Source organism: Luteimonas sp. KH_071 (assembly GCF_057838005.1).
Map to the genome: position 1 here is coordinate 3,071,319 of NZ_CM174458.1, position 51,921 is coordinate 3,123,239.

A 51,921-nucleotide genomic window follows, 5' to 3' on the forward strand; every position below is an offset into this window, starting at 1 on the left:
TGGCCGGGAGATTCCCGACCATGACACGCGTCCGGAATTCGAGAAGCCGGCGATCACCTGGACGCCGGTGATTTCGCCGTCGAGCCTCGCGTTCTACAGCGGCACGCTGTTCCCGGAATGGACCGGCAACGCCTTCATCGGTGGCCTGTCGGGCCAGACGCTGGTGCGCGTGGAGATCGACGGCGACAGCGCGCGCGAGGCCGAGCGTTTCGCGATGGGCGGCCGTATCCGCGACGTCGCGCAAGGGCCGGACGGCGCGCTGTACGTGATCGAGGACGGCAAGAACGGCCGCCTGATCCGGCTGGCGCCGCGCGAGGGCTGATCGCCCACGCGTCGCCTCGAAGGCCGCGGGACACCGCGGCCTTCTTCGTTTTGGGGCCTTCAGATTTCCGGACGTTCGATCGGATTGCCCAGCGCCGCGCGATAGCGCACGTACAGCGCCTGCACCTTGTCGATGTAGGCATGCGTCTCCGCATACGGCGGCACGCCGTCAAACCGCGTGACCGTACCGATGCCGGCGTTGTAGGCCGCGAGCGCAAGCGTGCGATCGCCGTCGTAGCGCCGCAGCAGGCCCCGCAGATGGCGCGCGCCGGCGCGGATGGATTCGGCCGGCGCATCCGGATCCACCACACCGTAATCGGCGATCACGTCGGGCATCAGCTGCATCACCCCGCGCGCGCCTTTCGGCGAGACTGCCGTGGCGTCGAAACCGCTTTCCGCATGGGCGATCGCACGCAACCAGGCCTCGTCGAGGCCGTAGGTCTTCGCGTTCGCCGCGAACAGCGCCGAGTGCGGCTTGAGCTGCGGCGCGCCGACATTGCCCAGGCCTTCGTGTGCGGGTTCGCCCGGCGGCGTCTGCGCGGTGAAGCGCAGGTACTCGCGCGCGCCCGGCAGCCGGCGCGTGCCATAGACCAGCACGCCGTCCTGCTCACGCTCGTACAGCACGCCACTGAAGACGCCCATCGCGCCCCACAGGTTCGGCGTCTGCACCGCCCCGTCAGCGATCTCCCGCGGCTCGCATGTCGAACCCGGCTCGGGCGCGGTCGACAGGCTCACCGTGCCGCCCTTGACGCAGCGCCACACCGTGCGCGCCTCGACCGGCGCAGCCGCCATGAGCGCAGCCACGACCAGAACGGCCGTCCATCGGTGCGACATGGGCTGGAGCTGGGACATGGCGGCACCGGAGACGGGTCGCGGCTGTATACGCCGCGTGGCGTGCACATTGTGTCGGAACGCATGTGCGGCCATGATCGTCGCCCGCCGAACGAGCCCTTCCCCGATGCCGCACTGGTCGTCGCTGATCCGGGACATCCCGGACTTTCCCAAACCCGGCATCGTGTTCAAGGACATCACGCCGGTCCTCGCCGATGCACGCGGGTTCGCCGATGCGATCGATGCGATGGCCGCGCCCTGGCGCGATGCGGTGCCGGATGCCTTCATCGGCATCGAATCGCGCGGCTTCATTTTCGCCGCCGCGCTCGCGCATGCGCTGGGCACGGGCTTCGTGCCGGTGCGCAAGCCGGGCAAGCTGCCGGCGCGCACGCTGGCCCACGATTACGCGCTCGAATACGGCAGCGACCGGCTGGAGATGCATGCCGATGCATTGCCGCCCGGGGCCCGCGTGGTGCTGGTCGACGACGTACTCGCCACCGGTGGCACGCTGCGCGCGGCGCTGTCGCTGGCACGCCGGCAGGGCGCGACCGTGGTCGGCGCCGCGGTGCTGGTCGAATTGCCCGAACTCGATGGCCGCGCACGCTGGGATGTCGACGCGCCACTTCACGTCGCCCTGCAGGGCTGATTTCAAGGCGCCGCGACACGTCCACATGCACGCTGCCGGCGAATCGTGCCGGAGCCTGTGATGCGCATCGAACGTCTGGTCCTCGGCCCCAACGACTGGGTGCCGAACAATCCGTCAATCGCGGTACGCATCTATCGCGGCCTGCACTCGGCTGACGGCTCTGCGCCGGATGCGCCGGCGTTAGAGCGCATGTTCGCCGCGCACGGCTGGCGGCCGGACTGGCGCGGCGGTGTCTACGACGATCACCACTACCACTCGACTGCGCACGAGGTGCTCGGGGTGTACGCGGGGCGCGCGCGACTCGAGATCGGCGGCCCCGGTGGCAAGGCGATCACGCTCGAAGCAGGCGATGCGCTGCTGCTACCGGCCGGCACCGGCCATCGCTGTATCGATGCAGACGACGCGTTCCGCGTGATCGGCGCCTATCCCGACGGACAGGACTGGGACCTCCAGCGCGCCGCGCCGGATGCGGCGACACGCGCGCGCATCCATGCCCTGCCCGCGCCACCGCATGATCCTGTCGACGGCGCGCCGTTCTAGCGCGTCGCGTCAGGGCGTTGCAGGCGCAGGCGGCGCACCGCGCTTGGCCTGCTCCAGCAGCGCCGCGAAACGTGCCTGCCGCAGCTGGTCGCCGAGCGTGGTGCACTGCGGACCGACGGGTTGTGATGCGAGCTGCGTGCGCATGGTGCCGGCCACCTGGTCGAATTGGGCGTCGACGGCCTGCACCGTCGCGGCGAACTCGGGGGAGTCGGGCTTGTTGCCCTTCGCAGCCACATAGTCCGGATTGTTGATGCGGAACTGGGTCACGCCGGTGTCGAGTGCCTGCGCGCCGGCTGGATCCGTGGCGCAGAACTCGCGGAACACCTCGATCTGGCGATCGAAGACGTGCGCGCCCATATACGCGGCCTGACTGTCGTCGAGAGGCGCCTGGGCAAAGGCAGGGGCGCCGACGGCGGCGATGGACATCGCGAGGCACGCGGTACGCAGGATGGACATGACGGACTCCGGAACGGATCGGGGGAAGCGCGGACAATAACGCTGCGATGTGAGATTTCCGTCAGTCGTCGTCGACGTCCGCGTCTGGATCGAATCCGTCATCCGGCTCGTCCGGGGCACCCGGCAGTGCGGGCTCGAGCAGCGTGTAATCGTCGACATCGCGACTGCGGATCCGCTTCGAGACGGGGTAGGCCTCGAGCGCCGGCTGCGGCGTGCCGGCGATCCGCGCGGGATCGGGCGCCGGATCGGACAGCCAGGAATGGATCTTCGAAACCGGCAGGAACAACGGCCCGTCGGGCGACAACGGCCGCGGAATCGCGGTGTTGGGCATCGTCAGCAAGGCGAACGAGGCCAGCGGGGGCGGCTCGCGTTCCCACAGGTCCCACAGCCCGGCTACGAAGAGAAGTTCGCCGCTGCGCGACTGGATGAAATGCGGCACGGGCCGTGCACCGCTGCGGTCCCATTTGTAATAGCCGTTCATCGGCACGACGCAGCGTCGCGAGGCCCATGGCCTGGCGTAGACGCGACTCGTCGGTGCGCGATTCAGGCGCGCGGTGATGGTGCTGTACGAGGTTTCCGGCAGCTTCGACCAGCGCGGCACGAGCCCCCAGCGCAGTGTGCCAACGGTGACTTCGCTGTCATGCGTGACCAGCACGAGCGCATCGCCATTGGAGGCGATGTTGTAGCGCGGCGGTGCGTCCGACAGCGCGGTTGCAACACCGGAAGAGAATTCGGACGGCACGTTCTCGCCTGCAATGGCCTGCACGAACCTACGCATCGGCGGGTTCTGGCTGGACGATTCGGCGCACGCGATGCGACATGCACTGAGCCTGCGACGCCACGCGTGAAGCAGGCGCGGATTTCACGCCTGCATGTCGCGGTCGCCGCCACGGTGTGTGCACCACCCGCCACGAGACGACACCATGCAGATGCCGAATCCTTCGCGACCGCCGACGCCGCCGGATGATGTGCCCGGCAGCATTCCGCATCCGATGCACGATCCGATGCCCGACCAGCCTGTCGATCCGCCTTTGCCGACGCCTGGCGACCCGGAGCGGGATCCGCAACCGATGCAGGACCCGCCAGCACCGAACCAGCCGCAGGATCCGCCACAGCAATATTGATCCCACGGACAGGCACCCGCGATACGCGTGGATGCGCGCAGCGCTGTCGCACATTGCGTGTGCCTGCTGGCGATGCGTCAGCGCAGCCCTGCCGGAATCCGGGCGGCGATCAATACGGGCGATCAATACGTGGAGAAGCCCGCGAGCTGCGGGCGGCCGGCGCTCTAGAACGCGACCTTGGAAACGACGGTGTCGCAGTTCGACTTCGCGGTCTTCGACACAGCAGGCGCATACGTACGCTCGTGCTCGTAACCGCCATCAGCGCCGAACACGCGCACCGTCGCGCCACGCGCAATGATCAGCGGGTGCGCCGCAAGCATGTCGAACGCGGACGAATGCGTCGCATGATGCGAAGGCGCAGCGCCGTCATGGGCGGCGAGTTCCCAGTCGAAGGTCGCCGCGTTATGGCGCAGCGTGAAACTGAAGGGGGGCATTCGAGGTGTCTATCGGCCGGAAGGAGGCGGCCGGGCACAACGCCATCCTCACACGTCGCGCATGACGGGATCGTGTGTGATGGATGTTTGGTGGGCCGGTCACTGCCGACAGTCGCGCCGACCATCTACCTCGCAACGGCTTCGCGCCCGCATTCACTGACGCGCAACAGCCCGTGCGCGATAAGCCGCACACCGGCGCCGCCGGTGGAGAAACCCGATGCACGGTGTATTCGACACGCTGTTTTCGCTGAGCATGCCGTGGTGGGAGTTCGTGCTGCGCGCGGTCGTGGTGTACGTGGTCGTGCTGGTGCTAATGCGCCTGACCGGCAAGCGCACCGTCGGCCAGCTGACACCGTTCGATCTGCTGGTCGTCGTGCTGCTCGGCAATGCCGTGCAGAACTCGCTGATCGGCGAAGACAGCTCACTGCTCGGCGGTCTGATTCTCGCGGCGACACTGCTGGCCTTGAATTCGCTGGTCGGCCGGTTGTCGGCGCGCAGCCGTCGATTCGACCGCTTCATCGAGGGCACGCCCGTGATCCTGGCGCGTCGCGGCGAGGTGTTCCGCGCGCAGCTCGCCCGGCAGGCGATCAGCGAGCAGGATTTCGCGATTGCACGCCGCGCCGCCGGTTACGCCACGCTGGCCGAAATCGAACTGGCCGTGCTCGAGACCTCCGGCGAAATCACTTTCATCCCGCGCAAGGACGGCCCGCACGCCCCGGCCTGAGTGCTCATTCGCACACGACCCACGCGGCCGCGTGCACGCTGGACACATGCGTCCCCTGCCCCGTCGTTTCTACGCCCGCGATGCGCATGTCGTCGCACCCGAACTGCTCAACAAGGTGCTGGTCACCGCCGATGGACGCCGCGCGCGCATCGTCGAGGTCGAAGCCTATTGCGGCGGCGACGATCCGGCCGCGCATTCGTTCCGCGGGCCGACGCCGCGCAATGCGGTGATGTTCGGCGCGCCGGGTCACCTGTATGTCTACTTCATCTACGGCATGCACTGGGCGATCAACGCCGTCTGCGGACAGCGGTCCGGGCATGGTGTGCTGATCCGCGCGGCCGAGCCATTGGCGGGTCTGGACACGATGTCCGACGCGCGCCGCAACACGACGCCCACGCTGCTCGCGTCGGGCCCGGGACGCCTGGCCCAGGCGCTGGGCGTCACGCGCGAGGATGCCGGGCTCGACATCACCAGACGCACGTCGCGCATCTGGATCGGCGATGACGGCATTCCGCCACCGCCGACACCCTTGATCACGACCCGGATCGGTATCCGCCATGCGGTCGACGCCCCGTGGCGCTTCTGTGTCCCGGGCAATCCGCATGTGTCACGTCATCGTGGACCACCAAAGGCCCGACGCACGCTCAGGCGCTAATCCAGCGCGCGAAGCGCCTCGGCAACGATCGCAGCGTCCGTTGGACGCACAACACGCGCGAGCTCCACGCCGTCGCGCATCACGATCAAGGTGGGCCACAGCTTCACCGAGAAGCTGCGGCCGAGCGGACGGCCCTTGCCGTCCTCGATTTTCAGATGCTCGATGGCACCGTAACCAGCGAGCGCGGACACGATCGCCGGTTGTGCGGCCTGGCAGTGGCCGCACCAGTCGGTGCCGAACTCGATCACCAGCGGCCCACGCATCGTGTCGACCACGTCACGTGACGGTGCCGCCTCGCGGTAGCCGCTGGTGACCGTCATCACGACAGCGAGCGCTGGATGTCGTCGAGCGGCGCGTTGGTCAGATCCTTGGCGAGATCGCCGACCAGGCGCTGCTGGGTTTCCTTGTGAAGCAGCGGGCGCACGCGGCCCAGCGTCTTGGCATCGGCGATCAGCACCAGATGCTCGTACTTGTTCTTCAACGCGCCATCGTTGAGGCCCTTGGCCAACTGCTTGGCGAACGTCGCCTCGTCGAGCTGCGAGGCGCTGGATTCCGACGGCATGGAACCGGACGGACCTTCGTCGTCGAGGTTCATGCCTTCCAGCAGCGCTTCCTGCTTGAGGGCGAGGGTACGGTCGTCGCCGGTGTTGCTGAACACGCGGGCCGAGCCGCCATCCGCCACTACGATCAGGGCACCCTTCGGAATCTTCATTGTCATCATCGCCTCCACTTCTGTTGGTCTGCGCCGCGATACGGCTTCAACAAGCCTAGGCAGGCAAATGTGAGCGGCGCGGCACGGGGACGTTGGTGACGCGACGAGGTGTTCAGGGCGGGCGCCGCGCCGAACCTGCTATGTAATAATCTAACGATTGCATTTGCCGGTTCCGCCGTGGCTTCCAACGCGTTTCCCGCCGCGCCGATGGCGCGCCTGTCCTCGATCGACCTGCTCCGCGGCACCGTGATGGTGCTGATGCTGCTAGACCACGTTCGCGAGACCTTCTTTCTGCACGTGCAGATGGGCGATCCGGTCGATGTGGCGACCGCCTCGCCTGCATTGTTCGCCTGCCGTCTGCTCGCGCACCTGTGCGCGCCGGTGTTCGTATTCCTGACCGGACTGTCGGCCTGGCTCTACGCGAGCCGACAGCCGGATGGACGCCGTGCGGCGTCGGCTTTCCTATTCAAGCGTGGTCTGTTCCTGGTCGTGCTCGAGCTGACCCTGGTCAACTTCGCATGGACCTTCGAACTGCCGCCGCAGACGCTGTATCTGCAGGTGATCTGGGCGATCGGGCTGAGCATGCTGGCGCTGTCGGCGCTGCTGTGGCTCCCGCGTGCGGCGCTGATCGCGCTGGCAGTGGCGATCGTCGCCGGCCACAACCTGCTCGACGGCGTACGCCTCGACGCCGGCCATCCGCTGCATCCGCTGTGGGCGGTCCTGCACCAGCGCGACTGGCTCCAGTTCGGCGACGCGCTGCGCGCGCGGACGTCCTATCCGGTATTGCCATGGATCGGTGTCATCGCGCTGGGCTGGGCGGCCGGCCCCTGGTTCGCGCGTGAGGCCTCTGCATCACGGCGGCATGCATTGCTGCTCTGGAGCGGGCTGGGCGCGCTCGGCGGCTTTCTGCTGTTGCGCATGGTGAACGTCTACGGCGATGCCGCCTGGGCGCTGCAGGCCGACATGACGCGCACGCTGATGGCGTTCTTCAACGTGACGAAGTATCCGCCGTCGCTGCAGTTCGTACTGCTGACGCTCGGCATCGGCCTGCTGCTGCTGCGGTTCTACGAATTGCCCGCACTGGCGCGCCACCTGCAGCCGCTGTCCGCGCTGGGTGCGGCGCCGATGTTCTTCTATCTACTGCACCTGTACGTGCTGAAGCTGCTGTACCTCGGCGCAGTCGCTCTGTGGGGGACTACGCACGGCGCGGTGTTCGGCTTCGACAGCGTCGCGACGCTGGTGGCGATTTCGATCGCCCTGGCGCTGCTGTTGCAGCCACCGACCGCGGCCTTCGCTCGGCTCAAGGCGCGCCGACGCGATATCGCGTGGCTGCGTTATCTCTGAAGGTCCGTACGCCCGGCGCCTCAGCGCCAGGGCTGACGGCCGTCGGTCCAGGATTCGCCACGCACGCGGCCGGCCGGATACGGCCCGTACAGATCGTTGTAACCCGGACCGAAGCCGTCGAAGTAGCCACCGGCGCCGTGGCCACCGTACCCGCCATAGCCACCGTAAGGGCCGAAGCCGCGCCCGTAATAACCGGGCCCGTCTGACTGGGCCACGCGCAGGTTAAGCTGCATGGTGTTGAGGCTGCCGGCCTCGCTGACCGTTTCCTTGCACAGACTGATGTCGGCGGCGTTGAAGTTGCTGGTGCCGCCACGCGAGGAATAGCCGATGCCCGTTGTGACGCTGCCGGTCACGGTGCGCTCGCTGCCGTCGGGCGCGGTCGGACAGCCGCCGCGCCGCACCAGATCGTCGCCATGGCGGCCGCGATACTCGGGCGTCTCGGTCCGCGGACCGGTGTACTCACCGCCACCGAATGCCGCGTCGCCGGTGAACATCGGCTGGGACGGCAGATTCAGGTCGACGCGATCGTCTTCTGCCGCATGCGCCATCAGCGGCGCGGCGAGCAGGGACATCCACAACACTGAGGTGATCCGCATGGCGAGGCCTGGTCCGGTTTCGTGGGCGGGCAAGTAAACCCGGAGTTCGACGCTAGCACCGCGCGCTTGAATCGGTGCTGGCTGTGCTCAGGCCAACGCGGCGGCCTCCACGACGCTGCACCCGGGTGCAGCAGCCAGCACATGGTCGACAAGCGCGTCGGCGATGCGCGCTGCGGGGCTGATGCGCCAACGCTTCGGCAATACCGGCCCAAGCGCACCGAGCACGACCGCGGCGGCGCGTTCGGCAGGCCGTGCCTCGGCGCGATCGCCGCCGATCAGACCCGGACGCACCAGGGTCAGCGACGGCCAGCCCTGCGCCTGCAGCGCGGTTTCGACTTCACCCTTGACCCGGTTGTAGAAGAACCGAGACTGCGCATCTGCGCCCATCGCCGAGGTCAGCGCGAAGGCCTGCGCCCCATGACGACGCGCGAGCGCGGCCGTGGCCAGCGGGTAGTCGTGGTCGACACGACGGAAGGCTTCGCGTGACCCCGCCACGCGCATCGTCGTGCCGAGCGTGCAGATCACCGCATCGACGCGCCACAGCGCAGCGTCGTCGGGCAACGCATCGAAATCGACGACCGGCGCATGCAGACGCGCATCGCGACGCGGCAGCGGACGCCGCACCGGCGCGACGATACGTCCGACGCGCGGGTCCGCCAGCAGCCTGTCCAGTGCGTGGCCACCGACGAGGCCCGTCGCTCCAACCAGCAAGACAGTTGCGCCGTCAGCCGACATGACGCATCCACACGCAGTCGATCGCGTCCAACGCAATGTGCACCAGCAGGCCGATGCCGAACAGGCGGGTCCGCCTGGGAATCGTCAGCCCGGCGTAGAGGGCGATCGCCGGCGCGGTATGCAACGGATGGAACCCGATGCTGCAGCGCCCCGGCGCGTAGATCGGATCGGCCAGCAGATGATCGATGTCGATGATCCAGCCGAGCATCAGCAGCGCCCACGCGCGACCGAAGCGCTCGCGCCAGAACAGCCAGGCCAGCAACGCGGGAACGGCGGCGTGAAGCAGCAGATGGAGGATGGCGCGGACGCCCATGCGTGACGGCCCGTCTGGCGAAAGGCGTACAGCTTAGGGTCTCGGCGTATGCGGGTCATGGCTCGTGGAGGACAGCTGCTCATGAAACCTACAACACCGCCGTTACACTTCACGCAGCTCCCATTCCGGGAGGCAGGGTGTCTTCGGCGCAGACGATGATGCGAAGGCGGGGTTGGCAGGCGATGGCGATGTCCATCGCGGGGATGTTGCTGGCGTGCATGTTGGCGGCCTGCGGGCAGGCCGGTGCGCCTGTGCCCGTCGTCACCGGCGCGCCGGCTCTGGTCTCCGACGATCAGCACGAGTGCGTCCATGTGCACCGCCCGGACCGCCAGTCGTTGCAACTGCCCGCGCCGCGCGGCGGCTGGTCCGGTCATCCGCAGGCGGTCGTGGTGCTCAACGCCTTGTCGGGCGAAGTCGACATCCGGCACGGCCAGCGTGACCGCTGCGGCACGCCGGCCGATGCGCGCACGCTCGATTCGCGCTTCCGCGCCGGGGTGGGCACGGTGCTCGTGCCCGAACCCGGCGATACCGCGCCGATCGAGATCGAGTACGACGCCAACCCGCTACCGCTGTGGCGGCCGATCGTGCAGCTCGGGGAGCCGACGCCGGTCCAGCGCGCCGACATCGGCCGCTTCGCGATCCGGGTCGGCTCGCTCGCCGTTGTATTGACCCTGGTGATGTCGGCCCTGCTGAGTTTCGTCGCCACGCGCGAGCGCGCGTTCCTCACCTACGCCGCGACCGTCGGCGTGTTCGCGATCTGGCTGGCGCTGCTGTCGGGCCTGTGGGCGTGGCCGCGACCGTGGCTGCCGGTCGCCGGTTTCGCGGTCGAGGCGATGGTCGGCCTGGCGGTCCTGCTGGTCGGCGCGACCACGCTGGCCTTGGTACGCCAGTCGTGGTTGCGGCGCCGCATGCCGCAGGTCGAGCGTGCGGTGCGATGGGGTGCGAGCGCCCTGGTCGTCGCCGGGCTGTGCGCGCCGCTGCTGCCGCCCGGTGGCCTGGCCGCCATGTCGGTGGCGACGGAGCTCGGGTTCTATCTGCTGGCGCTGATGTTCGCGGGCGTCGCTGCGGCGGCGATCGTGCAGCGACGCGAGGGCGGTGCCTCGCTGCTGGCAGGCGTGATGCCGTTTCTCGCCGTCGGCACACTCGAGGCGTTCGCGCCGACCACGCTGGCCTTGTGGAAGGTCGAGGCATTCATGCTGTCGGGCGGCTGGCTGGCGCTGACCTGCAGCATGGTCCTCACCCTGCGCCTGGGCCTGTTGCGCCGGCAGCGCGACGAGATGACACGCCTGGCCCAGACCGACGCGCTGACCGGACTGCCGAACCGGCGCGCGGCACTGGAGCAGCTCGAACATTGCGTCGCCGCCGCCCGGGCCAGTGGCGCGCCCCTGACGGTGGCCTTCCTCGACATCGACCACTTCAAGCGCATCAACGATCTGCACGGTCACGAGTGCGGAGACCGCGTGCTGCGTCATGTCGCCCACGCGCTGCTTGGCGCGTTCCGCAGCGCGGACCATGTCGCCCGCATGGGCGGCGAGGAATTCCTCGTGATCCTGCCGGGCGCGGATCCCGATCACGCACGCCTGCGGGTCGACACCCTCCGCGCGGTGCTGTCGAGCACGGGCATCGTTCTGGACAAGCCCGGCCTGGCGGTCACGCTGAGCACCGGGATCTGTGCGCTGCGCGCCGACGATGCCGGCGTCGACGCTTTGCTGCAGCGCGCCGACACCGCGATGTACGCAGCCAAGCACGCCGGCCGCGACAGGACGGCATTTGCGGATCTCCAACCCGAGGCGGCCGACTGACGGAGCGCGCTGCGTCCAGGCCGCGGGCGGCAACACCGCGCCACGACAGGCGATCGCGCCGGCCGATCCGCGCCCTGCGATGCACGCCAGCAAGGGATACACGGTCTTGCAGCCGCGCCACGCATTTCAACGGGAAGCGCGCGCCACGCGAACAAATTCGCTCAACGTCTCCGAAATCCTGCCCATATGTGCGGAAACGAACATGGGATTTCACCGTGTTTCCACCACGTTGATGCGAGCTTCGCGAACCTTAATCCTGCAGAACGGAGTTGTTCCATGGCGCACCACAGTCCCGGCGGTCTCATCCTGCTCGTCGAGGACAACCGCAATATTTCCGAGCCGGTCGGCGAGTTCCTCGAAAGTCGCGGCTTCGAGGTCGATTACGCGGCCGACGGCCTCGATGCGGTGAACCTGGCCACGGAGATCGCGTTCGATGTCATCGTGCTCGATCTGATGCTGCCGCGGCTGGGCGGGCTGGAAGTCTGCCGTCGCCTGCGCACCGAGCATCGCAGCACGACGCCGATCCTCATGCTGACCGCGCGCGATTCGCTCGAAGAGAAGATCGAAGGCCTGGAAGCCGGCGCCGACGACTATCTGACCAAGCCGTTCGACATCAAGGAACTCGAGGCACGCGTGCGTGCATTGATCCGCCGCGACCGCCGCGAGATCGGCGCCAGCGTGCTGCAGATCTCCGATCTCGTGCTCGACCCGGCGTCGTTGCGTGTGCAGCGCGGCGGTCGCGAACTCAATCTCGCGCCGATCGCATTGAAGATCCTGACCATCCTGATGCGCGAAGCACCGCGGGTGGTCAGCCGCCGCGAGATCGAACAGGAGATCTGGGGCCTGACGCTGCCCGACTCCGACACCCTGCGCAGCCATCTGTACAACCTGCGCAAGGCCGTCGATCGCGACCAGGACGTGCAGCTGCTGCACACGATCACCGGCGCAGGCTATCGCGTCGCCGATCTGGACAAGGCGGTCGCCTGATCCACCACACGTGACGCTCCGCCCCGGCGCATCATGCTGCCCCGCCGCGCGGACATGGGATCCGAATTCCAGTCCTCTGCCGAAGTGGGACTGACGCCATGGCAGCGGACGCAGTCGTCCCGCGCGGCGTGATCGCCCTGATCGTCGAACCGCGGCGCAGTCAGTAACGGCTGCGCCGCGTGCGCGTCCAGCGTGCGAACGCGGCGCCGGCGAGCAGGCTGCCCGCCGCCATGGCGAGCAAGCCACCGATGCCACGCGTCGCGTCGATCAGTACCGGCATCGGCGCGACCACGTCGACCGCGCGTACGGCTGCCACCAGGCCGACACCGGCGGCGAGTGCATACAGCGGCACGCGCGCCTTCGGCCAGACGCGTACCAGCAGCGCTGCGACAAGAAATGCCGGCAGCCACGCCGCCAGCACGATGCCGGCATAGGCCGGTCCGAAGCCCACGAGATCCTGCAGCGTGGTCAGCGCGCGCACCCGCAGCGGAATGTCGACATCCAGCGCCGCCAGCGCCTGCAGATTGAATTGTGTCTGCACGACGCTGCCCCAGAGGGTGGCGAGCAGCAATGCGGCCGCGAACGCGGCGATGCGCCGGCCCCATCCGATGGGGCGGGTCGTGCGGGAAATCGTCATCGGCAGCGGGCGTGCAGCATCATGTGCATCGATGATGCCGCAGTCGCGGCGCCGAATGTGGAGTGTGCATGTCGATCGCAGCCCCTTTCCCGTCGCCTTCGCGCGCGACGCGCAGGCCGATCACGCGCATCGGCCTTGTCTGTGTCGCCCTTTTGTCGATGCTGATGGCCGGCGCGACATCGGCCGAGACCCGCGGCTATCGGGTGGAGACCGTCGCCGGTGGACTGGATCATCCGTGGTCGATCGCCTTTCTGCCCGACGGCCGGATGCTGGTGACCGAACGCGCAGGGCACCTGCGCGTCATCGAACGCGGCGCCGACGGCGCGTTCGCTCTGCGCGACGCACCGGTCGACGGCGTACCGCAGGTCCTGGCGATGGGACAGGCCGGCCTGTTCGACGTCATGGTCGATCCCGGCTTCGCGCAGACCGGCCTCGTCTATCTGTCGTTCGCGCACGGCACCGCGGATGCGAACCACCTGCGCATCGTGCGTGCGCGCTTCGACGGCGCACGCCTGCACGACATCGCGCCGGTGTTCACCTCGCAACCGGCCAAGCGCGCCGGCCAGCATTTCGGCGGCCGCATGGCGCTGCTGGCCGACGGCACGCTGGTGACCGCGGTCGGCGACGGCAACCTCGAACGCACCGATGCCCAGCGGCTGCACACGCACCTGGGCAAGACGATCCGCGTGCACACCGACGGTCGCGTGCCACGCGACAATCCCTTCGTGGGTCGCGACGGCGCGCTACCCGAGATCTACTCGACCGGCCACCGCAATCCGCAGGCGATGGTCCGCGTCGGCGCCGTGCTGTATTCGAACGAACACGGCGCCAAGGGCGGCGACGAACTCAACGCGATCGCCGCCGGCGCGAACTACGGCTGGCCGATCACCACCGACGGCGTCGACTACACCGGCGCCCGCGTGACGCCCTATCGCACCTGGCCCGGCATCACCGCGCCGCTGACCCACTGGACGCCGTCGATCGCGCCCTCGGGCATGGCCTTCTACGACGGCGCGTTGTTCCCCGCCTGGCGCGGCAGCCTGTTCGTGTCGGCGCTGGCCGAACGCAGCGTGCGTCGCGTGCCGATGTCCGGCGGCACACCGGGCACGCAGGACATCCTGTTCACCGAACTCGGCGAGCGCATCCGCGACGTGCGCAGCGGGCCGGACGGCGCGCTGTATCTGCTGACCGACAGCGCGAGCGGACGGGTGTTGCGCGTCGTGCCTGCCGACTGACCGCTTCTGCAGGCGCGCGCTCGCAGGCGGTGCCGCCCTGCCGGAATGCCCGATCGCGCCTGCAGGCCTGGCCCGTTCACTCCTGCGTGGGCGGTGGCCCCACATGGAACGGGATGTTCGCGTATGCCGCGTGCCCCTGCGCGTCGCGCACGTCGACGAACAACCGGTAGGCGCCCGGCCGGGTGGGCGCTGAGAACCGGAGGTCGCCACCCGCGCTTTCGGCCAGCCGCAACGGCACCTCCGGCGGCAGGGTTTCCGGATCGCCACCGATCGACGTCGCCCGGCTTTCCTCGCGCACGATCCAGCGATACGTGAGCGGATCGTCGTCGGGATCGGTCGCGACCACGTGCGCGCGATGCTCGGCGTCGGGCACCAGCACCACACTGTCGGTGGCGATGTGGTCATCGATACGCAGCGGCGATATCTCCGGTGCGCGGTTCGCGGGCCAGCGACCGGTCCACATCCGCTGCATCGCATCGACGCCGGGCGTGGATTCACCGCTCGACAGGAACAGGCCGTACCAGGTCGGCGTGCGCTCCTGCTTCTGGCCCCACAGGAACACGAACGAGCCGAGCCCCTGTGCGGCATCGGCCTCGATGATGCGCGTGTAGCGATCGGCCAGCAGCGCCGCCTTGCGCGATGCATCGTCCTCGATGGGCGCGCCCCACGAGGTCATCGGGCTCTCCCAGTGCCCGGTCGGGCCCCATTCGGTGACGATGTAGGGCCCGTCCCAGCGTGCGGCTTCCAGCTTGGCCGGCAACTCGACGATGTCGCCGTAGAGCTGCACGCCGATCAGATCCAGCGACGGCGCGCGGGTCCGCAGCAACTCCGCGAGCGCGGGATCGAATCCGGCCAGCGGCGTCATCACCGGATGGTGCGGATCTTCGGCGTGGATCGCCTGCGTGATCGACTCGACGGCGTCCCAGACCCGCGGATCGCGGCCTTCGAGATTCAGCTCGTTGCCGACCACCCACATCAGCACCGCGGGGTGTGCCTTGTGGGCGCGCACCTGCTCGAGGAGGCGCGCCTGCTGCGCCGCGATCGCGGCCGCATCCCCATAGTCGAAACCGTGCCGTTCCTTGCCGACATGCAGGCCCATCGCGACCATCAACCCGTTGCGCTGCGCGCGATCGAGCATCGCGCGCACCTGCGCCGGATCCTCGGCCGTGTGCCAGGTGCGGAACGCATTCGCGCCGCGCGCCGCAAGCGCTGCCTGGTCACCGTCCTGCAGCCCGGCGCCGCGTACGCGGAACGGCGCGCCGTCGACCTGCAGCTGATGGCCGTCCGCGGTCGCGACGATGCGCACGACTGCCGGCCCGTCGGCAGCAGCCACGGACAGACAACCCGCGCACAGCGCCAGCAGCGCGATCGCGCGCCCAAAGTGGTGGAAGAAGGCGTGTGGCATCGAAGGCTCCCGCGGCGACTTCCGGACGTGCCGCCACTCTAACGGCAGTGCCATGCGCGACCGGGATGCAGCGCAGCACGCGCGTTGCCGCGACACCGACGTGACCGACACGCGCGCGTCGGAAGCCGGCGCGGACCCGCGCCTGCAGCGGATCAATCCTTCGGCAACGACACCGTGATGCGCGTGCCCTCGCCCAGCGTCGATTCCACATCGATGCGCGCGCCGAGCACGTCTGCGGCCTGGCGGACGATCCACAGACCGATGCCGAGTCCTTCGGACGATGCGTCGGCCTGGCGGAACGCCGCGAAATAGTCGTCGACCCGGGTGGTGTCCATGCCGATACCGGTATCGGCCACGACGATCTCGACGCCGTCCTCGACCGCGCTGCAGCCCACGGTGACGCGACCGCCATCGGGCGTGTACTTGACCGCATTGGACAGCAGGTTACCGACGAGGGTCTCCAGCAGACCGGCATTGGTGCTGGCCGTGCAGGACGACGGATCGACCACCAGCTCGATGCGCTTGCGGCGCGCGGCACGGGTCCAGACCCGGCCGACTTCGTCGAGGACCGGGGCCAGGTCGGTCGGCCGCAGTTCCGGCGCCGCCGCCCCACCCTTGCCGGTGGCCCCGGCGATCATGTCGCCGAACTTCTGGTTGATGTAGGCGAGATCCTGCTCGGCGCCTTCCAGCCGCGCGTCACGATCCGCACCGTCGGCCGTGCGCGCCTTGCTCAGCGCGTAGAGTGCTGCGCGCAGCGGGCCCTTGAGATCGTGGCCGGCGGTGGCGAGCACGCGTGCGCGGTGCTGGTTCAGCGCCTGTGCCTCGACCAGCATGCGACGCAACTCGAGCTGCGCCATCACCTGCCGCGCCAGCGCCTGCAAGGTGTCGATCTGCTGCTGCGTGAGTTCGCGCGGCACGGTGTCGAGCACGCAGACCGTGCCCAGCGGCAGCCCGTCGGGCGTCTTCAACAGCGCACCGGCGTAGAAGCGCAGGCTCGGGTCGCCCGTCACCAGCGGATTGCTGGCGAAGCGCGGATCGGTCGTCGTATTCGGCACCTCGAGGAAATCGTGCTCGAGAATCGCGTGCGCGCAGATCGAGGTCTCCAGCGGCGTCTCGCGCACGCCCAGCCCGATTTCGGACTTGAACCACTGGCGGTCGGCATCGATCAGGTTGACCACCGAGATGGGCGTGCCGCAGATGGCCGCGGCGATCCGGGTGATGTCGTCGAACACGGCTTCCGCAGGCGTATCGAGGATCCCGTAGCTGCGCAGCGCGGTCAGACGCCTCGACTCGGCGTGGGCGGGCAACTTGGCGGCGGCCTGGTGCATGGAAGACTTCCGAATGGGTGCCGGATTCTGCCACGTGCGGCATCTGCGCCATGTGCTGGCGATCCGGTGCAGCGCACCATGTGAGGGACCGTGCACCACGCAGCTGTTACGTTCCCGACTCGATCGGGAGAACATCTTGAACACTCGCGACACCGCGACCGCGGTGCTGGAAGACCTGGACGGCGAGCTCGTGCGCATGTCCGACACCGGCGCCCCGCAATTATCCCGTCTGGCTGCGTTCGCGAACGTGGCGGATGCCTTGCAGTTCATCGTCGCGCCGCTGGATCGGCACTGGTTCTTCGTGGAACTGCGGACGCTCGTCGAGCGCCACCACCTGCCGGTGAACGCGCTGGACGAGGCGCCGGCCGCGCATTGACCCGCACGCCGGCACGCGCCATGCGCCCGCCCCACGGAACCGTGCCAGCACAGGGGTTGTCCGCAGAGGACGCCCTGGCGACGGGTGATCGTTTCCTCAGCGAGTCGGGCAACCTCGCCGACCTCGCCGTCGCCTCGGTCACGGATACCGCGCTGCGTCACGCGTTCGACGACCTGCTGCTGGGGCTCAAGCGCAGTCTTGACGTCGCCCATGCGCAGCTCACGTTCGACCCCAAGGTCTCCGCATGGTTCGCACGCGATGGAGCGCCCGCGACGATACCGCCCAGTCCCGGCGGGCCGGACCTCACCGTCGTCTGCCGCCAGGTCATCGAGCACAGCACGCCGATCGAGGTCGCGGATCTCGCAGCCCACCCTGTCTTTTCCAGCGAGCCGCTCGTCACCGAAGCCGGTTACCGCTTCTATAGCGGCTTGCCACTGCTGTCGGATTCGGGCCGTGCGCTGGGTGCGCTGTGTGTGCTCGATACCCGCCCCCGTCTGCTCGATGCCAGCGAACGCATGCTCCTGCACGGCGCCGTGCGCCAAGCCAGCATCCAGCTGGAACTGCGGCGCGCGCTCGAGAGTGCGCATCGCGCCAACCGCTATCGCACCCGTCTGAACGTGCTCGCCACGCGCGGTTTCCGCGGGCCGCTGACCACGATCACCACCGTCCTCGGCGAACTGGCCGGTTTCAGCCATTCCGCCGAAGAGAAAGAGCTGCTGGCGCTTGCGCTCGATGCCGCACGCACGCTGGAGACGGATTTCCGCCAGGTCGCCGAGGCCACTGCGGAGGAAGCCGACCAGGACCTGCAGGCCAGCGCGCGGGTCTCGCTGTCGCAGGTGTTCGCAGACCTCGCGCACACGATGGCGCTGCCGGTGCGCGTGCACGGCACCCGACTCGAGGTCGAGGCGACCGGCGTCGTGCTGCGCACCAATGCCCCGCTGTTACTGCGCGCACTGTGCAGCCTCGTGCGCGTCGCGCTCGAGCGCCGCGCAACCCTGATCTGTGTGCAATGCGTGCACGATGCGGACGACCTGCTGCTGTCGGTACGCGCCCGGGGCGGCGGCGACCGCAGCGGCATGAATGATCGCGATGCACGCGGTGTCGCCGAGGATCTCGCCGGCCTCAATCCGAACGGATCCCTGGGCCTGGGCACGAGCATCGCCAAGCGCAGCTGCGATGTCCTGGGCTACCGGCTGTCGGTGGAAACCGCGCTCGACGTCGGCAGCGACTACCTCATCCGCATACCGGCGACGCAGATCGTCAGCTGACCGGCCCGTGTCCGCGAACGTGGACCGCGCCGCCCGGATCAGTCCGAGTGCCCGCCCCCCGGCGGCAGCTGGCCACGCGGCAGATGCGCCGGCACCTTCGCGTCGAGCAGGCGCAGCAGCGCCGGCGCCATGAAGTCGAAGTCGTCGGGAATATCCAGGCAGACCACCCGCGCATGCCGCAGGTAGGGCCGGAAACGCTCGCCCAGCCGCGCGCGGTGCACGCGTTCCATGACGAAGATCGTGTCCGCCCAGATCAGCAGCTCCGGTGTCACCTGCACCTCGGCATCCGGGCTCAGGCCGGCGGATGCCGTTTCCACGCCGGGCCAGTCCGCGAACCGCTGTTCGGCGGTGGGACTGCGCAGCCGGTTGCGGCTGCAGACGAACAGGATGTGCCGGGTCATGGGGTCTGCTCGTCGCGGAGCACAGCGTCCACGGTGCGCGCCTGCTGGCCACGCACCCACGTCATGATGTCGCGAAAGGTCGCCGTCCAGTAGACGTGCGGCGAGGCGGCCAGATGTTCGAGCAACTGCGCATGCGCCTCGCTCGAGACTGCCAGGTGGTCGGCGCCGATGCCGTGGAAGGTGAGGTTCACCATCGTGCCGCGGCGTGCCGCATCTTCCACGAGGGCGATCAACGCGGCGCCGTCCAGTCCGACCGGCGCATCCACGGGCACCGCGCCCGCGTCGAGGGTCTGCATGTCGGGCACCACGGCGCCGCCCGTGACCTTGATCGCGACGAAATCCGCGGACAGACCCGACAGGTATTCGCCATCGGCTGCGGACGTATCGCCGCAGGGCACGGTGAACGTCCGCACCGTGGCGCCGTCGATCGCCTGCAGCATCGTCGACGCAAGGCGCACCTGGTCCTGCATCTGCAGCGCGGTCATCGCATCGAGATCGTGCTCGGGACGCACCCAGTCGCGTCCCGGCTTCGACGCCGCGCACTGGTGGAACAGGCTGTGGTTGCCAAGCTCATGCCCGCGGCGCGCTGCCGCGCGCCAGTCGTTGAGGCGCGTGCGCACCGTGTCGGACGAGAGGGTCAGGTAGAAGCTGCCTTTGAGACCGTGCCGGTCCAGCGCGGGAATCGCCGTATCGAGCTGCGAGTCGAGCGCGTCGTCGTAGGCGAGACTCACCGCGGTGCGCCGACCCTCGGGCCAGGCGAAGGCGACGGCCGGCGCAGCGATCGCCGGGCCCGACAGCACGAGCAGACACAGCACCGTCGGCACGACATGCCTCACGGCGCGGGCGCCTTGCGGAGAAACGTCGACACGTACACGGCCGACCCGTCCCTGGACGTCACGCCCATGCGCGGGCTGTCGAACGTGTTGCCGAACCACGTCTGCCCGAACATTTCGCCCAGCAGGGCCTGCCAGTTCGCGTGTGCGGCATCCGTGCCGAGGCCCGGCTGCGCAACCGCGATCATTTCGCAGACGCTGGCACTGCACCGTGGCGGCTTGACTTCAAGCCCGTCGTAACCGCCGCCGTGTGTCCGCAGGAACCCGACCAGTTGCGCCTCCGCGGCATCGGACCAGGCAGCGTCCCGGCCTTCGGTGTCCAGCAGGGTGTAGAGGTCATCCAGATCGCTGTCGTGCAGGCGCATCTCGGCGATGACCCCGTCGGCGCGGCGCAGGTTCTCGTCCGAGATCGGCATCGGGCCGGCGCCCGACGCACGCGGCGCGGCGCGCGCGCGCGGATCGCCGAGCGCGGTGCCGCGGGCCGTCGCCGCTCCGGCGGTGGACACATCCGACGCGGCGCCGGCCGCAGTGGCCGCACGTTGCGATGCCGCCCGACCGCCGGCACCTGCCGCAGCCCCGGCATCGTTCGGCGGTCTGTCGACAGGCAGGGACACTGGCGGCGTGCTCCCCGGTCCGGTGGCAGCCTGCCCGATCGCGGCATCGGAGGTGCGCAGGGCGGCGTAGCACAGCAGCGCCCCGGCCATGGCCGACAGTGCACAGCACAGCAGAACGTGGGCGGGCTTCATCCGGGCTCCTTGCGGGACGTGCCTGCGCAGCGTAGCCCCGCCACGGATGCGATGCATGCTGCACAAGCGTCCAGCGTGGGCCACGGGCAGACGGCCGGTCTGCAGGCGAGACGCCGAACCCTGGACGCGCCTACGCCGGATACTGGCGAAACGCGGGGCTGCGAACGGGCCACCGGCCCTGGCGAATCGGCACCGCACACCCGCGCATGCCAGGTTTCGCGCCAGGAGAGCTCCGACAGAACGCGTCTCGCGCAACGGTCATGCGACAGCAGATCATCCGGCGTCCGTGACGCATCCTGCACGCGGGCGCTCTACAGTTGCGCCTCCCTCCGGACGCCCGACCCCATGACCATCAACGATGCGACGAAAGCCGCGCTGCACGACCTCGATGTCAGTCTGTGCAATTACGGCGACTCGGAGGGCGATCGTCTGAAGAAGATCGCCGCGCTGGCGAACATGGCGGTGCGTCTGCGCGAAAGCGCGCCGCCCGACGAACGGGAATGGATCAACCGGGAACTCCACGCGCTTGCAGGCAAGCATCACGTGCCCGACGAATGCGTGCTGCCGCAGTCGGAGTGACCGCGCGCGCCACCCACCGGCGGCGGTGTGCCGGCTCGCGCTCGCATGGGGATCGATCGTAGGATGACGGCAGCCCCCGGCGCGCCTGTCGCCCGGTCCATCTCCCCACACAGAACCCGGCATGTATCTGGAAAAATTCTTCGGCGCTGCACCATCACCGCACCCGTGCAAGGGCTGCGGCAGCGACGACATGCTCGATTTCGAAGTCCGCATGGCCTTCCAGCCGATCGTCGACGCCCGCGACCGCTCGATCTACGGCTATGAAGCGCTGGTCCGCACCGAGGACGGCGGCGGGGCAGCCGAGGTCATTGCCCGGGTCACGCCCGCGCAGCTGTACCGCTTCGACCAGACCTGCCGTGTCAAGGCGATCGAGACTGCCGCACGACTGGGCCTGCAACAGCGTCTGTCGATCAATTTCTTTCCCAATGCGGTCTACGAGCCGGCGACCTGCATCCGCCTGACGCTCACCGCTGCGCAGATGTTCGGGTTTCCGACCGACAAGCTGATCTTCGAAACAGCGGAGTCGGAACAGATCCGCGACCACGCACATCTCACGCGCATCTTCCGCGACTACCGCAGCCGCGGCTTCCTGACCGCCATCGACGACTTCGGTGCCGGCTATGCCGGTCTCAGCCTGCTCGCGGATTTCCAGCCCGATCTGCTCAAGCTCGACAGCGCCCTGATTCGCGGTATCGACACGGACCCCGTGCGCACCACGATCGCCCGCGGCATCGTGCAGATCGCCGACGAACTGGGCTGCGCCCTGCTGGCCGAGGGCGTGGAGACGGCGGGCGAGTACCGGCGTCTGCGCGCGCTCGGCGTCCCGCTGTTCCAGGGCTATCTGTTCGGCCGGCCGCGCCTGGAAGCGCTGGAGACGGTGTCCGACACATTCTGGGACGCGCTCGAGAGCCCACCCGGCACCTGAGCGCTTTCAGGTTGCATCGCTGTCTTCGGACGTGCGATCGCGCATAGAGGCAACCTGTCGGGCCGCTTCGATCGCGGCCACCTCGGCGACCTCCCGCGTCTCGAACGTGTCGCCCGCCAGTACCGTTTCGACCGGATCGACGACGCCGTCGATGTAGAGCGCGCCCTCCGCCATCCACAGCCCGTGCTTGCCCGCCGCAGGCTTCACGGTGGCGACGAGCGAATACCGGCCTTCTGTGTCCATGGAGTGCGCTCGGCCGGTCTGACGGGCCGGCAGCGTACGCGGGTGCGAGCCATGTCGTCGTCACGAGCGAACGGGTCATGCCAACGCGAGCAGAACAGGCATTCAGACTTCGCCGCTTCATGACGGAATGCCTACAAACGCCGGTGCTAGAGTCGGCCACCGCCTCTGCGAGCCAGTGACGTGCAACTTGCCCAACCGCGTGACCCCGCCACACTGCGCGCCTACGAGGCGCTGCTGCAGGCCACGCCCGATCTGCTGTACGTGTTCGACCTGCAACATCGCTTCGTCTATGCGAACGATGCGCTGCTCGACATGTGGGGCATGACGTGGGAAGAGGCCGCGGGCAAGACCTGCCTGGAACTCGGCTACGCGCCCTGGCACGCCGCGCTGCACGACGAGGAGATCGAACGCGTCATCGCCACGCGTGCGCCCATCCGCGGTGATGTGCCGTTCACGCACCATGCCAAGGGCGCGCGCATCTACGACTACATTTTCACCCCGGTGCTCGGCGCCGACGGGCAGGTCGAGGCGGTCGCCGGTACCACCCGCGACGTGACCGACCGGCGGATGCACGAGGAGCACCTCGAACTGCTGGTCCACGAGTTGAACCATCGGGTCAAGAACACCTTGTCGACGGTGCAGTCACTGGTGCGGCAGACGCTCGGCACCGCCGACGATCTCGACGATGGCGGCACGCGCATCGAGTCGCGACTGCTCGCGCTGTCGCGGGCGCACGACGTGCTCACCCGCGAGAACTGGCACAGCGCCGATATGCAGGACATCGTGGCAGGCGCCATCGCGCCTTACGAATCCACGTCCGGCACACGCTTCACCATCTCGGGACCGACCTGCAGATTGACCCCGCAACGCGCGCTGGCATTGGCGATGGCGCTGCATGAGCTCGCGACCAATGCGATGAAGTACGGTGCCCTGTCCCGCGACGGTGGCAGGGTGCAGATCACGTGGGATTGCACGCACGACAGCGAAGGCGCCGCCATGGCGTTCACCTGGCGCGAATCCGGCGGGCCGAAAGTCCAGCCGCCCACGCGACGGGGCTTCGGCTCACGGTTGCTCGAACGGGGTCTGCGCAACGACCTGGGCGGCGATGTGGAACTGGACTTCGCCGCCGACGGCGTCATGTTCCGCGCCACGGCGCCGCTGGTGACCGTCCCGCACGACGCTGCGCCGTCAGAACCGGAACGCCCATGATCGGAACCGACGCTGCGCTGCTCATTGTCGAGGACGAGTCCATCCTCGCGATGCTGCTCGAGGATTTTCTCGACGACCTTGGCTACGCGCCCCCGGCCGTTGCCTCGAACGTGGCCCAGGCGCTGCGAACGCTCGAGATGCAGGACATCGACTTCGCAATCCTGGATATCAATCTCGGCGGCGAGCAGAGCTTTCCGATCGCCGATGCCCTTGATGCGCGTGGCATCCCGTACATCTTCATGACCGGCTATGGCGCGGCCGGCGTGCCCGAACGCCTGCGCAACCACTACGTCCTGCAGAAGCCCTATGGCGCCGACGCGCTCAAGCAGGCGCTGGCCAGTGGCGGTCGAATGCTGGATGCCGCGCGCGCGCGGACGACACACACCGACGCCTGAAGGCGGACGCCGCCCGCGAGGTCACGGCGGGGCCGGATCTCATCCGCGGCCGTTGGACATCGTGCGGGTCGCGCGTAGCGCCAACGCCGTCGCGTCTATAAAGCGCTGCCACCCGCCGGCGCATGCGGGCGATCCAAGCGCACATGGACGGGTGGTCCGCCCTCGCCTGCGCTCAGTGCCCGCCCTGTCGCTCTTCCGCGCGGTCACCCACCTCGTCGTTCGAGAGCTTCGACGGCGCGTCGTCTTCAGGCTTTTTCGGCGGCGCCTTGTCCTGCTGCGACTTCTTCATGCTGTCCGGTGTCTGCGGAATGCTCATGGCGTTGCTCCGTACGGTGCGGTGGATGTGCGGACCACCCTGCGCCCGGCCCGATCAACCACCCGTGACGCGCACACCCGTGCGAATCACGGGATCAGCCGCTGCGCACGCAGCATCGCGAACAGGTCGAAGAACGCATCGTCGCTGGGCTGATAGTCCAGAAATCCCATGCGCCGGCTCTTGGACATGTCGGTCACCACTTCCAGCGGCCGGCCCAGATCGGCATCGGTGTGCCAGGGCGAGATCAGGCGCTGGATGTCGGATTCGACCAGTCCGTGCCTGGCCGCCAGCTGCGTCCATGCCTCGGCGTCGTGCGCCATCTGCTGCTCGAGCGGTTGCAGCGTGCCGTCGAATGGCGCCGGTTCCAGTTCGAACCACTCGGCGATGCGGCCCCACATCCAGCGCCAGCGGAACACGTCGCCATTGACGACGTTGAACGCCTCGTCGGCGGCGGTTGGCGTGGTTGCCGCCCACAGCAGGTGCTTCGCCAACTGGCGCGCATCGGTCATGTCGGTCAGGCCTTCCCACTGCGCACTCGAACCCGGGAACCGGAACGGCCGGCCGCTCGCCTTGCACAGCGAGGCGTACACGGCGAGCGTCGTGCCCATGTTCATCGCATTGCCCACCGCCGCGCCGATCACCGTATGCGGCCGATGCACGCTCCAGTGGAACCCGTCGCGCGCAGCAGCCGCGAACACCTCGTCTTCCTGCGCGTAATAGAAGTTTTCGATGTCGAGCCGCGGCTGCTCTTCCCGGAACGGCGTCTGCGGCAGCGCGCCTTTCGCATAGGCTTCGAACGGTCCGAGGTAATGCTTGAGTCCCGTCACCAGCGCCACATGCCGGACCGAACCCGCCGGCTGCAGACCATCGAGCAGATTGCGCACCATCGCCGCATTGACGCGGATGTTCTCCGCTTCGCTGGCCTGCCGCGACCAGGTGGTGATGAACACATGGCTGGGCGCGAGGCCTGCCAGGGCCGCGCGCGTCGCCTGCGCATCCGACAGATCCGCGGCCACGCCCTGGACCCCCGGCGGCAACGCATCCGGCCGCCGCGCCAGCCCCTGCACCGCCCAACCCGCGTCCAGCAGCTGCGCGACCAGCGCACTGCCCACGATGCCCGTCGCGCCCACCACCATTGCCTGCTGCGTCATCTGTCCCGCCTTGTGTCGATTTCCACGTCAGTTCAGATCGGAGCCGCGACTTACGCGCGCTCGTCCTTGTCTTCGTCTTCGCCTTCCTCGACCGTCCACAGACTCTCCGGCAGCGCGTCGAGGCGGGCCTTGGGAATCGGTGCACCACTGCGATCCGACAGGCCGTAGGTGCCGTCCTCGATCTTCTGCAGCGCGCGGGTCACCGCAGCAAGGCGCGCCGCGTTGTGTTCGATCAACGCGGCGTTGTTGTCGCGCAGGTTGGTCTTCTGCGCATCGTCGCCCGAGCCGTGCGGCTCGTCGATCGAATCCGCCTGCAACTCGGCTTCTTCAGCCGCGGATGCTCGGTTGTCGGAGCCCAGCTCGTCGCGCAAGGCCTCGAGGCGCACCTTCTGTTGCGCAATGTAGTCGGCTGATAACGCGGCGGTCTCGGGAGGCATGGGGGATCCGGTCGATGCAAAGTGAGCGCAGACCGTAGGCCACGCGGCGCTTGATCCGCGTGAGCATGTGCAACGCGCCGGAGCGCCGGTCCGCTCGACACCAGCAGATCCAGGTGGACGGTCGCGCCTGTCACCCGGCATTCGCGCAGGTTGCGCGCCTGCAACCGACATTCCTGCGCGCCCGCGGCGCTGGAATGCGCACTTCGGCGTCTCCCCGCCCCGCGGCAGACAACCCGTATTTGCCCGTCGTAGCGCCTGCGGCCGGGCTTTCACGCCCGCCCACCTCGAATCCCGCGTGCGCAGTTCACAGACAAATTCGAAAAGTGCTGTAAGGTGCACCCACTGTTCAAAGCGGGATCACGGTACATCGTGGCTCCGATGCGGTTGATCACAGGTTCCAGGGCCGGCAACGGCCTTTCCAGACGATCCGCTCCATCGCTTCGCGTTACCCCTTGCTCGATACAGTCCCGGCACCGCACTTGCGGGCCGTGCTTCCAATAAACTGATCCAAGGAGTAACACCATGAGTGATCGTCAGACCGGTACCGTCAAGTGGTTCAACGACGCCAAGGGCTTCGGCTTCATCACCCCGCAGAGCGGCGACGACCTGTTCGTCCACTTCCGTTCGATCCAGGGCAGCGGCTTCAAGTCGCTCCAGGAAGGCCAGAAGGTCTCGTTCAAGGTCGCGCAGGGTCAGAAGGGCCTGCAGGCTGAAGAAGTCCAGGCCGAGTAAGTTCTACTCGACCTGTGCCGCGCAAGCGGCGCCAAAGAACCCGGGCGGCAACGTCCGGGTTTTTTTGTGGCCGCTCTCCGTGGACGCCATCCGCTCGCCCGGCGCCAACGACATCGGGAACCGGCCCGGGTGCGCCTCGTGTCCGGCCCGCAGCAGCTGCAGCGGCCGGGTCGTGCGATGACCCGACCCGCACGATCTGCCAGACTGCGTGCCCTTCGCGATCACCGGCACCGCACGCGGCCATGCGCCTGAACAAGCACATCAGCGACACCGGCTTCTGCTCGCGACGCGAGGCCGACCGCCTCATCGGCGAGGGCCGGGTCACGGTCAACGGCATCCGCGGTCGCGTGGGCTCGGAAGTCGGCGAGGGCGACATCGTCATGGTCGATGGTCAGGCCCTGCAGACACGCAGCGCCGCGCCCGGCAAGCGTCGCCACGTCTACATCGCACTGCACAAGCCGGTGGGCATCACCTGCACCACCGAAGCGTCGGTCAAGGGCAACATCGTCGACTTCGTCGATCATCGCGAGCGGATCTTTCCGATCGGCCGGCTCGACAAGGATTCCGAAGGCCTGATCCTGCTGACCAGCAACGGCGACATCGTCAACGCGATCCTGCGCGCGGAAAACAAGCTGGAGAAGGAGTATCTGGTGACCGTGAACCACGCGGTGAGCCAGGAGGTGCTGCGCGGCATGTCGCGCGGCGTGCCGATCCACGGCCAGACCACCCTGCCCTGCCGCACCAGCCCGCTGGGCAAGTTCGGCTTCCGCATCATCCTGGTCCAGGGCCTCAACCGGCAGATCCGCCTGATGGCCGCGCACTTCAAGCTGCGCGTGAAGCAGCTGATCCGCGTGCGCATCGGCCCGGTCAAGCTGGCGCACCTCAAGCCCGGCCAGTGGCGCAACCTCACCGATGCCGAACTGCGCGCCCTGCTGCCCGGCCAGGCGGACTTCTGATGCGCGACGACCTGACCATCGCCGTCGGCGAGCTCTACCAGGCGATCCGCCACGAACACTGGCAGGGCAAGACCTATCGCCAGTTCTGGACGTGGTTCAACGACCGCTGCATCCAGATCGTCGGCATGGCGGACGCCCCCGATCTCGACGCGCTCGGCATCGCGCTGTTCGAAGTGCGCGATGCGATCGAGGCCGGCGGCTACATGGTGGCGTCGGACCGCCTGGACGAGGCGATCGACGCCGAGGCGTAGGGCATCACCCGGTCACGCCATCCGCGCGCAAACGATCCAGCCCCACCTCTTACGGCGGCGCCGGTCGCGGCATATGGATCACGTGCCGGCGGAAGTTGAGCGCCGTGCCCGGCATCGCATCGGTCAGCACGAACACGACCGGCATGTCCGGTTCCACGTCCTGCACCACGTCGGCGCTGAAGCCATGCGATCGCAGGACGGCCGCGGCGTCTTCGGCGCTGGCGAGAGGATCGTCGGCGACCAGACCGATCGCCGACGTCGCGCCCTGCACCCTGCGTGTCACGCCGGGCGCGGACCAGTTGATGATCGTGCCGTCGAACAGGATCGACCGCAGCACGCCATCGGTGTCGACACGAAACCGTTCTTTCAGCCCGTTTCGCGACAGCACGTCGACGATCGCCACTTTGGCCTCCGGCGAGGCCGCCGCGAAGATCCGCGACCCGCCGTCGGGAAACGGCAACGGATTGCGTCCGCTCCCCAGCAGCCAGGTCCAGCCCGCGAGTACGACCCAGGCGATGAACGCGATGGCCAGCAACCATTTCGGAACGAACATCGACGCATCCCCCTGCTTCCTGGATTGAAAGCGCGTTGTGCGGAAGAACGCAAAGGAAGGGATGGGAGCGGCCAGATGCGTGCGGCCTGCTGTCGACGCTGCGCTGCGGCCGTCGCGGCATCCGTCCTGTCGGTGCCGCCATCCGGCAGGGTGTCTTCCGGGCGACGCGTGACACACCGGAGCCGGCTACGGTGACCGGTCCCACATCACCGGTTCACGCATATGGGCATCGCCCGACTCGCCACTGCATGCGTCCTGCTGGCGACCTGCGCCGTCGCGACCGCGCAGGCGCCCGATGCCGAACGTGACGTGCGCGCTGCCGATGCCGCGTTCTGGCGCGCCTACAACGTCTGCGACATGCCGGCCATCGGCGCGCTGCTGACAGGCGACGTCGAGTTCTATCACGACAGAACCGGCCTCACGACGTCGCGCGCCGGCGTCGTCGATTCATTGCGCAACGGCCCTTGCGCGGCGCCCGACATGCGGCTGCGTCGCGAGGTCATCGACGACAGTCTCGTCTTCCATCCGCTGGCCGACGGCTACGCGATCCTGTCGGGGCGTCACCGCTTCCACGTCCGCAGCGGCGATGCGCCCGAGCGTCTGGACGGGCAAGCGGAATTCACCACGCTGTGGCAGTTCCACGACGGCCGCTGGCGAATGCATCGCGTGCTGAGCTACGCGCATGGCGCCGCGCCCTACGCGCCACCGCAGGCGATCCAGCTGCCGGCTTCGACACTCGCCGACCATGCAGGCCTGTATCGCTCGGCGCGCATCGGCGAGATCTCGGTCGTCGTCGAAGGCGAGCATCTCAAGTTGACCGCCGGCGCCTTCAGCACCGTGCTGTACGCGGAATCCGCCACCCGCTTCTTCGCGACGGAACGGGATCTGCGCTTCGAGTTCGAAACAGCGGGTGCGTCTTCGCCCGGCGCGATGGCCGTCTACGAAAACGGGGCCCTGACCGAGCGCGCCACGCGGGACCGGTGAGCGTGCGCCGGTCCGCGCCGCGCGTTTACGCGACCAGCGGCGGTTCGGCAGGCGGCCGCTCGCCCGGCAGCGGCGGGGTACTTCCGTCTTCGCTTTCGCGCTTGTCGATGATCTCGCTGGCCAGCTTGTCGGCAGCCACCCGGTGCTGCAGCGACTTGCACAACGCAATGCCCGCATGGGTGAGCCGGAGACCGTCCGCATCCTCCTCGACGAGTGCGCTTTCGACCAGCCGGCGGGTCATCTCGGTTTCCACCTGGATCGACTCGCTGGCCTGACTGATCTGCTGCAGTACGTCCAGAAGTGCCAGGTCTTCGAGGGGAATCGGATCGATCATGGGGATGGCCGGGGGTGGAAGGGCGGCAGTATGCGCCCGGCAGTCACCAGACGGGAATTTCCCGGCGGCAATCCAGCGGGACGCAGCGGCGGCGCGGCCACGGTTCATCCCCTACCGGGGATGTCCGCCCATGCTGTCGCCCGCCAGGCCCCCGACGCATCGGGCGCGCGTGCCGGGCGCAGCGTCGCGAACCCTCAGGGCGTCGGCCGCGTCGCGTTCCAGTTGAACAGGAAGTTGCGGTGCTCGGCCCAGGTCTGGCCGCTGACGCGCTCGCCGTCCAGGCATGCGGCCGTGTGGTACGGCCCCGCGCCGTCGGTCGTGCGGAAGCTCGCGCACAGGCGGCCACGGTCCTGCTTCCAGCGGCCCGCCTCGATCGGGCTGCCGTAGAAGCTGCCGGTTACCGTGCCGTCGGCCGCCAGCGCCAGCACCATCGGCTGCGTATAGACCTCACCCGGCGTGCCGGACAGATCGACGGTCCACGCGCCGTCCAGACCGGTGTCGTCGGCCAGCGCCGACATCGGCATCAGACACACCAGCATCCACGGCAGTATTCGACGCATGCGGGTCTCCTCGAGTCGCGGCGCCCCCGGGCGCCGGTGATGTCCGCATCCTAAGCCCGGATCACGTCCGCCGCGCGGCCCGCCTCCAAAGGCCCGCGGCAGGTGTCAGACACGCAGATCTGCGGGCGAATGGTCCGGCCGCTGCCTACTTCGGCCGATGGATCGCGCACAGCTTGTTGCCGTCGGGATCGCGCACGTAGGCGAGGTACAGCGTGCCCATCGGCGCTTCACGCACGCCCGGTGGCTGCTCGATCGACACGCCGCCCGCCGCCACCGCGACATCGTGGAACTGCTGCACCTGTTCGGGCGAGGCGCATTTGAAGCCGATGGTCGCGCCGTTGCCGGGCGTCGCAGGCGCGTCGTCGATCGGCTCGCTGACGCAGAACGTGTGGCCGTCGTGCCGGTAGAACAGCCGCATGTGACCCGACGCCGCGCGGTTCTCCAGCGGCGCGCCCGCGCCGAGCACGCCCAGCACTTCGGTGTAGAACCGCTTCGAGCGTGCGATGTCGTTCGAACCGACCATGACGTGGTTGAGCATGTACTGACTCCTGCGACGGGTGGAATGGCAGCGAGTATGCCGCGCGTTGGGACGCGGAATCGCTGGGCGCCCGAACCCCGCACACGGCCACGCGATGGCGCACGGCGCGGCATGCCGCACGTCCGTGCACCCAAATCGTCAGGGCAACCGCTGGACGACGCCCAAAAAAATGCCGCACACCCGGAGGTGCGCGGCATCTGTCGATCGTGCGTCACTGAAAGCTACGGGCCGGGCGCATGGCCCGATCCGCAGCGTTCGGGACTCAGCGGGTCGTGGTGAGGTTGGTGGTCACCACATCGGTCACGCCTTCGATCTCGCGCGCGATGCGCGTCGCTTCGGTGACCTGCGTGGCCTGCTCGACCTGACCGGTCAGCGTGACGACGCCATTGACGGTTTCGACGTTGATGTCGAGACCAGCCACGTCGGAGTCGGCCAGCAGCGAGGACTTCACCTTGGTGGTGATCCAGGTGTCGGTGCCCGGCTGCTCGGAATCCATGCCGTCGTTCATACCGTTGTTCATGCCGGTCGCCGGGGTGGTGTCGGCCGGCGTGGTGACGGGCGGCGGCGTCTGCATGGCCGGCTCGTTGGCCGGGGTCATCGCGGCCTGGTCGTCGGCGGTGCGGTCGTTCGAACAACCAACGGCAAGCGCCAGCACGGAGGACATGGCGATGGCGAGCGGGATACGGGCGATATTGGAAGTCATGTTTGAAGCTCCAGCGTCTGGGGTGTGGCGCAGAGTGTCGGACGTGCGATGCGTGGCGGGCGTGATGGAACGTCCTGAATATCGAAGGCCACGTTTAGGTTCGTGACACAGGCGCGAAGACGCGCACACATCCGCGACCTGGGACCGCGTCACGCCGGCGCCGCAGCGCCCACGCGATGCCATTCAAGCATTGGGTTCTCCGGCCGCTATCGCCGATAGGCCCGCGGACCACCACCACACCTCAACCTGGAGACCCTGATGACCGCACGACCCACCGTATTGCTGTGCGACGACTCGCGCGCATTGCGCATGCTGGCGGCCGGGCAACTGGACGCCGCCGGGTTCGACGTGGTCGGCGAAGCCGGAAACGGCCTGGAGGCGGTCAGCCAGTACCAGACGCTGCGCCCGGACCTGGTGCTGCTGGACCTGGTGATGCCGCAAAGCGACGGACGCGAAGCGCTGGTCCGCATCCTCGAAGTGGATCCGCAGGCCCGCGTGGTCATCCTCAGCTCGCTCGGCGCACAGAGCGACATCGAGCAGTGCCTGCGCCTGGGCGCGCGTTCCTACCTGCAGAAGCCCATCGACCCCGAGGCGATGGAGCGCGTGCTCCACCAAGTGCTCGCCTGAGCGGCGATCCCTCCGACTTTTTTGCATAAAGGGCACACGATGGCAGCGAAATTCCTTGGCCAGTTCCTGCTGGAACGTGGCGTCATCACCGCGCCGCAGCTGTTGGCGGCAATCGAGGCGCAGCGCGCGTCCAACCCGTTGCTGGGCGAACTGGCCGTGCGCAAAGGCTGGCTCGACGAAGCACAGGCGCGACGCATCCAGCAGCGCCAGCGCGTGGAAGACCGCCGCTTCGGCGATATCGCGCTGGAGATGGGCGTACTGGATCAGGACCGCCTCGATGCGCTGCTCGAAGCGCAGAAGACCGGACGCCGGATGCTCGGCCAGGTGCTGCTGGAACAGGGCGCCATCGATGCCGCGCGCCTGCAGTCGGAGATCGCCCTGCATCGCGCCGATCAGGAGAAGGCCCGGCACGCACTCGAGAGCGTGATCGAACACCATCCACTGGGCGGGCTCGCCAACAGCGCGATCGACCTGTGTGCACGATTGTTCCCGCGCATGCTCGCCAGCCAGTGCGTGCCTGCCGAAGTACTGACGCCGGCCGACCTCGACGCCTGGCCCCACGTCGCCCATGTGCAGGTGCAGGGTGACCATCCGTTCGGCATCGCCCTCGCCGCCGACATGCCAGTCGCCCGCGCGCTGGCCTGCGCCCTGCTCGGCATCACGCCGGAAGAATGCGACGACGCCCTTGCGCTCGACGCCCTGGGCGAGATGGTCAACGTGCTGATGGGCTATCTCGTCCGCGACGTGATGACGGATGACGACGCCGTCTACCGCGCACTGCCACCCGACGCGACCGTGCCGGCTGCCGCACTCGCCGCCGACCCCACACGCAGCCTGGCGATCGGCATGGGCACGCAGCTCGGCGCCTTCGTGCTGCTGGTGGATCGCCCGGCCTGATCCTCGCGTCAGGATGCCTCGCGCATCCGGACGACGAAGGCATGTGCACCGCGCGCCGACGCGCGAAGGCCGTACGCGCGCCATGGCAGGCGCCGTCCGTGACGCATGCGCACCGCGTCAGCCGCGCGATGCGATCACTGTGGCGCCCGCTGCATCGAGGTCGTCGCCGCCGAACACCGCTCGCGCCGATCGCGACGCTCTACCGTCAAATCCCTCGCGCTGCGATCGGTATGGTTTTCACGATCCCGTCTGCTTGACTGGCTGCGCGTCGAATCGGTATCCCGCACTCGACGACACCCTCCCACCAGGAGATGGACCTCGTGAACGTCTTGAATTCCATCGATCCGGCATGGGCGATCATCGCGGTCGTCCCGCTGATGGCGCTGGTCTTCGGACTGGTCTACCAGCACAGAAAGCCCCGCGCGAAGAAGCTGCGCTTCTGGGTGGTACTGGGCGTCATCACGCTCGTGGTGACGCGGCTCGTCGCCTCGGCGCTGCTCGGCGCATAACCGGCAGCAGCGGCGCTTCCCTGCGAGCGAGGGCACCCGGCACCTTCACCGCCGTTGGTGCCGTCTACGTGCGCCGCTGGCTTCAGGCGCCCAGCAGTTCGACCTCGAACTTCAACGTGGCGTTGGGGGGGATGACGCCACCGGCACCGCGTGCGCCATAACCGAGGCTGGCCGGGATGATCAGCGTGCGCTGGCCGCCTTCCTTCATGCCCTGCACGCCTTCGTCCCAGCCCTTGATGACCATGCCGCCGCCCAGGGAAAAGATGAAAGGCTCATCGCGATCCTTGCTCGAATCGAACTTCGCGCCCTGCACGCCGTTCTCGAACAGCCAGCCCGTGTAGTGCACGGTCACGTTGCGGCCGGGCTGCGCTTCCTTGCCCGTGCCGACGACGGTGTCTTCGTACTGCAGGCCGGATGGCGTGGTGATAGAGGTCATGGCGGGATCCTTGTCGAATGCGTAAACGGGGCGCGCAGTTTAGCGGTCGCCGTCTGGCATCCGGAACCGAGCTCTGATCGGCGGCCCGATCCGTCTGTCGTTCCAACCTGCATTCATCGCTCTATTCCAGAGGTCAGCCCGACCGTGCTACCGCCAGGATCGAATAATTCCCTCCGTCCCCTTTAGCTTCCACCTTTAGCTTCCAGTCCCCTTTAGCTTCCAAAGCAGCGAAGCTCAGTGCAGGCGAGCGATCGTCTATGCAGCGCGTAGACCTTCCTTGTATTTCGAGCCGTCAATTGCGGCGGCGATAAGTGAAGCTGGCACCGCTATCCACCAAGTAGGCAACCTATAAATGACATTAGCTCCCTTGCTTCACATCCTCAACTTCCTCGTCACCGCCAGCGGATTCCGCCACGTCCTCGCCGCCCGCTCGGCGCTCCCCGCCAGCATCGTACTCAAAATCCTTTCCTAGCTCCGACGTGAGGTGACTCCTTAGCATCTGAAATTTCAGACGAATATGCTCTCTAAATTTAACTTCATCAGGAATGTTCAGTCCATTCGTCGAAGAGTTAACAGTGTCTTTGGCCACAACAAGCAGCCTAGCCAGACCCAATCGCTGAGAATGGATAGTCATAATTCTCTTGACGAACATCTCGGCCAGCTTCCAGCAAACACCTACTACTGCTGTTAACGCCAAAGCAAATGGCAACCGCTGAAGCACCATCGCCATAACCTCCGAATACGAATCCGCATCGGCGACAAGAATATTCCTAGCACCTATAAAAAGCTGAAAAGCGCAGAACGCGATTACCAATATGCAGAAATATAAGAACCACTCATACGACCTCGACTGCTTCTTTCCCTCGGCCACGTAATCTTTGAATTCATCCGATATAAGACTCCGATCATTGGCCAACTGAGCGAGCTCGCTCTTGCGAGTGACTATGTTGTCGTTTAAAGAGTCCAACTCCTTTTCGAGTTGCGACTTGCTGTTCTTGGCAGCTGCAAGCTTATCGCTCAGCGTTCCAACGGAAATTTCAAGTTCTACCTTTTCCTTGGTTACCGCTTCAACCGCTGACTCTAGCCCTTCTTTCCGCCCCTGAAGATCCTCGACTTTCTCTTCCAAAATCTCGATTTCCGACTCGACCGTTGCCTTTAATTCTTTCGCTTCCGCCGCACGATCCTCAGCCTCATTAGCGACTGAGTTCCTTTCATTCGAATAAGATTCAATATCCTCCAAGAGATCAAGGGTCGAACTAAGCTTGGCTCCAGCAGCATCGAACTGAGAATACGAGTATCCGTAAATTTTTACGTTTGTCGCAACAAGCGATTTGAATATAACGTTAGCGCGAACACTAATTGATGCGCATACAGACTTAACTCGGAATCTGACAATCTTAGTCGCGACACCGCCCACACTTACACTAGCCGAACGCCCCGACACCTTTCGCCGAACACCATCTATGCCGGCAGCGTGCACTTCGAGAGTCAGGAGAATTCTAGCGGGATCGTCGGAATAAAAATCGAGCCTATCGATGTAAACAGGATCGACTGAGTAAAATTCACGCGCCTCACCCGAAATCCTAACGTTCTTAACGTTAGTGCCTTTCAGTAACCGGGAGAGACTTCCCTCACCTTTGACAAATCCATTTATCAACACCGGCGCGGACGGCAATGACTTCCGAAGGAGATCTCCGACACTGGCCATACTTTCCTTGTTCAACACATTAATTCCTTTTACTTTTTCAAAGAATCTCTTCATTCGCGCCTATAGTGACCGTGGTGCGATCAGGCGAACACGCGCCTGTAGACACTAAAGACCTTCTTTCTGCCCCATTGAGACACGACCACCAGAGGAGGGAAGCTCCCGCAGCCGCGAATAAAGTCATTTGTAAACGCCATTTATTATCCGCCACTTCAAATTAAGCACTTCTTCATACTTAAATACTTAGCCGGCGCGGCCAATGTGTGCGAGCCAATCCCACGCAGCTTTGTCAGCCCTTCCCCAGTGAACAACATCTCCATTCAGGACAAAAACCAGAATAGTTGCCTTCGCCAAGACGGGTATGGCTTCGAGCTGGGCATAGACACTTTTCGGCGTCATATCAGAAGGGACCTGAACAATCCAAAGATCATCGATCCAATGCCAATAAGGCCAGCCTTTTGCAGTAACAAAACCAGTCAATACGTTGCGTGCTTCTGCGTTTCCATTGCTTAAGCTGATCGCAATATTTTTCATGCGTCCCCCCCGCGGTCACCCAAGGCGCGACGAACGTTAACTGGCTCCGAGTCAACCATCTCGATAAGGCCGGAACTACTGTCGCCAATTATATTTTTTTCAATCGCCATTTTAGATAAAGTAAACTTTTCGGAGCGTAGTGAATCAGGGTCTTTCAAAGCAAAATATGCATAGAAGAACAGCGTGAAAATTAGAACAATAACTAAAAGAACGAAAAGAGCGAGTGTCAGCCAATCAGCTCCAGTCGCTTTGGAAGCCACGGCACTGGCCAGAAATATTGCCATGAGCCAGCACAGCGGCTGCAGCACTGTAGACCTATTGCCCGATGACGACTGCCTAGCCAGTAATTGCCTAATTAATTGATCAGCCATTTGCCACCAAAACATGGTTGGGGTACGAAGTAGAGGATTCAATCACCCGCACTTCGAATACCCACAGTTCAAACAAGTCGCACACCCATCCATCAGCACCAGCGCCTTCGTGCTGCACTTGTGGCACATGGTCGCGGACGGCGGGAAGCTCGCGCCGTCGCCGGTGATTGCGATGTCTTCGGGGTGATCGTCAGCAGAAGCAAACGCGCCCTCACTCCGGCCCTCGCCCGCCGAAGCGGGAGCGGGGGAAGATCGGCTCACGTCACTGTTTTTTTTTGAGCCTTCGCGCTGGGCGATCTGCTTGCGCTTCTCGGCGATCAGGGCTTTCTGGGCGTCGGACATTTCCGGGTCGTGCATCATGCCGATGGACTTCAGGTGGTCCTCGACGATCATGCCGAGCTCGGCGACCAGCGACGGCATGTACACGCCACCGGCCTTGAAGTAGCCACCCTTGGGATCGAACACGGCGCGCATTTCCTCGACGAGGAACGTCACGTCGCCGCCCTTGCGGAACACGGCAGACATGATGCGCGTCAGCGCGACGATCCACTGGAAGTGGTCCATCGACTTGGAGTTGATGAAGATCTCGAACGGGCGGCGCTGTTCGTGCTCGGAGCCGGCGTTGAGCACGATGTCGTTGATCGTCACATACATGGCGTGTTCGACCAGCGGGGACTTGATCTTGTAGGTGCTGCCGATCAGCACTTCCGGGCGCTCGATGCGCTCGTGCATGTGGATGACATCGGCCTTGGGCAGTTCCGCCTCGACGACTTCGCGCGGGACGGACGTCGCTTCGACGGCCTTGTCTTCCGGTTTGACGACGGCGTATCCGGTGATCTTGCGGTCGATCTTGACGGCCATGGCGGGTGTCCTGGGTGGGGCTGTTGTCGGTACGGCTGGGAAACTTTCGGCGGCGACGGACATCTGTCGCGACAGATGTTCTGAAAGATGGGTGGCGCCTGGTTCGGGATCGGGACGTCGTCCTTCCCTCACCCCAACCCCTCTACCCCGGCGGGCACGTAGTCCCGGAGGGAGAGGGGCTTTGAGCGACCGCTCTCTCATGGAGAGAGCGGCTTTGAAGCAGATGGATCAGGCCTTCTTCGACGCGCGCTTCGCAGCGCCCTTCTTGGCGGCGACCGAACGCTGGGCGGTCTTGACCGCCTTCTTGGCGACGCCCTTGCGGGCGGCGACGCTGCGCTTGGCGGTCGCGGTCTTGGCGGCGGCCTTCTTGGCGACCTTCTTCACCGCTTTCTTGACGGTCTTCTTGGTCGCGTTGACCTTGCGGGTGGTCGCGGCCTTCTTGGCGGCGGTCTTGCGGGTCGCCGCATTCTTGGTGGCGGCCTTCTTCGCCGGTGCCTTCTTGGCGACCGACTTCTTGACGACAGCCTTCTTCGCGGTGGCCTTCTTCGCCGTCGCCTTCTTGGCGGTCTTCTTGGTCGCCTTCTTCGCGGCGGTCTTGCCGGCGCCCTTGCGCTTGAGCGCGGCGATCTCGGTCGAGGCGGCGGTCTTGGCAGCGGCGAGCTTCTTCTTCACCGCGCTCACGCGCTTGCTCACGGCCTTGCTCGCGGTTTCGGCGCGCTTGGTCGCGGCCTTGCGCACCTTGGTGACGCGCTTGGTGACGGTCTTCTCGGCATCCTGCGCGCTCTTCTTCGCGGATTTCGCGACAGCGCTGGCGCGTTTCTTGACCTCGGCGACGATGTCCTTCGCCTTCTCGGCGACATCTTCGGCGGCGTGCGTCAGGGTGTCTGCAACCCCGTTTCCGTTACTCATTATGGGTGTCCTCGTCAGTGATCTTTACGGAGCACTTCGTCCGCGGCGGAAATGTAGCGCGAAGCCGGTGCACAGGGGAGCAGCAATTGCGGTTGCAGCGGTGATGCGAGTGCGGCGAGCGCTGCCGTGTGCGCGCCGGCGTTGCCGCCGACGCTTCGGGACAACACTCAGAACTTGCCGTAATAGCCTTCCTTCAGCGCGTCGAACAGATTGGCGGCGGTGTGCATCTCGCCGTCGTATTCGATCTGCTCGTTGCCCGCGACCTCCAGCACTTCGCCGCCTTCCAGCTCGAAGCGGTAGGTGGTGGCGGCGAGATCCGCCTCCTTCACCAGCACGCCCTGGAACGCGGCGGGGTTGAAGCGGAACGTCGTGCAGCCCTTGAGGCCCTGCTGGTGGGCGTAGCGGTAGATGTCCTTGAAGTCCTCGTACGGGTAGTCCGTCGGGACGTTCGCGGTCTTGGAGATCGAGCTGTCCACCCACTTCTGCGCGGCGGCCTGCACGTCGACATGCGCCTTGGGGGTGATGTCGTCGGCGGCGATGAAGTAGTCCGGCAGCTGCGCGTCGGCATTTTCCGAATACGGCATGGCCTTCGGATTGACGAGTTCGCGGTAGGCCAGCAGCTCGAACGAGAAGACGTCCACCTTTTCCTTGGACTTCTTGCCTTCGCGGATCACGTTGCGGCTGTAGTGGTGCGCGAAGGACGGCTCGATGCCGTTGGAAGCGTTGTTGGCCAGCGACAGCGAGATGGTGCCGGTGGGCGCGATCGAGCTGTGGTGGGTGAAGCGCGCGCCGGACTCGGCCAGCTGCTCGACGAGATCGGGCGCGACCTCGGCGATCTTCTGCATGTAGCGCGAGTACCTGGCGTGCAGCACCTTGCCGGGAATCTCCTGGCCGATCTTCCAGCCGTCAGCCGCCATTTCCGGGCGCTTGCGCAGCATGGCCGCGGTGACGGTGAAACGCTCCTCCATGATCGGCGCGGGGCCTTTTTCCTGGGCGAGCGTCAGACCCGTTTCCCAGCCGGCGACGGCCATCTCGCGCGCGATGCGCTCGGTGAACTCGCAGGAGTCGGGCTCGCCGTACTTCATCTGCAGCATGGTCACGGTGCTGCCGAGGCCGAGGAAGCCCATGCCGTGGCGGCGCTTGCGCATGATCTCGTCGCGCTGCTTCTGCAGCGGCAGGCCGTTGACCTCGACCACGTTGTCGAGCATGCGGGTGAACACGCGCACGACTTCCTTGTATTCCTCCCAGTCGAATGACGCTTCGCGGGTGAACGGCTTGCGCACGAACTTGGTGAGGTTGACCGAGCCCAGCAGGCAGGCGCCGTAGGGCGGCAGTGGCTGCTCGCCGCAGGGATTGGTCGCGCGGATGGTCTCGCACCACCAGTTGTTGTTCATTTCGTTGACGCGGTCGATGAGGATGAAACCCGGCTCGGCGTAGTCGTACGTCGAGACCATGATCATGTCCCACAGGTGCCGCGCGCGGACCTTGCCGTAGACCTTGCAGGCGACGAGGCCGTCGTCGCGCGACACGTAGCTGGTGGTCTGCGGCCATTCGCGCCAGATCACCTGCTCGGCATCGGCGAGGTCGAAATCGGCGGCTTCCTTCTCGTTGATCGGAAACACCAGCGGCCAGTCGGCGTCGGTGTCGACGGCTTCCATGAAACCGTCGGTGATCAGCAGCGAGAGGTTGAACTGGCGCAGGCGGCCGTCTTCGCGCTTGGCGCGGATGAAATCGCGCACGTCGGGATGGCTGACGTCGAAGGTGCCCATCTGCGCGCCGCGGCGACCGCCGGCCGACGACACGGTGAAACACATCTTGTCGTAGATATCCATGAAGGACATCGGGCCCGACGTGTACGCACCGGCGCCGGCGACGAACGCGCCCTTGGGCCGCAGCGTGGAGAACTCGTAGCCGATGCCGCAACCGGCCTTCAGCGTGAGGCCGGCCTCGTGCACCTTCTCGAGGATGCCGTCCATCGAATCGACGATGGTGCCCGACACGGTGCAGTTGATCGTGCTGGTCGCGGGCTTGTGCTCCAGCGCGCCGGCATTGGACGTGATGCGGCCGGCGGGAATCGCACCGCGGCGCAGCGCCCACAGGAAGCGCTCGTGCCAGTGGCGCTGCTTCTCGACGGTGGTCTCGGCTTCGGCGAGCGCCTTCGCGACGCGCTGGTAGGTGCCGTCGATGTCGGCATCCACGGCCACGCCCTGCTTGGTCTTGAGGCGGTACTTCTTGTCCCAGATGTCGTCCGACGCGGGCTGCATCGGAATGTCGGGACCGGGATCAGACTTCACCGCCGCGAGGCGAACCGTACTCATGCTGCTGTGCGCTCCTGGAATCGCGCCGGTGTGGACCGGTCGCCTGTGGTGTACGTGGTGCGGACGCGCGCGAACCGTCGGCGCATCAGATGCGGCCGATCGCTGCTGCGTTCAAAAGACTGGTGACCGCGCGGGCATATCGCCGGATGCGGCCGGGGGCCGTCTGTTCCATGACGTTCGAACCCATCGCGTGCATCCCCTTTGCTGCGAAGTGTCGCTGACCGTTGAAAGCCCCATGTGTTGGGAATTTCCAGGGCCGACACCCAATATGTAGTGGCGGCAACGGGGGTCCACGCTACGCCCGGACTCGGACCGGTGTCAACCGGAATTCCGGTCCGGAGACGATTCTCCGCCGGGCGGCGCCCGTTGGCCGGGCCGCTCGCGGATGAATGCGACTTTCAACACCGATTCAAATGCCGCATCGCACACTGGCACGCCTCGACGGCAGCCGTTAGGGTCGCCCGTCGAACCACTTCCATGCAGGCGTCGACCACGACGCACCGCCGACAGGGGACGTTCCATGCGCGCCAAGACCACCCTCCTCGCCCTGACCTGCGCCGCCGCGTTCGGTGGCTTCGCCGCCACCGCGATCCGCGACGTGGTGCAACAACCCGCGGGTGCCACACCGGGCGCTGTTGCCGCGGTGCCCACGATGGCCGCATTGCCGGCGGCGGTCGAAGGCGCGCCGCTGCCGTCGCTGGCGCCGATGCTCAAGACGGTGACGCCGTCAGTGGTGTCGGTGCACGCCAAGCAACGCGTGCGCGTGAGTCCGTTCGGCAACGATCCCTTCTTCCGCCGCATGTTTCCCGAACTCGACCAGGAGCGGATGAACGAGTCGCTGGGCTCGGGGGTGATCGTCGATGCGCAGCAGGGCTACGTGCTGACCAACCACCATGTGATCGAAGGCGCGGACGACGTGTCGGTGACGCTGGCCGACGGCCGCACGGTGAAAGCGGACTTCATCGGCTCGGACGTCGATACCGACGTGGCGCTGATGCGGATCACGGCCGACAACCTCACCGCGATTCCGCTCGCGCAGGATGCGAACCTGCAGGTCGGGGATTTCGTCGTCGCGGTGGGTAACCCGTTCGGCTTCGGACAGACGGTGACCTCCGGCATCATTTCCGCCGTCGGCCGCAGCAACGTGCCGGGCGTGGGCTTCCAGAACTTCATCCAGACCGATGCCTCGATCAATCCGGGCAACTCGGGCGGCGCGCTGGTCAACCTGCGCGGCCAGCTGGTCGGCATCAACACCGCGAGCTTCAATACGCGCGGCAGCATGGCCGGCAACATCGGCCTGGGCTTCGCGATTCCGATCGGCCTGGCCCGCAACGTGATGACCCAGCTGGCGGCGACCGGCAGCGTGCAGCGCGGCACGCTGGGCATCGACACGCAGACGGTGGATGCGCGCATCGCCCAAGGCCTCGGCCTCGACACGCCGCGCGGCGCGGTGGTCACGCGTGTCTACGGCGGCTCGCCGGCAGCGCGCGCCGGCCTGCGGACCGGCGACGTGGTGATCACGGCGAACGGCGAGCGCATCGACAACAGCGAATCACTGCGCAATTTCCAGGGCCTGCAGGCGATCGACACGCCGGTGACGCTCGAGGTGCTGCGCGACGGCCGCACCGTGAAGGTGGAGACGCGACTGACCGCGTTGCCACGCGACGGCGCCAGCGTCGACGCGCGTCTGACCGGCGCCCTGTTCGCCGATCTGCCCGAAGCCCTGCGTCGGCAGAACCAGCGCGCCGGTGGCGTCCTGGTGGAGAAGGTGGAACCGGGCAGCCGCGCGTTCCAGAGTGGTCTGCGCGATGGCGATCTGATCTTCGCGGCGAACAGCGGGCAGTTCCGCGACCTCGCCGGCTTCCGCGACTCGCTGGCCGATCGCCCGAGCGATCTGGTGCTGCGCATTTCACGCCGTGGACGCATCAACGACGTGATCATGCGCTGACTCGATTCCCCCCTTGTGCCGCGCCTCTCGCGCAGCACCGTTCAACTGACAGGAGCACGACCATGAGCCCCACTTCGACCGACGCGGTGAAGACCCATCTTGGCGAGGCAGGTTCGCACCTGACCCAGGCCGCCCGCGATGCAGGCGCCGCGGTCAAGAACGCTGCGAGCGTGGCCGCCGACGAGCTCAAGCTCGGCCGTGCGACCGTCAAGTCCGACCTCGCCGATTCCGCGATGGCCGGCGTCGCCGCGTTCGAGGAAGGTGGCACCGCTGCCAAGGAACAGTACGACGTGCTGCTCGACAAGGGTCGTGACCTGGTCGAAAGCGCTGCGGATCTGATCCGCGAGCGTCCGATCGCCGCGTTCGGCACCGCGTTCGCTGCGGGCTGGATCATCGCCAAGCTCGCGCGCAGCAAGTAAGCGCGCGTTTCGTGACCGAGCGCGTGACCGGGGAAGACCCGCGCGAGGAACCCGCCGGCAGCGCACAGCGTGCGCCCGGCGAAGCACCACACCTCGACGAAAGCATCCGCCGCATCCGTGCGGCGGCCACTGAAACCTTCAGCTCCGGACTCGACAGCGGCCGCGCTTTGCGCAAGCTGGTCGCGGCCGACTTCGCGTTGTCGCGCAGTGCGCTCGGGCGAGCGCTGGCGTGGTCGGCGGTGTCGGTGGTGTTCGGCGCATCGGCGTGGCTGCTGGCGATGGGCGCGGCGATTGCCTTGCTGCAGTCGTGGGGCCTGTCGTGGCTGGCGTCGATCTCCATCGCGACCCTGATCAGCCTGATCGTCACCGCGATCGCCGCCTGGCGTGTCTCGGTGTTCTTCGATTACGCCGGCATGCATGCCACGCGTCGTCAGCTTTCGCGTCTGGGCCTGTTCTCCGAAGCCGGGCATGACGACGAGGACGAGGACGACACGTCCCTGCCAGCGCGCGCATCAGACAAGGCGAAGACGCCATGAATTTCGAAGGCCTCAAGAACCGCGTCGAGCGTGCCGAGACCCTGGTCGACGGACGCGTGGTGCAGACCACCGATCGCTACCGCGCGCTGAGCGTCAGCTGGCGCGAAGCCTGGACGCCACCGCGCATCGTGATCGCGGGTCTGGTGATGGGGTTCGCGACCGGACACCTGGAGCCGCGTCGCGCACTGACGCGTCTCGGCAAACTGGGCGGCCCGAAGTCGATCCAGTTGCTCAGTGCGTTGTCCGGCCTGTTGACCTCGGTCCAGGCGACGGTCGCAGCGGCCACTGCCGAGAAAGCCGCCGAGACGGCGGACGACGCGGCGCAGACCGCCGACGAAGCGGCCGACAATGTCGCCGCGAAGACCGGTGGCGTCGCAGGCACGCAGGCGGCCGCTGCTGCAGGCGCTGCGGCAGCCGTGCAGGTGCAACAGTCCGCCTCCGACGCGACGCAGCAACAGCGCACGGGCGGCCAGACCCAGTCGGGCGCCACGCCTGCGGTCGATGCGTCGATGCCGCGCACTGATCGCGGCCGCCCCGACCCGGTGTTGTCGGAACAGCCGCGCCCCGCCGAAGCCGCTACGGAACTGTCGGAATCCGGACGCTGAGCGCCCGCCTCCCGGGCCGCCTGGAATCATCGCGATGAGTGTGCCCACCGTACCGCCGCCGGACGACGACGCGCCGCTTCCCGTCCCGACGCCGGTCGAGCCGCGGCCGCGCGCGTCCACCGCGCTGGTGGTACTGAGCACACTCGCGGTGCTGGTGACGCTGTGGGCCGCGCAGGGCGTGTTTCTGCCGGTGCTGCTGGCGATGTTCTTCGCGCTCGTCGGCAATCCCGTGTTGCGTGCACTGCGTCGGCTGTGGATTCCACGTTTCCTCGGCGCACTGCTGGTGCTGTCGGCCGGCCTGGTGGCAGCCGGCACACTCGGCGTGCAGCTCTATGGACCGGCCAGCGAGTGGGTGCAGCAGGCGCCCAAGCAACTCCGCACGCTGGCGCCGCGACTGCAGTCGATGACGCAGCCGGTGCATCAGGCCAACCAGGCGGCCGAATCCTTCGCGCGGGCGACCGAGAACAGGCCGCAGCGGCGCGTGCAGCTGGTCGAGATCCAGGACAACGCCTCGTGGCGCACGCTGGTGGCCACGCCGAAGATGCTCGCTTCGGTGCTGGCGGTGGTGCTGCTGACGTTCTTCTTCATGGTCTACGGCGAAAACCTGCAGCGCAATGCGATCGCGCTGCTGCCCGACCGGCAACGCCGCAAGCTCACGGTCGACATCATGCAGTCGATCGAACGCGAGATCTCGCGCTACGTCCTGACGATCTCCATCATCAACACCCTGCTCGGGGCGACCTTTGCCGGTGTACTGCTGTGGATGGGGTTCGCCCTGCAGGACGCCCTGCTGTGGGGCACGTTGGTCGCGCTGCTCAACTTCGCGCCGTACGTGGGCCCGCTGATCGGCCTGCTGCTGATGCTGCTGATGGGCTTCATCAGCTACGACGGCGCGTGGCCCACGGCCGCCTGGGCGCCGCTGGTGCCGGCGGCGATCTACCTGCTGCTGCACACCATCGAAGGCCAGTTCGTGACCCCGATTGTGCTCGGCCGGCGCATGGCGCTGTCGCCGCTGCTGCTGGTGCTGGCGCTGCTGGTGTTCGGCTGGATGTGGGGCCTCATCGGCCTGCTGCTCGCCGTGCCGCTGCTGGTCTGCGTGAAACTGGTACTGCAGCGCGTGGAAGGCTTCGACGGCTGGGCACGGTTGCTGGGCTGAACCGGCCGGCCGACGCTGCGCGTCCGTTACGGGACGCGCCGTTCCGCGGGGGCGACGGGGGCACTCGTTACAATGCCCGCATGACGTTTCCGATCCGCGCCATCACCCTCGATCTCGACGACACCCTCTGGCCGTTCGCGCCGATCGGCGCGCGGGTCGAACAGACTCTGGATGCCTTCCTGCGCGAGCACAGTCCCGCAACCGCGGACATGTATCCGATCGAGAAGATGCGCGATCTGCGGACGCGGGTGTTCGCCGAGAACGCGCACCTGATGCACGACCTGTCCGCGCTGCGCCAGCTCACCATCGAACACGCGCTGCGCGACAGCGGCGGTGATCCGGGCCTGCTGGATGCGGCGTACGAGGTGTTCTACGCCGAGCGCAACAAGGTCGAGTACTACCCCGACAGCCTCGCCGCACTCGAACGCATCGCAGCGCAGGTGCCGGTGGCGGCGGTGACCAACGGCAACGCGGATCTCGACCGCGTCGGCATCGGCCATCTGTTCGCGTTCACCCTCGGCTCGCGCGAACACGGCGTGGCCAAGCCGGATGCGAGCATCTTCCACGCCGCCTGCGACCGGCTGGGTTGCTCGCATGGCGACGTACTGCACGTCGGCGACCACATCGAGATGGATGTCGCCGGCGCCGCGCGTGCGGGACTGCGCACCTGCTGGATCAACCGCGAAGACCGGCGCTGGGAACATCCGACGCTCGCGCCCGATCTCGAATTCGACACGCTCACCGCGCTCGCCGACTGGCTCGATGCCGGCCCGACCATCGCCGACCGCATCTGACACAGGCTTTCCCATGACCGACACCACGACCGACCTCTTCGCCACCGCCTCGCAGGACGCACGTCCGCTGCACATCGTCTCTCGCGACGGGTATGCCGCCTGGCGCGACACGCGGCCGGCGTCGGTGCAGGCCTGGCTCGATGCGCAGGCCTTCGACGCGGCCCCGGGTGCGCTGGCCCTGTTGCCGGGCGATGGCGGTCTCGAAGGCGCAGTGATCGGCATCGGCGACGCACGCGATCCCGACAGCTACGCGCATGCGGTCTACGGCCTGCCGGAAGGCGACTGGCGCGTGGCCGGCGCGCATGACGCGGCGACGCTGCAGCTGGGCTGGGGCCTGGGCGCGTACCGCTTCACCCGCTACAAGACGACGGCGCGCAGGCCGGCGCGCTTGGCGGTCGATGCGCCCGATGCAGAAGCCGTGGACGTGATCGCCGCGACCACGCGCGTGCGCGATCTGGTCAACACGCCGACCGAGCACATGGGCCCCGAACAGATGGAAGCCGTGGTGCGCGAGATCGCGGAAGCACACGGCGCGCGCTTCGAGAGCATCGCCGGGGATGCACTGCTCGAACAGAACTTTCCCGCGATCCACGCGGTCGGCCGCGCTTCGCATCGCGCGCCGCGCCTGCTGCATCTGACGTGGGGCGACGCGGCGCATCCGCATGTCGCGATCGTCGGCAAGGGCGTGTGCTTCGACACCGGCGGGCTCGACATCAAGCCGGCCGACGGCATGCGCAATATGAAGAAGGACATGGGCGGCGCGGCGCATGCGATCGCGCTGGCCGAACTGGTGATGGCGCGCAAACTGCCGCTGCGCATCACCTTGCTGGTGCCGGCGGTGGAGAACGCGATCGGCCCGGATGCGTTCCGTCCGGGCGAAGTCATCGCCACGCGCAAGGGCATCAGCGTCGAGATCGACAACACCGACGCCGAAGGCCGCCTGGTGTTGTGCGATGCGCTGACGTTCGCCGGCGAGCAGTCGCCGGATGCGATTCTCGATTTCGCCACGCTCACCGGCGCTGCGCGTATCGCACTGGGCCCGGATCTGCCGGCGCTGTTCTGCAACGACGACGCACTGGCGAATGCCTGGATCGCCGGCGGCGAGGCGACGCGCGACCCGGTGTGGCGCATGCCGTTGTGGCGGCCCTACCTGCGCTATCTCACCAGCGGCATCGCCGACATCGCCAATGCCGGCTCACGCATGGCCGGCTCGGTGACCGCGGCGTTGTATCTCGAGCGCTTCGTGCCGGCGGACACGCCGTGGGCGCACCTCGACACCTATGCCTGGAACGACAGCAGCCGCGCGGGCCATCCGCAGGGTGGCGAGGCGCTGGGCCTGCGTGCGGCGTGGGCGATGCTGAAGTCGCGCGCCTGAGACGGCGTCAGCGCAGCCAGCCGCGACGGGTGGCGCCACGCGCGAACAGCCACATCGCCGCGACGACCAGGACCAGCAGCAGCGGCAGGCCCAGGCCGCGCATGCCGGTCAGCGACCAGACCGGCGTCAACGCATAGCTGGCGACCATCTGCACGACGATCGCGACGAGTGACACCCGCAACATCGGCTCTGCCCAGCGGCGCGCGAACAGCAGCGCGACCGAACCGGCCGATCCCGCCAGCGTCGCCAGCCCGAACAGCCCGTAGATCCACAACGGCATCGCCGCGTTGATCTGCTGCTGGTCCAGCGGCAAGGCAGCGCGCTGCTCGGGCGTCATCGACATCTGCAGCGCGAACACCAGCAGGCCGAACAGGTTCCACAACAGCGCGGTCAGCGCGACCACACGGGCGCCCAGCGGCATTCGGGTCTGCATCGGGTGGTCCTTGGTCTGCGGCAACAGCGGCATAGCGTAGCAGCGAGGGCGCACCGCTCCGTCCGAAGGCCGGCGCCTGAAGCGGACACCACGCTGCTGCATGCGAAGTTCCCGAAGCCGCCGCCGGCAGGCGAAAATACGCGCTTCGCCGGGAAACGCCCCGGTCCTCCACCCGGTCCCCGATGAACGTTTCGACGCAGCTGTCCCCCGACGAGATCCGCAGCCTGTTCGCGCAGGCGATGTCGCGCATGTACCGCGACGAGGTGCCGCTGTACGGCACGCTGATGGAACTGGTGTCGGGGGTGAACGCCGCGACGCTGACCGATGATCCCTCGCTGGCCGCGCGCCTGCAGCGCAGCGATGCGCTCGACCGGCTGGACGCGGAACGTCATGGCGCGATCCGTGTCGGCACGCCGCGCGAGCTGTCGACGCTGCGGCGGCTGTTCGCGGTGATGGGCATGCAGCCGGTGGGCTACTACGACCTCGCCGTCGCCGGCGTGCCGGTACATGCGACCGCGTTCCGCCCGGTCGAGGCTGCCGCGCTCGCGCGCAACCCGTTCCGGGTGTTCACCTCGCTGCTGCGGCTGGAACTGATCGAGGACGCCGCGCTGCGCGAGGAAGCCGCCGCGATTCTCGACGCGCGCGAGATCTTCACCCCGCGCGCGCTGGCATTGATCGAGCGCTTCGAGCAGGCCGGCGGCTTGAATGCCGAAGAAGCCGCCGAGTTCGTCGCGCAGGCGCTGGAGACCTTCCGCTGGCACAGCGAGGCCACCGTCTCGCACGCGACCTACCAGGCGCTGTTGTCGGCGCATCGCCTGATTGCCGACGTGGTCTGCTTCCGCGGTCCGCACATCAACCATCTCACCCCGCGCACGCTCGACATCGACGCCGCGCAGGCCGCGATGCAGGCGCGCGGCATCGACGCGAAAGCCGTCATCGAAGGCCCACCGCGTCGCCGCTGCCCGATCCTGCTGCGCCAGACCAGCTTCAAGGCGCTGCAGGAACCGGTGCTGTTTCCCGCCGGCGACAGCGCCGACGCCGGCACGCACACCGCGCGCTTCGGCGAGATCGAACAGCGCGGCCTCGCGCTGACACCCAAGGGCCGCGCGCTCTACGACAGCCTGCTCGCGCGTGCACGCGAGTCGGATGGCGCAGGCAGCACCGGCGATTACGCCGCGCGCCTGGCCGCGGCATTTGCCGACTTTCCGGACGACGACGACACGCTGCGTCGCGAAGGACTCGGCTATTACCGCTACGCATTGACCGATGCGGGACGCGCGGATCCATCGGCCGTCGCGCGCGGCAGCGTCGACGATGCGATCACAGCAGGCCTGGTGACGGCCGACCCGGTGGTCTACGAGGATTTTCTGCCGGTCAGCGCGGCCGGCATCTTCCAGTCGAACCTCGGCGGCGGCGAACAGCGCGCGTATGCCGCGCAGGCGAACCGCGACGCGTTCGAGGCCGCGCTCGGTGCGCGGGTGCATGACGAATTCGGGATCTATGCGCGGATCGAGCGGGATTCGCTGGTGGCGGTAGGGCTGGGAGGCTGAGTCGCTTTCAGCCCTCCGCGCCCTGACCCTTTACGCCCATCCCAACCTTCCCCCGCAGGCGGGGGAAGGAGTCAGTCCCGCGCGCGATCACTGCCCGCCTACAACCACCCCTTCTGCCGCGCCAGCCGATACGCCTCGATCCGGTTCCCCACGCCCAGCTTTCCGATCGCTTCCGACAGGTAGTTGCGCACGGTGCCGTGCGAGAGGTGCAGCTGCGCGGCGATCTCGCTGGCGCTCATGCCCTGCCCGGCCAGGCGCAGCGCTTGGCGCTCGCGTTCGCTCAGCGGGTCGGGTTCGCTCCAGGCTTCCAGCGCGAGCTGCGGATCGATCGCGCGGCCGCCGTCGTGGACACGGCGCAGCGCATCGGCGAGCTGCTCGGCCGGTGCGTCCTTGAGCAGATAGCCGCCTACACCGGCATCCAGCGCGCGGCGCAGGAAACCGGCGCGCGCGAACGTCGTGACGATGACCACGCGCACCGGCAGTGCGTGGCGCTGGATGCGCTGCGCGAGTTCGAGGCCGGTGAGGCCGGGCATTTCGATGTCGGTGACGAGGATGTCCGGCGACAGGCGCTGCAGTTCGCGCCAGGCCGATTCGCCATCGCCGACGCTGCCGACCACCGACAGGTCGTCTTCCAGATTTAGCAGTGCGGTCAGCGCACCACGCAGCATCGCCTGGTCCTCGGCAATGAGGATGCGGAGCGGTGCTTCGGAAGTCGGGATGCGCGGCATGGCGATGACGGTAGCAGTTGGATGGCGGTCGACAAGGCGTACGAGGGCGTGCGATGCGGATCAGTCGCCCTGTGGCGTGACCAGCGGAATGCGCGCATCGATCCGCGTCCCGTCGGCGCCGCTGTCGACGCGCAACTGTCCGCCCAGCGCCTCGATGCGCTCACGCATGCCCGAGAGGCCGTTGCCGGGCACCATCGCACCGCCGCGGCCGTCGTCGCTGACCTGCAGCCGGATCGTGTCGCCTTCGCGCGAGAACTGCGCCTGCGCGCTGTGCGCGTGCGCGTGGCGCTGCAGATTGGTCACCGACTCGCGCAGCGTCATCGCCAGTGCGGTTTCCACGGCGGGCGACAGACCGGCGCCTGCGACGGTGTCGTCGAGGCTGTAGCCGAACGCCACGCCATCGGTCTCCAGCAGCAGTCGCGCGGACGCGAGTTCCGCCGCCAGCCCCGCGGCGCGGATGCCGCTGACCGCCTGTCGCACCTGCGCCAGCGCATCACGGGCGATGCCGCCGACCTCGCCGATCTCGCGCTGCGCACCGAGGGGATCACGCTCGACGAGGCGCGCGGCGAGATCGGCCTTCAACGCGACCATCGACAGCGTGTGGCCGAGCAGATCGTGCAGATCGCGACCGATGCGCTCGCGCTCGCCGACCGCGGCGAGCCTGCGCACTTCGTCGTGCGACAACCGCAGCGCGGCATCCTGGCGGTTCTTCAGCCGCTCCACGTGCACCAGCAGGCCGATCATCACCGTCGTCACCGGCATCCACGCCAGCGCTACCCACGGATAGCCGAGTACGCGTGCCCAGGCCAGCAGCACCGCGTTGAAGACGATCAGCGCGAGCATGTAACGCCAGACCGCGTTGCGCGACAGCGCGCCGAGAAACACGCAGCCGAACACGAAGTAGCTCAGGCTCGACACGTACCAGGGCAGCAGGCCGAAACACAGCGCGATCATGCCGAGCGCGCACCACGGCGAACGACGCGCCGGCAACAGCAGTGCGCCCGCGAACAGCGCGAGGAAGATCGGATACGACAGCAGCGTCAGCAGCATCCAGCGCAGGTCGTACCCGTAGGGCGAGAACATCGGCACGACGAACACCCACACCGACCAGAACACATGGATGCCTTCGCTCCATGCAGGCCGGCCCTGACGCAGCGCGCTGCCGATGATGGAATCCGGCGCGACCCGCAGGCCTGCGAAGGTGCGCATCGTCGTGGCGGTGGTGTCGGTCTGCATGTCGCGCAGCGTAGCCATCTCAGGCGTCCACCAGAAGTGGCGGTCGTGCCGGGATGCGGCGCTCGGCCTGCATCTCAGCGCAGTTCCACGTCGTCGAGTGCGAAGGCGAACAGGCCGTCAGGCTGGCCGGCGGTCCATGCGATGCCGCGCACCTGCGACAGATCTGCGCCCACGAACCCGCCGAGCGGCAGTCGCACTTCGGTCCACGCGCTGCCGGCCTGGAAGCTCTGCATCGCCGGCATCGCGCTTGGCGATGCGCCGGAGAACAGCAGGGCGCTGTAGCGGCGGCCGTCGCCGCGCACGCGGAACACGAGCTCGCGGCGCGACGACAGATCCGCCGGCTGCATCGCCTGCGCGGCCGGGAAGAAGATCACCCCGGACCACGGAAACGCGAAGCCGGGCCTGATCTCGCCGCTCACCGACAGCGCGCCTGCCGAGCCGTTCGCGCCGCCGTCGATCCGTGCATGCGAGACGATCGACGCCCCGCCGGCCATCTGATCGGTGGTCGGCGCCCAGCTGCCGAAGCGCGCGTCGAGACCGATCTCGAAATCGCTGATGCGGGTGTCGCCAGGCACTGCGCCTGCGGCAGCTGCGGCGGCGGGCTGGACGCGTTCGACGCGCGCACCGTTCTTCCACACGGCTTCGATGCGCCGGGTCGC

Annotated in this window: 65 protein-coding genes (2 of these 65 running past the window's edge); 30 read left to right on the plus strand and 35 right to left on the minus strand. The window is 67.3% G+C overall.

Going from position 1 to position 51,921, the window contains the following annotated elements; genetic code table 11:
• Window positions 1-322: the 3' portion of a PQQ-dependent sugar dehydrogenase gene (locus AC3IRM_RS14100; RefSeq protein ID WP_489203704.1), read on the plus strand. The gene continues 875 nt to the left of window position 1, outside the view; 322 of the gene's 1,197 nt are visible here — the last part of the coding sequence; its start codon lies off the left edge, out of view; its stop codon occupies window positions 320-322.
• A gap of 59 nt (window positions 323-381) precedes the next feature.
• On the opposite strand, the gene AC3IRM_RS14105 is transcribed toward AC3IRM_RS14100, so the two are convergent.
• A complete protein-coding gene (locus AC3IRM_RS14105) occupies window positions 382-1,113 on the minus strand; it encodes a lytic transglycosylase domain-containing protein (protein ID WP_489205933.1) in 732 nt (243 codons plus the stop codon).
• A gap of 133 nt (window positions 1,114-1,246) precedes the next feature.
• Here AC3IRM_RS14105 and AC3IRM_RS14110 point away from each other — a divergent pair, with 133 nt between their 5' ends.
• The gene (locus tag AC3IRM_RS14110) at window positions 1,247-1,798 is read left to right on the plus strand and encodes an adenine phosphoribosyltransferase (protein WP_489203705.1); all 552 of its coding nucleotides are present in this window, start codon (window positions 1,247-1,249) and stop codon (window positions 1,796-1,798) included.
• A gap of 60 nt (window positions 1,799-1,858) precedes the next feature.
• Window positions 1,859-2,338, plus strand: a complete 480-nt coding sequence (locus AC3IRM_RS14115; RefSeq protein WP_489203706.1) for a cupin domain-containing protein — start codon at window positions 1,859-1,861, stop codon at window positions 2,336-2,338.
• Between the two features lie 9 nt (window positions 2,339-2,347).
• Here the strand turns inward: AC3IRM_RS14115 and AC3IRM_RS14120 are convergent, their stop codons facing one another.
• The 3 genes from AC3IRM_RS14120 to AC3IRM_RS14130 all read right to left on the minus strand — a co-directional run bounded on the left by AC3IRM_RS14120 (window position 2,348) and on the right by AC3IRM_RS14130 (window position 4,352).
• Window positions 2,348-2,794, minus strand: coding sequence for a hypothetical protein (locus tag AC3IRM_RS14120; protein WP_489203707.1), 447 nt, complete (start codon window positions 2,792-2,794; stop codon window positions 2,348-2,350).
• A 61-nt stretch (window positions 2,795-2,855) separates the two neighbouring features.
• Window positions 2,856-3,572, minus strand: coding sequence for an SOS response-associated peptidase (locus AC3IRM_RS14125; protein ID WP_489203708.1), 717 nt, complete (start codon window positions 3,570-3,572; stop codon window positions 2,856-2,858).
• A gap of 510 nt (window positions 3,573-4,082) precedes the next feature.
• A complete protein-coding gene (locus AC3IRM_RS14130; RefSeq protein ID WP_489203709.1) occupies window positions 4,083-4,352 on the minus strand; it encodes a hypothetical protein in 270 nt (89 codons plus the stop codon).
• 217 nt (window positions 4,353-4,569) lie between these two features.
• Between AC3IRM_RS14130 and AC3IRM_RS14135 the strand changes: the two genes are divergently transcribed.
• Together AC3IRM_RS14135 and AC3IRM_RS14140 are read left to right on the plus strand one after the other, a co-directional pair.
• Window positions 4,570-5,076 carry a DUF421 domain-containing protein gene (locus AC3IRM_RS14135; protein ID WP_489203710.1) on the plus strand — a complete coding sequence of 169 codons (507 nt, stop codon included), beginning with the start codon at window positions 4,570-4,572 and terminating at the stop codon, window positions 5,074-5,076.
• Window positions 5,077-5,131: 55 nt separating this feature from the next.
• Window positions 5,132-5,731, plus strand: coding sequence for a DNA-3-methyladenine glycosylase (locus AC3IRM_RS14140; protein WP_489205934.1), 600 nt, complete (start codon window positions 5,132-5,134; stop codon window positions 5,729-5,731).
• Here the strand turns inward: AC3IRM_RS14140 and AC3IRM_RS14145 are convergent.
• Complete coding sequence (locus tag AC3IRM_RS14145; protein WP_489203711.1) at window positions 5,728-6,051, minus strand: thioredoxin family protein; 324 nt, start codon at window positions 6,049-6,051, stop codon at window positions 5,728-5,730. The two genes, AC3IRM_RS14140 and AC3IRM_RS14145, sit on opposite strands and share 4 nt — an antisense overlap.
• Entirely contained in the window at window positions 6,051-6,449 is a 399-nt protein-coding gene (locus AC3IRM_RS14150) for a host attachment family protein (RefSeq protein ID WP_489203712.1), read from the minus strand. Before AC3IRM_RS14150 ends, AC3IRM_RS14145 begins: the two co-directional genes overlap by 1 nt.
• A gap of 201 nt (window positions 6,450-6,650) precedes the next feature.
• On the opposite strand from AC3IRM_RS14150, the gene AC3IRM_RS14155 reads away from it, so the two are divergent.
• Window positions 6,651-7,787, plus strand: coding sequence for an acetyltransferase domain-containing protein (locus tag AC3IRM_RS14155; RefSeq protein WP_489205935.1), 1,137 nt, complete (start codon window positions 6,651-6,653; stop codon window positions 7,785-7,787).
• A 20-nt stretch (window positions 7,788-7,807) separates the two neighbouring features.
• Here AC3IRM_RS14155 and AC3IRM_RS14160 read toward each other — a convergent pair whose 3' ends face one another.
• From AC3IRM_RS14160 to AC3IRM_RS14170, 3 genes are all read right to left on the minus strand, one after another.
• Window positions 7,808-8,383 (minus strand): hypothetical protein, encoded by a 576-nt coding sequence (locus AC3IRM_RS14160; RefSeq protein WP_489203713.1) that lies wholly within the window; start codon window positions 8,381-8,383, stop codon window positions 7,808-7,810.
• An 87-nt stretch (window positions 8,384-8,470) separates the two neighbouring features.
• Entirely contained in the window at window positions 8,471-9,118 is a 648-nt protein-coding gene (locus tag AC3IRM_RS14165) for an NAD(P)H-binding protein (protein WP_489203714.1), read from the minus strand.
• The gene (locus AC3IRM_RS14170) at window positions 9,108-9,431 is read right to left on the minus strand and encodes a DUF6122 family protein (protein ID WP_489203715.1); all 324 of its coding nucleotides are present in this window, start codon (window positions 9,429-9,431) and stop codon (window positions 9,108-9,110) included. Before AC3IRM_RS14170 ends, AC3IRM_RS14165 begins: the two co-directional genes overlap by 11 nt.
• A gap of 188 nt (window positions 9,432-9,619) precedes the next feature.
• Here AC3IRM_RS14170 and AC3IRM_RS14175 point away from each other — a divergent pair, with 188 nt between their 5' ends.
• A complete protein-coding gene (locus AC3IRM_RS14175) occupies window positions 9,620-11,233 on the plus strand; it encodes a GGDEF domain-containing protein (protein ID WP_489203716.1) in 1,614 nt (537 codons plus the stop codon).
• 276 nt (window positions 11,234-11,509) lie between these two features.
• Window positions 11,510-12,220: a response regulator transcription factor gene (locus AC3IRM_RS14180; RefSeq protein ID WP_489203717.1), complete on the plus strand. Its 711-nt coding sequence runs from the start codon at window positions 11,510-11,512 to the stop codon at window positions 12,218-12,220.
• A gap of 160 nt (window positions 12,221-12,380) precedes the next feature.
• Here AC3IRM_RS14180 and AC3IRM_RS14185 read toward each other — a convergent pair whose 3' ends face one another.
• Window positions 12,381-12,857, minus strand: coding sequence for a hypothetical protein (locus AC3IRM_RS14185; protein WP_489203718.1), 477 nt, complete (start codon window positions 12,855-12,857; stop codon window positions 12,381-12,383).
• 68 nt (window positions 12,858-12,925) lie between these two features.
• On the opposite strand from AC3IRM_RS14185, the gene AC3IRM_RS14190 reads away from it, so the two are divergent.
• A complete protein-coding gene (locus AC3IRM_RS14190; RefSeq protein ID WP_489203719.1) occupies window positions 12,926-14,092 on the plus strand; it encodes a PQQ-dependent sugar dehydrogenase in 1,167 nt (388 codons plus the stop codon).
• A 76-nt stretch (window positions 14,093-14,168) separates the two neighbouring features.
• On the opposite strand, the gene AC3IRM_RS14195 is transcribed toward AC3IRM_RS14190, so the two are convergent.
• Together AC3IRM_RS14195 and AC3IRM_RS14200 are read right to left on the minus strand one after the other, a co-directional pair.
• The gene (locus AC3IRM_RS14195) at window positions 14,169-15,497 is read right to left on the minus strand and encodes a glycoside hydrolase family 2 TIM barrel-domain containing protein (protein ID WP_489203721.1); all 1,329 of its coding nucleotides are present in this window, start codon (window positions 15,495-15,497) and stop codon (window positions 14,169-14,171) included.
• 152 nt (window positions 15,498-15,649) lie between these two features.
• The gene (locus AC3IRM_RS14200; RefSeq protein ID WP_489203722.1) at window positions 15,650-16,825 is read right to left on the minus strand and encodes a GAF domain-containing sensor histidine kinase; all 1,176 of its coding nucleotides are present in this window, start codon (window positions 16,823-16,825) and stop codon (window positions 15,650-15,652) included.
• On the opposite strand from AC3IRM_RS14200, the gene AC3IRM_RS14205 reads away from it, so the two are divergent.
• Both AC3IRM_RS14205 and AC3IRM_RS14210 read left to right on the plus strand, forming a co-directional pair.
• Window positions 16,824-17,201: a hypothetical protein gene (locus AC3IRM_RS14205; protein WP_489203723.1), complete on the plus strand. Its 378-nt coding sequence runs from the start codon at window positions 16,824-16,826 to the stop codon at window positions 17,199-17,201. The genes AC3IRM_RS14200 and AC3IRM_RS14205 overlap by 2 nt on opposite strands.
• Before the next feature lie 20 nt (window positions 17,202-17,221).
• Window positions 17,222-18,469, plus strand: coding sequence for a GAF domain-containing protein (locus AC3IRM_RS14210; RefSeq protein WP_489203724.1), 1,248 nt, complete (start codon window positions 17,222-17,224; stop codon window positions 18,467-18,469).
• 38 nt (window positions 18,470-18,507) lie between these two features.
• Here the strand turns inward: AC3IRM_RS14210 and AC3IRM_RS14215 are convergent, their stop codons facing one another.
• The 3 genes from AC3IRM_RS14215 to AC3IRM_RS14225 are packed head-to-tail and all read right to left on the minus strand — an operon-like array spanning window position 18,508 to window position 20,449.
• Entirely contained in the window at window positions 18,508-18,870 is a 363-nt protein-coding gene (locus AC3IRM_RS14215) for a low molecular weight protein tyrosine phosphatase family protein (RefSeq protein ID WP_489203725.1), read from the minus strand.
• Window positions 18,867-19,706, minus strand: a complete 840-nt coding sequence (locus tag AC3IRM_RS14220) for a polysaccharide deacetylase family protein (protein WP_489203726.1) — start codon at window positions 19,704-19,706, stop codon at window positions 18,867-18,869. Before AC3IRM_RS14220 ends, AC3IRM_RS14215 begins: the two co-directional genes overlap by 4 nt.
• Entirely contained in the window at window positions 19,703-20,449 is a 747-nt protein-coding gene (locus AC3IRM_RS14225; RefSeq protein ID WP_489203727.1) for a hypothetical protein, read from the minus strand. Before AC3IRM_RS14225 ends, AC3IRM_RS14220 begins: the two co-directional genes overlap by 4 nt.
• A 345-nt stretch (window positions 20,450-20,794) precedes the next feature.
• On the opposite strand from AC3IRM_RS14225, the gene AC3IRM_RS14230 reads away from it, so the two are divergent.
• Entirely contained in the window at window positions 20,795-21,028 is a 234-nt protein-coding gene (locus tag AC3IRM_RS14230) for a hypothetical protein (RefSeq protein WP_489203728.1), read from the plus strand.
• Between the two features lie 121 nt (window positions 21,029-21,149).
• Window positions 21,150-21,953: an EAL domain-containing protein gene (locus tag AC3IRM_RS14235; protein WP_489203729.1), complete on the plus strand. Its 804-nt coding sequence runs from the start codon at window positions 21,150-21,152 to the stop codon at window positions 21,951-21,953.
• A gap of 6 nt (window positions 21,954-21,959) precedes the next feature.
• On the opposite strand, the gene AC3IRM_RS14240 is transcribed toward AC3IRM_RS14235, so the two are convergent.
• The gene (locus AC3IRM_RS14240) at window positions 21,960-22,196 is read right to left on the minus strand and encodes a hypothetical protein (RefSeq protein ID WP_489203731.1); all 237 of its coding nucleotides are present in this window, start codon (window positions 22,194-22,196) and stop codon (window positions 21,960-21,962) included.
• A 180-nt stretch (window positions 22,197-22,376) separates the two neighbouring features.
• Here AC3IRM_RS14240 and AC3IRM_RS14245 point away from each other — a divergent pair, with 180 nt between their 5' ends.
• Window positions 22,377-23,405: a sensor histidine kinase gene (locus AC3IRM_RS14245; RefSeq protein WP_489203732.1), complete on the plus strand. Its 1,029-nt coding sequence runs from the start codon at window positions 22,377-22,379 to the stop codon at window positions 23,403-23,405.
• On the plus strand, window positions 23,402-23,800 hold the full coding sequence (locus AC3IRM_RS14250) for a response regulator (RefSeq protein WP_489203733.1): 399 nt from the start codon (window positions 23,402-23,404) through the stop codon (window positions 23,798-23,800). Before AC3IRM_RS14245 ends, AC3IRM_RS14250 begins: the two co-directional genes overlap by 4 nt.
• Before the next feature lie 172 nt (window positions 23,801-23,972).
• Here AC3IRM_RS14250 and AC3IRM_RS14255 read toward each other — a convergent pair whose 3' ends face one another.
• From AC3IRM_RS14255 to AC3IRM_RS14265, 3 genes are all read right to left on the minus strand, one after another.
• Complete coding sequence (locus tag AC3IRM_RS14255) at window positions 23,973-24,116, minus strand: hypothetical protein (protein ID WP_489203734.1); 144 nt, start codon at window positions 24,114-24,116, stop codon at window positions 23,973-23,975.
• 86 nt (window positions 24,117-24,202) lie between these two features.
• Entirely contained in the window at window positions 24,203-25,267 is a 1,065-nt protein-coding gene (locus AC3IRM_RS14260) for an SDR family oxidoreductase (protein ID WP_489203735.1), read from the minus strand.
• Between the two features lie 50 nt (window positions 25,268-25,317).
• On the minus strand, window positions 25,318-25,704 hold the full coding sequence (locus AC3IRM_RS14265; RefSeq protein WP_489203736.1) for a TraR/DksA family transcriptional regulator: 387 nt from the start codon (window positions 25,702-25,704) through the stop codon (window positions 25,318-25,320).
• A 522-nt stretch (window positions 25,705-26,226) separates the two neighbouring features.
• Here AC3IRM_RS14265 and AC3IRM_RS14270 point away from each other — a divergent pair.
• The 3 genes from AC3IRM_RS14270 to AC3IRM_RS14280 all read left to right on the plus strand — a co-directional run bounded on the left by AC3IRM_RS14270 (window position 26,227) and on the right by AC3IRM_RS14280 (window position 27,643).
• Window positions 26,227-26,436 (plus strand): cold-shock protein, encoded by a 210-nt coding sequence (locus AC3IRM_RS14270; RefSeq protein ID WP_100321765.1) that lies wholly within the window; start codon window positions 26,227-26,229, stop codon window positions 26,434-26,436.
• Window positions 26,437-26,678: 242 nt separating this feature from the next.
• Window positions 26,679-27,392: a pseudouridine synthase gene (locus AC3IRM_RS14275; RefSeq protein ID WP_489203737.1), complete on the plus strand. Its 714-nt coding sequence runs from the start codon at window positions 26,679-26,681 to the stop codon at window positions 27,390-27,392.
• Window positions 27,392-27,643, plus strand: coding sequence for a hypothetical protein (locus AC3IRM_RS14280; protein WP_489203738.1), 252 nt, complete (start codon window positions 27,392-27,394; stop codon window positions 27,641-27,643). Before AC3IRM_RS14275 ends, AC3IRM_RS14280 begins: the two co-directional genes overlap by 1 nt.
• A 49-nt stretch (window positions 27,644-27,692) precedes the next feature.
• Here the strand turns inward: AC3IRM_RS14280 and AC3IRM_RS14285 are convergent, their stop codons facing one another.
• The gene (locus tag AC3IRM_RS14285) at window positions 27,693-28,196 is read right to left on the minus strand and encodes a hypothetical protein (protein ID WP_489203739.1); all 504 of its coding nucleotides are present in this window, start codon (window positions 28,194-28,196) and stop codon (window positions 27,693-27,695) included.
• A gap of 222 nt (window positions 28,197-28,418) precedes the next feature.
• Here AC3IRM_RS14285 and AC3IRM_RS14290 point away from each other — a divergent pair, with 222 nt between their 5' ends.
• Complete coding sequence (locus AC3IRM_RS14290) at window positions 28,419-29,180, plus strand: nuclear transport factor 2 family protein (RefSeq protein WP_489203740.1); 762 nt, start codon at window positions 28,419-28,421, stop codon at window positions 29,178-29,180.
• A gap of 25 nt (window positions 29,181-29,205) precedes the next feature.
• On the opposite strand, the gene AC3IRM_RS14295 is transcribed toward AC3IRM_RS14290, so the two are convergent.
• The 4 genes from AC3IRM_RS14295 to AC3IRM_RS14310 form a co-directional block, all read right to left on the minus strand.
• On the minus strand, window positions 29,206-29,514 hold the full coding sequence (locus AC3IRM_RS14295; RefSeq protein ID WP_489203741.1) for a hypothetical protein: 309 nt from the start codon (window positions 29,512-29,514) through the stop codon (window positions 29,206-29,208).
• Between the two features lie 194 nt (window positions 29,515-29,708).
• Entirely contained in the window at window positions 29,709-30,074 is a 366-nt protein-coding gene (locus AC3IRM_RS14300; protein WP_489203742.1) for a hypothetical protein, read from the minus strand.
• 145 nt (window positions 30,075-30,219) lie between these two features.
• The gene (locus AC3IRM_RS14305) at window positions 30,220-30,612 is read right to left on the minus strand and encodes a VOC family protein (protein WP_489203743.1); all 393 of its coding nucleotides are present in this window, start codon (window positions 30,610-30,612) and stop codon (window positions 30,220-30,222) included.
• A 262-nt stretch (window positions 30,613-30,874) separates the two neighbouring features.
• Window positions 30,875-31,315 (minus strand): BON domain-containing protein, encoded by a 441-nt coding sequence (locus AC3IRM_RS14310; RefSeq protein WP_489203745.1) that lies wholly within the window; start codon window positions 31,313-31,315, stop codon window positions 30,875-30,877.
• A gap of 258 nt (window positions 31,316-31,573) precedes the next feature.
• Between AC3IRM_RS14310 and AC3IRM_RS14315 the strand changes: the two genes are divergently transcribed.
• The 3 genes from AC3IRM_RS14315 to AC3IRM_RS14325 all read left to right on the plus strand — a co-directional run bounded on the left by AC3IRM_RS14315 (window position 31,574) and on the right by AC3IRM_RS14325 (window position 33,348).
• Entirely contained in the window at window positions 31,574-31,942 is a 369-nt protein-coding gene (locus AC3IRM_RS14315) for a response regulator (protein WP_489203746.1), read from the plus strand.
• Window positions 31,943-31,981: 39 nt separating this feature from the next.
• The gene (locus tag AC3IRM_RS14320) at window positions 31,982-32,839 is read left to right on the plus strand and encodes a cyclic di-GMP-binding domain-containing protein, MshE-related (protein ID WP_489203748.1); all 858 of its coding nucleotides are present in this window, start codon (window positions 31,982-31,984) and stop codon (window positions 32,837-32,839) included.
• Between the two features lie 311 nt (window positions 32,840-33,150).
• Entirely contained in the window at window positions 33,151-33,348 is a 198-nt protein-coding gene (locus tag AC3IRM_RS14325; RefSeq protein WP_489203749.1) for a hypothetical protein, read from the plus strand.
• An 82-nt stretch (window positions 33,349-33,430) separates the two neighbouring features.
• On the opposite strand, the gene AC3IRM_RS14330 is transcribed toward AC3IRM_RS14325, so the two are convergent.
• From AC3IRM_RS14330 to AC3IRM_RS14360, 7 genes are all read right to left on the minus strand, one after another.
• Window positions 33,431-33,784: an FKBP-type peptidyl-prolyl cis-trans isomerase gene (locus tag AC3IRM_RS14330; RefSeq protein ID WP_489203750.1), complete on the minus strand. Its 354-nt coding sequence runs from the start codon at window positions 33,782-33,784 to the stop codon at window positions 33,431-33,433.
• 358 nt (window positions 33,785-34,142) lie between these two features.
• Complete coding sequence (locus AC3IRM_RS14335; RefSeq protein WP_489203751.1) at window positions 34,143-35,546, minus strand: hypothetical protein; 1,404 nt, start codon at window positions 35,544-35,546, stop codon at window positions 34,143-34,145.
• Window positions 35,547-35,732: 186 nt separating this feature from the next.
• Window positions 35,733-36,023, minus strand: coding sequence for a hypothetical protein (locus AC3IRM_RS14340; RefSeq protein WP_489203752.1), 291 nt, complete (start codon window positions 36,021-36,023; stop codon window positions 35,733-35,735).
• Window positions 36,020-36,331 carry a hypothetical protein gene (locus AC3IRM_RS14345; RefSeq protein WP_489203753.1) on the minus strand — a complete coding sequence of 104 codons (312 nt, stop codon included), beginning with the start codon at window positions 36,329-36,331 and terminating at the stop codon, window positions 36,020-36,022. The genes AC3IRM_RS14340 and AC3IRM_RS14345 overlap by 4 nt, the downstream gene beginning before the upstream one ends.
• Window positions 36,332-36,436: 105 nt before the next feature.
• Window positions 36,437-37,255, minus strand: a complete 819-nt coding sequence (locus tag AC3IRM_RS14350; RefSeq protein ID WP_489205936.1) for a TSCPD domain-containing protein — start codon at window positions 37,253-37,255, stop codon at window positions 36,437-36,439.
• A 228-nt stretch (window positions 37,256-37,483) separates the two neighbouring features.
• Window positions 37,484-38,164, minus strand: a complete 681-nt coding sequence (locus AC3IRM_RS14355) for a hypothetical protein (RefSeq protein WP_489203754.1) — start codon at window positions 38,162-38,164, stop codon at window positions 37,484-37,486.
• 167 nt (window positions 38,165-38,331) lie between these two features.
• Window positions 38,332-40,482: an adenosylcobalamin-dependent ribonucleoside-diphosphate reductase gene (locus tag AC3IRM_RS14360; RefSeq protein ID WP_489203755.1), complete on the minus strand. Its 2,151-nt coding sequence runs from the start codon at window positions 40,480-40,482 to the stop codon at window positions 38,332-38,334.
• Between the two features lie 520 nt (window positions 40,483-41,002).
• On the opposite strand from AC3IRM_RS14360, the gene AC3IRM_RS14365 reads away from it, so the two are divergent.
• The 7 genes from AC3IRM_RS14365 (at window position 41,003) to AC3IRM_RS14395 (ending at window position 47,315) form a co-directional block, all read left to right on the plus strand.
• Window positions 41,003-42,430, plus strand: a complete 1,428-nt coding sequence (locus tag AC3IRM_RS14365) for a Do family serine endopeptidase (protein ID WP_489203757.1) — start codon at window positions 41,003-41,005, stop codon at window positions 42,428-42,430.
• Between the two features lie 62 nt (window positions 42,431-42,492).
• Window positions 42,493-42,849 carry a hypothetical protein gene (locus AC3IRM_RS14370; RefSeq protein ID WP_310156070.1) on the plus strand — a complete coding sequence of 119 codons (357 nt, stop codon included), beginning with the start codon at window positions 42,493-42,495 and terminating at the stop codon, window positions 42,847-42,849.
• Window positions 42,850-42,872: 23 nt separating this feature from the next.
• Complete coding sequence (locus AC3IRM_RS14375; protein ID WP_489203759.1) at window positions 42,873-43,385, plus strand: phage holin family protein; 513 nt, start codon at window positions 42,873-42,875, stop codon at window positions 43,383-43,385.
• Window positions 43,382-43,990: a hypothetical protein gene (locus tag AC3IRM_RS14380; RefSeq protein ID WP_489203760.1), complete on the plus strand. Its 609-nt coding sequence runs from the start codon at window positions 43,382-43,384 to the stop codon at window positions 43,988-43,990. Before AC3IRM_RS14375 ends, AC3IRM_RS14380 begins: the two co-directional genes overlap by 4 nt.
• A gap of 34 nt (window positions 43,991-44,024) precedes the next feature.
• The gene (locus AC3IRM_RS14385; RefSeq protein WP_489203761.1) at window positions 44,025-45,146 is read left to right on the plus strand and encodes an AI-2E family transporter; all 1,122 of its coding nucleotides are present in this window, start codon (window positions 44,025-44,027) and stop codon (window positions 45,144-45,146) included.
• A gap of 80 nt (window positions 45,147-45,226) precedes the next feature.
• Window positions 45,227-45,940, plus strand: coding sequence for an HAD family hydrolase (locus AC3IRM_RS14390; RefSeq protein ID WP_489203762.1), 714 nt, complete (start codon window positions 45,227-45,229; stop codon window positions 45,938-45,940).
• A 13-nt stretch (window positions 45,941-45,953) separates the two neighbouring features.
• The gene (locus tag AC3IRM_RS14395) at window positions 45,954-47,315 is read left to right on the plus strand and encodes a leucyl aminopeptidase family protein (protein WP_489203763.1); all 1,362 of its coding nucleotides are present in this window, start codon (window positions 45,954-45,956) and stop codon (window positions 47,313-47,315) included.
• Window positions 47,316-47,322: 7 nt separating this feature from the next.
• Here the strand turns inward: AC3IRM_RS14395 and AC3IRM_RS14400 are convergent, their stop codons facing one another.
• The gene (locus AC3IRM_RS14400; protein WP_489203765.1) at window positions 47,323-47,748 is read right to left on the minus strand and encodes a hypothetical protein; all 426 of its coding nucleotides are present in this window, start codon (window positions 47,746-47,748) and stop codon (window positions 47,323-47,325) included.
• A 182-nt stretch (window positions 47,749-47,930) separates the two neighbouring features.
• Here AC3IRM_RS14400 and hglS point away from each other — a divergent pair, with 182 nt between their 5' ends.
• On the plus strand, window positions 47,931-49,298 hold the full coding sequence (gene hglS, locus AC3IRM_RS14405; RefSeq protein ID WP_489203766.1) for a 2-oxoadipate dioxygenase/decarboxylase HglS: 1,368 nt from the start codon (window positions 47,931-47,933) through the stop codon (window positions 49,296-49,298).
• Between the two features lie 98 nt (window positions 49,299-49,396).
• Here hglS and AC3IRM_RS14410 read toward each other — a convergent pair whose 3' ends face one another.
• The 3 genes in view from AC3IRM_RS14410 to AC3IRM_RS14420 are tightly spaced (at most 60 nt apart) and all read right to left on the minus strand, a layout consistent with a single transcriptional unit that may run on beyond the window.
• The gene (locus AC3IRM_RS14410) at window positions 49,397-50,026 is read right to left on the minus strand and encodes a response regulator transcription factor (protein WP_489203767.1); all 630 of its coding nucleotides are present in this window, start codon (window positions 50,024-50,026) and stop codon (window positions 49,397-49,399) included.
• Between the two features lie 60 nt (window positions 50,027-50,086).
• A complete protein-coding gene (locus AC3IRM_RS14415; protein WP_489203769.1) occupies window positions 50,087-51,280 on the minus strand; it encodes a sensor histidine kinase in 1,194 nt (397 codons plus the stop codon).
• 56 nt (window positions 51,281-51,336) lie between these two features.
• Window positions 51,337-51,921: the 3' end of a CIA30 family protein gene (locus AC3IRM_RS14420; RefSeq protein ID WP_489203770.1), read on the minus strand. Its footprint extends 1,266 nt past the window's final position; the window shows 585 of its 1,851 coding nt (coding positions 1,267-1,851); its start codon lies off the right edge, out of view; it ends in the stop codon at window positions 51,337-51,339.

What these genes read in the sequence shown, in the direction of transcription:
- AC3IRM_RS14360 (WP_489203755.1), bottom strand. Translation starts at nt 40,482, where the DNA reads ATGAGTACGGTTCGCCTCGCGGCGGTGAAGTCTGATCCCGGTCCCGAC.
- AC3IRM_RS14250 (WP_489203733.1), top strand. Translation starts at nt 23,402, where the DNA reads ATGATCGGAACCGACGCTGCGCTGCTCATTGTCGAGGACGAGTCCATC.
- AC3IRM_RS14285 (WP_489203739.1), bottom strand. Translation starts at nt 28,196, where the DNA reads ATGTTCGTTCCGAAATGGTTGCTGGCCATCGCGTTCATCGCCTGGGTC.
- AC3IRM_RS14290 (WP_489203740.1), top strand. Translation starts at nt 28,419, where the DNA reads ATGGGCATCGCCCGACTCGCCACTGCATGCGTCCTGCTGGCGACCTGC.
- AC3IRM_RS14230 (WP_489203728.1), top strand. Translation starts at nt 20,795, where the DNA reads ATGACCATCAACGATGCGACGAAAGCCGCGCTGCACGACCTCGATGTC.
- AC3IRM_RS14320 (WP_489203748.1), top strand. Translation starts at nt 31,982, where the DNA reads ATGGCAGCGAAATTCCTTGGCCAGTTCCTGCTGGAACGTGGCGTCATC.
- AC3IRM_RS14120 (WP_489203707.1), bottom strand. Translation starts at nt 2,794, where the DNA reads ATGTCCATCCTGCGTACCGCGTGCCTCGCGATGTCCATCGCCGCCGTC.
- AC3IRM_RS14415 (WP_489203769.1), bottom strand. Translation starts at nt 51,280, where the DNA reads ATGGCTACGCTGCGCGACATGCAGACCGACACCACCGCCACGACGATG.
- AC3IRM_RS14355 (WP_489203754.1), bottom strand. Translation starts at nt 38,164, where the DNA reads ATGAGTAACGGAAACGGGGTTGCAGACACCCTGACGCACGCCGCCGAA.
- AC3IRM_RS14260 (WP_489203735.1), bottom strand. Translation starts at nt 25,267, where the DNA reads ATGACGCAGCAGGCAATGGTGGTGGGCGCGACGGGCATCGTGGGCAGT.
- AC3IRM_RS14150 (WP_489203712.1), bottom strand. Translation starts at nt 6,449, where the DNA reads ATGACAATGAAGATTCCGAAGGGTGCCCTGATCGTAGTGGCGGATGGC.
- AC3IRM_RS14180 (WP_489203717.1), top strand. Translation starts at nt 11,510, where the DNA reads ATGGCGCACCACAGTCCCGGCGGTCTCATCCTGCTCGTCGAGGACAAC.
- AC3IRM_RS14130 (WP_489203709.1), bottom strand. Translation starts at nt 4,352, where the DNA reads ATGCCCCCCTTCAGTTTCACGCTGCGCCATAACGCGGCGACCTTCGAC.
- AC3IRM_RS14300 (WP_489203742.1), bottom strand. Translation starts at nt 30,074, where the DNA reads ATGCGTCGAATACTGCCGTGGATGCTGGTGTGTCTGATGCCGATGTCG.
- AC3IRM_RS14110 (WP_489203705.1), top strand. Translation starts at nt 1,247, where the DNA reads ATGATCGTCGCCCGCCGAACGAGCCCTTCCCCGATGCCGCACTGGTCG.
- AC3IRM_RS14125 (WP_489203708.1), bottom strand. Translation starts at nt 3,572, where the DNA reads ATGCGTAGGTTCGTGCAGGCCATTGCAGGCGAGAACGTGCCGTCCGAA.
- AC3IRM_RS14280 (WP_489203738.1), top strand. Translation starts at nt 27,392, where the DNA reads ATGCGCGACGACCTGACCATCGCCGTCGGCGAGCTCTACCAGGCGATC.
- AC3IRM_RS14225 (WP_489203727.1), bottom strand. Translation starts at nt 20,449, where the DNA reads ATGAAGCCCGCCCACGTTCTGCTGTGCTGTGCACTGTCGGCCATGGCC.
- AC3IRM_RS14170 (WP_489203715.1), bottom strand. Translation starts at nt 9,431, where the DNA reads ATGGGCGTCCGCGCCATCCTCCATCTGCTGCTTCACGCCGCCGTTCCC.
- AC3IRM_RS14195 (WP_489203721.1), bottom strand. Translation starts at nt 15,497, where the DNA reads ATGCCACACGCCTTCTTCCACCACTTTGGGCGCGCGATCGCGCTGCTG.
- AC3IRM_RS14215 (WP_489203725.1), bottom strand. Translation starts at nt 18,870, where the DNA reads ATGACCCGGCACATCCTGTTCGTCTGCAGCCGCAACCGGCTGCGCAGT.
- AC3IRM_RS14380 (WP_489203760.1), top strand. Translation starts at nt 43,382, where the DNA reads ATGAATTTCGAAGGCCTCAAGAACCGCGTCGAGCGTGCCGAGACCCTG.
- hglS (WP_489203766.1), top strand. Translation starts at nt 47,931, where the DNA reads ATGAACGTTTCGACGCAGCTGTCCCCCGACGAGATCCGCAGCCTGTTC.
- AC3IRM_RS14390 (WP_489203762.1), top strand. Translation starts at nt 45,227, where the DNA reads ATGACGTTTCCGATCCGCGCCATCACCCTCGATCTCGACGACACCCTC.
- AC3IRM_RS14370 (WP_310156070.1), top strand. Translation starts at nt 42,493, where the DNA reads ATGAGCCCCACTTCGACCGACGCGGTGAAGACCCATCTTGGCGAGGCA.
- AC3IRM_RS14205 (WP_489203723.1), top strand. Translation starts at nt 16,824, where the DNA reads ATGGAAGACTTCCGAATGGGTGCCGGATTCTGCCACGTGCGGCATCTG.
- AC3IRM_RS14255 (WP_489203734.1), bottom strand. Translation starts at nt 24,116, where the DNA reads ATGAGCATTCCGCAGACACCGGACAGCATGAAGAAGTCGCAGCAGGAC.
- AC3IRM_RS14350 (WP_489205936.1), bottom strand. Translation starts at nt 37,255, where the DNA reads ATGGCCGTCAAGATCGACCGCAAGATCACCGGATACGCCGTCGTCAAA.
- AC3IRM_RS14310 (WP_489203745.1), bottom strand. Translation starts at nt 31,315, where the DNA reads ATGACTTCCAATATCGCCCGTATCCCGCTCGCCATCGCCATGTCCTCC.
- AC3IRM_RS14145 (WP_489203711.1), bottom strand. Translation starts at nt 6,051, where the DNA reads ATGACGGTCACCAGCGGCTACCGCGAGGCGGCACCGTCACGTGACGTG.
- AC3IRM_RS14235 (WP_489203729.1), top strand. Translation starts at nt 21,150, where the DNA reads ATGTATCTGGAAAAATTCTTCGGCGCTGCACCATCACCGCACCCGTGC.
- AC3IRM_RS14160 (WP_489203713.1), bottom strand. Translation starts at nt 8,383, where the DNA reads ATGCGGATCACCTCAGTGTTGTGGATGTCCCTGCTCGCCGCGCCGCTG.
- AC3IRM_RS14265 (WP_489203736.1), bottom strand. Translation starts at nt 25,704, where the DNA reads ATGCCTCCCGAGACCGCCGCGTTATCAGCCGACTACATTGCGCAACAG.
- AC3IRM_RS14270 (WP_100321765.1), top strand. Translation starts at nt 26,227, where the DNA reads ATGAGTGATCGTCAGACCGGTACCGTCAAGTGGTTCAACGACGCCAAG.
- AC3IRM_RS14165 (WP_489203714.1), bottom strand. Translation starts at nt 9,118, where the DNA reads ATGTCGGCTGACGGCGCAACTGTCTTGCTGGTTGGAGCGACGGGCCTC.
- AC3IRM_RS14155 (WP_489205935.1), top strand. Translation starts at nt 6,651, where the DNA reads ATGGCGCGCCTGTCCTCGATCGACCTGCTCCGCGGCACCGTGATGGTG.
- AC3IRM_RS14335 (WP_489203751.1), bottom strand. Translation starts at nt 35,546, where the DNA reads ATGAAGAGATTCTTTGAAAAAGTAAAAGGAATTAATGTGTTGAACAAG.
- AC3IRM_RS14240 (WP_489203731.1), bottom strand. Translation starts at nt 22,196, where the DNA reads ATGGACACAGAAGGCCGGTATTCGCTCGTCGCCACCGTGAAGCCTGCG.
- AC3IRM_RS14135 (WP_489203710.1), top strand. Translation starts at nt 4,570, where the DNA reads ATGCACGGTGTATTCGACACGCTGTTTTCGCTGAGCATGCCGTGGTGG.
- AC3IRM_RS14175 (WP_489203716.1), top strand. Translation starts at nt 9,620, where the DNA reads ATGTCCATCGCGGGGATGTTGCTGGCGTGCATGTTGGCGGCCTGCGGG.
- AC3IRM_RS14190 (WP_489203719.1), top strand. Translation starts at nt 12,926, where the DNA reads ATGTCGATCGCAGCCCCTTTCCCGTCGCCTTCGCGCGCGACGCGCAGG.
- AC3IRM_RS14400 (WP_489203765.1), bottom strand. Translation starts at nt 47,748, where the DNA reads ATGCAGACCCGAATGCCGCTGGGCGCCCGTGTGGTCGCGCTGACCGCG.
- AC3IRM_RS14105 (WP_489205933.1), bottom strand. Translation starts at nt 1,113, where the DNA reads ATGGCGGCTGCGCCGGTCGAGGCGCGCACGGTGTGGCGCTGCGTCAAG.
- AC3IRM_RS14315 (WP_489203746.1), top strand. Translation starts at nt 31,574, where the DNA reads ATGACCGCACGACCCACCGTATTGCTGTGCGACGACTCGCGCGCATTG.
- AC3IRM_RS14210 (WP_489203724.1), top strand. Translation starts at nt 17,222, where the DNA reads ATGCGCCCGCCCCACGGAACCGTGCCAGCACAGGGGTTGTCCGCAGAG.
- AC3IRM_RS14330 (WP_489203750.1), bottom strand. Translation starts at nt 33,784, where the DNA reads ATGACCTCTATCACCACGCCATCCGGCCTGCAGTACGAAGACACCGTC.
- AC3IRM_RS14305 (WP_489203743.1), bottom strand. Translation starts at nt 30,612, where the DNA reads ATGCTCAACCACGTCATGGTCGGTTCGAACGACATCGCACGCTCGAAG.
- AC3IRM_RS14340 (WP_489203752.1), bottom strand. Translation starts at nt 36,023, where the DNA reads ATGAAAAATATTGCGATCAGCTTAAGCAATGGAAACGCAGAAGCACGC.
- AC3IRM_RS14275 (WP_489203737.1), top strand. Translation starts at nt 26,679, where the DNA reads ATGCGCCTGAACAAGCACATCAGCGACACCGGCTTCTGCTCGCGACGC.
- AC3IRM_RS14395 (WP_489203763.1), top strand. Translation starts at nt 45,954, where the DNA reads ATGACCGACACCACGACCGACCTCTTCGCCACCGCCTCGCAGGACGCA.
- AC3IRM_RS14200 (WP_489203722.1), bottom strand. Translation starts at nt 16,825, where the DNA reads ATGCACCAGGCCGCCGCCAAGTTGCCCGCCCACGCCGAGTCGAGGCGT.
- AC3IRM_RS14410 (WP_489203767.1), bottom strand. Translation starts at nt 50,026, where the DNA reads ATGCCGCGCATCCCGACTTCCGAAGCACCGCTCCGCATCCTCATTGCC.
- AC3IRM_RS14365 (WP_489203757.1), top strand. Translation starts at nt 41,003, where the DNA reads ATGCGCGCCAAGACCACCCTCCTCGCCCTGACCTGCGCCGCCGCGTTC.
- AC3IRM_RS14325 (WP_489203749.1), top strand. Translation starts at nt 33,151, where the DNA reads ATGGACCTCGTGAACGTCTTGAATTCCATCGATCCGGCATGGGCGATC.
- AC3IRM_RS14295 (WP_489203741.1), bottom strand. Translation starts at nt 29,514, where the DNA reads ATGATCGATCCGATTCCCCTCGAAGACCTGGCACTTCTGGACGTACTG.
- AC3IRM_RS14115 (WP_489203706.1), top strand. Translation starts at nt 1,859, where the DNA reads ATGCGCATCGAACGTCTGGTCCTCGGCCCCAACGACTGGGTGCCGAAC.
- AC3IRM_RS14385 (WP_489203761.1), top strand. Translation starts at nt 44,025, where the DNA reads ATGAGTGTGCCCACCGTACCGCCGCCGGACGACGACGCGCCGCTTCCC.
- AC3IRM_RS14185 (WP_489203718.1), bottom strand. Translation starts at nt 12,857, where the DNA reads ATGACGATTTCCCGCACGACCCGCCCCATCGGATGGGGCCGGCGCATC.